Origin of the sequence: Pseudomonas sp. AN3A02 (assembly GCF_011765255.1) — a bacterium.
Classification (GTDB): Bacteria; Pseudomonadota; Gammaproteobacteria; order Pseudomonadales; family Pseudomonadaceae; genus Aquipseudomonas.
On sequence record NZ_JAARNI010000003.1, the window covers coordinates 224,446 to 280,238 of the forward strand.

At 60.2% G+C, this 55,793-nt stretch carries 54 protein-coding genes and 1 pseudogene (2 of these 55 only partly in view); 34 read left to right on the forward strand and 21 right to left on the reverse strand.

All coding sequences use genetic code 11. From position 1 onward, the window contains the following. Positions 1-244 carry the 3' portion of a glycine cleavage system protein GcvH gene (gene gcvH, locus HBJ59_RS15535; RefSeq protein WP_017476603.1) on the forward strand. 140 nt of this gene lie to the left of the window's left edge, so only the last 244 of its 384 coding nucleotides appear in the window; its start codon lies beyond the left edge, outside the window; the stop codon is at positions 242-244. Positions 245-286: 42 nt separating this feature from the next. On the opposite strand, the gene HBJ59_RS15540 is transcribed toward gcvH, so the two are convergent. The 7 genes from HBJ59_RS15540 to HBJ59_RS15570 all read right to left on the reverse strand — a co-directional run bounded on the left by HBJ59_RS15540 (position 287) and on the right by HBJ59_RS15570 (position 6,370). Next, positions 287-1,426 carry a DegT/DnrJ/EryC1/StrS aminotransferase family protein gene (locus tag HBJ59_RS15540; protein ID WP_167664048.1) on the reverse strand — a complete coding sequence of 380 codons (1,140 nt, stop codon included), beginning with the start codon at positions 1,424-1,426 and terminating at the stop codon, positions 287-289. A gap of 159 nt (positions 1,427-1,585) precedes the next feature. Continuing rightward, complete coding sequence (locus tag HBJ59_RS15545; protein ID WP_076013070.1) at positions 1,586-2,257, reverse strand: outer membrane protein; 672 nt, start codon at positions 2,255-2,257, stop codon at positions 1,586-1,588. A 162-nt stretch (positions 2,258-2,419) separates the two neighbouring features. After that, positions 2,420-2,737 carry a DUF2388 domain-containing protein gene (locus HBJ59_RS15550; RefSeq protein WP_010167882.1) on the reverse strand — a complete coding sequence of 106 codons (318 nt, stop codon included), beginning with the start codon at positions 2,735-2,737 and terminating at the stop codon, positions 2,420-2,422. A 69-nt stretch (positions 2,738-2,806) separates the two neighbouring features. Further along, the gene (locus HBJ59_RS15555; protein WP_167664049.1) at positions 2,807-3,253 is read right to left on the reverse strand and encodes an NfeD family protein; all 447 of its coding nucleotides are present in this window, start codon (positions 3,251-3,253) and stop codon (positions 2,807-2,809) included. Positions 3,254-3,263: 10 nt separating this feature from the next. Then, positions 3,264-4,184 (reverse strand): SPFH domain-containing protein, encoded by a 921-nt coding sequence (locus HBJ59_RS15560; RefSeq protein WP_003213925.1) that lies wholly within the window; start codon positions 4,182-4,184, stop codon positions 3,264-3,266. Positions 4,185-4,243: 59 nt separating this feature from the next. Further along, positions 4,244-5,947, reverse strand: a complete 1,704-nt coding sequence (locus HBJ59_RS15565; RefSeq protein ID WP_167664050.1) for a GspE/PulE family protein — start codon at positions 5,945-5,947, stop codon at positions 4,244-4,246. 84 nt (positions 5,948-6,031) lie between these two features. Then, positions 6,032-6,370: a hypothetical protein gene (locus HBJ59_RS15570; RefSeq protein WP_076013067.1), complete on the reverse strand. Its 339-nt coding sequence runs from the start codon at positions 6,368-6,370 to the stop codon at positions 6,032-6,034. A gap of 127 nt (positions 6,371-6,497) precedes the next feature. On the opposite strand from HBJ59_RS15570, the gene HBJ59_RS15575 reads away from it, so the two are divergent. Beyond that, positions 6,498-6,968, forward strand: a complete 471-nt coding sequence (locus HBJ59_RS15575; protein ID WP_010167872.1) for an Lrp/AsnC family transcriptional regulator — start codon at positions 6,498-6,500, stop codon at positions 6,966-6,968. Positions 6,969-7,067: 99 nt separating this feature from the next. Here HBJ59_RS15575 and HBJ59_RS15580 read toward each other — a convergent pair whose 3' ends face one another. Next, positions 7,068-8,435: an inorganic triphosphatase gene (locus HBJ59_RS15580; RefSeq protein WP_167664051.1), complete on the reverse strand. Its 1,368-nt coding sequence runs from the start codon at positions 8,433-8,435 to the stop codon at positions 7,068-7,070. A 158-nt stretch (positions 8,436-8,593) separates the two neighbouring features. On the opposite strand from HBJ59_RS15580, the gene argE reads away from it, so the two are divergent. From argE to HBJ59_RS15630, 10 genes are all read left to right on the forward strand, one after another. Next, positions 8,594-9,742, forward strand: a complete 1,149-nt coding sequence (gene argE, locus HBJ59_RS15585) for an acetylornithine deacetylase (RefSeq protein ID WP_076013065.1) — start codon at positions 8,594-8,596, stop codon at positions 9,740-9,742. 134 nt (positions 9,743-9,876) lie between these two features. After that, positions 9,877-11,175, forward strand: coding sequence for an amino-acid N-acetyltransferase (gene argA / locus HBJ59_RS15590; protein ID WP_003213914.1), 1,299 nt, complete (start codon positions 9,877-9,879; stop codon positions 11,173-11,175). A gap of 595 nt (positions 11,176-11,770) precedes the next feature. Beyond that, a complete protein-coding gene (locus tag HBJ59_RS15595) occupies positions 11,771-13,114 on the forward strand; it encodes an OprD family porin (protein WP_076013064.1) in 1,344 nt (447 codons plus the stop codon). A gap of 273 nt (positions 13,115-13,387) precedes the next feature. Continuing rightward, positions 13,388-14,026: a peroxiredoxin gene (locus tag HBJ59_RS15600; protein ID WP_010167863.1), complete on the forward strand. Its 639-nt coding sequence runs from the start codon at positions 13,388-13,390 to the stop codon at positions 14,024-14,026. A 317-nt stretch (positions 14,027-14,343) separates the two neighbouring features. Beyond that, positions 14,344-14,937 (forward strand): NADPH-dependent FMN reductase, encoded by a 594-nt coding sequence (gene ssuE / locus HBJ59_RS15605; protein WP_076013062.1) that lies wholly within the window; start codon positions 14,344-14,346, stop codon positions 14,935-14,937. A gap of 108 nt (positions 14,938-15,045) precedes the next feature. Next, entirely contained in the window at positions 15,046-16,014 is a 969-nt protein-coding gene (locus tag HBJ59_RS15610; protein ID WP_076013061.1) for a sulfonate ABC transporter substrate-binding protein, read from the forward strand. 25 nt (positions 16,015-16,039) lie between these two features. Further along, positions 16,040-17,188 (forward strand): FMNH2-dependent alkanesulfonate monooxygenase, encoded by a 1,149-nt coding sequence (ssuD, locus tag HBJ59_RS15615; protein WP_076013060.1) that lies wholly within the window; start codon positions 16,040-16,042, stop codon positions 17,186-17,188. A 9-nt stretch (positions 17,189-17,197) separates the two neighbouring features. Then, positions 17,198-17,986 (forward strand): aliphatic sulfonate ABC transporter permease SsuC, encoded by a 789-nt coding sequence (gene ssuC / locus HBJ59_RS15620; protein ID WP_167664052.1) that lies wholly within the window; start codon positions 17,198-17,200, stop codon positions 17,984-17,986. Beyond that, positions 17,983-18,789 carry an aliphatic sulfonates ABC transporter ATP-binding protein gene (gene ssuB / locus HBJ59_RS15625; RefSeq protein WP_076013058.1) on the forward strand — a complete coding sequence of 269 codons (807 nt, stop codon included), beginning with the start codon at positions 17,983-17,985 and terminating at the stop codon, positions 18,787-18,789. Before ssuC ends, ssuB begins: the two co-directional genes overlap by 4 nt. A gap of 29 nt (positions 18,790-18,818) precedes the next feature. Then, positions 18,819-19,034: a molybdopterin-binding protein gene (locus HBJ59_RS15630; RefSeq protein ID WP_003213899.1), complete on the forward strand. Its 216-nt coding sequence runs from the start codon at positions 18,819-18,821 to the stop codon at positions 19,032-19,034. A 172-nt stretch (positions 19,035-19,206) separates the two neighbouring features. On the opposite strand, the gene HBJ59_RS15635 is transcribed toward HBJ59_RS15630, so the two are convergent. After that, a complete protein-coding gene (locus HBJ59_RS15635) occupies positions 19,207-19,845 on the reverse strand; it encodes a TetR/AcrR family transcriptional regulator (protein WP_076013057.1) in 639 nt (212 codons plus the stop codon). Positions 19,846-19,924: 79 nt separating this feature from the next. Between HBJ59_RS15635 and HBJ59_RS31535 the strand changes: the two are divergent. Next, positions 19,925-20,002: pseudogene (locus HBJ59_RS31535) on the forward strand (outer membrane lipoprotein carrier protein LolA); the annotation flags it as partial. A 62-nt stretch (positions 20,003-20,064) separates the two neighbouring features. Here the strand turns inward: HBJ59_RS31535 and HBJ59_RS15640 are convergent. Further along, positions 20,065-21,441, reverse strand: coding sequence for a glutamine synthetase family protein (locus HBJ59_RS15640; RefSeq protein ID WP_003213894.1), 1,377 nt, complete (start codon positions 21,439-21,441; stop codon positions 20,065-20,067). A gap of 278 nt (positions 21,442-21,719) precedes the next feature. On the opposite strand from HBJ59_RS15640, the gene HBJ59_RS15645 reads away from it, so the two are divergent. The 8 genes from HBJ59_RS15645 to HBJ59_RS15680 all read left to right on the forward strand — a co-directional run bounded on the left by HBJ59_RS15645 (position 21,720) and on the right by HBJ59_RS15680 (position 30,907). Further along, entirely contained in the window at positions 21,720-22,499 is a 780-nt protein-coding gene (locus HBJ59_RS15645; protein WP_167664053.1) for a gamma-glutamyl-gamma-aminobutyrate hydrolase family protein, read from the forward strand. 39 nt (positions 22,500-22,538) lie between these two features. Further along, on the forward strand, positions 22,539-23,897 hold the full coding sequence (locus HBJ59_RS15650; protein WP_010167850.1) for a glutamine synthetase family protein: 1,359 nt from the start codon (positions 22,539-22,541) through the stop codon (positions 23,895-23,897). Between the two features lie 58 nt (positions 23,898-23,955). Beyond that, entirely contained in the window at positions 23,956-25,320 is a 1,365-nt protein-coding gene (locus HBJ59_RS15655) for an aspartate aminotransferase family protein (protein ID WP_093203921.1), read from the forward strand. Positions 25,321-25,541: 221 nt separating this feature from the next. After that, entirely contained in the window at positions 25,542-26,636 is a 1,095-nt protein-coding gene (locus HBJ59_RS15660; RefSeq protein WP_167664200.1) for a polyamine ABC transporter substrate-binding protein, read from the forward strand. A 165-nt stretch (positions 26,637-26,801) separates the two neighbouring features. Further along, positions 26,802-27,896: a polyamine ABC transporter substrate-binding protein gene (locus tag HBJ59_RS15665; RefSeq protein ID WP_063026413.1), complete on the forward strand. Its 1,095-nt coding sequence runs from the start codon at positions 26,802-26,804 to the stop codon at positions 27,894-27,896. Between the two features lie 67 nt (positions 27,897-27,963). After that, positions 27,964-29,106, forward strand: a complete 1,143-nt coding sequence (locus tag HBJ59_RS15670) for an ABC transporter ATP-binding protein (RefSeq protein WP_076013053.1) — start codon at positions 27,964-27,966, stop codon at positions 29,104-29,106. After that, positions 29,103-30,023, forward strand: a complete 921-nt coding sequence (locus tag HBJ59_RS15675; RefSeq protein ID WP_076013052.1) for an ABC transporter permease subunit — start codon at positions 29,103-29,105, stop codon at positions 30,021-30,023. Before HBJ59_RS15670 ends, HBJ59_RS15675 begins: the two co-directional genes overlap by 4 nt. Further along, positions 30,020-30,907 carry an ABC transporter permease subunit gene (locus tag HBJ59_RS15680; protein ID WP_167664054.1) on the forward strand — a complete coding sequence of 296 codons (888 nt, stop codon included), beginning with the start codon at positions 30,020-30,022 and terminating at the stop codon, positions 30,905-30,907. The genes HBJ59_RS15675 and HBJ59_RS15680 overlap by 4 nt, the downstream gene beginning before the upstream one ends. 142 nt (positions 30,908-31,049) lie before the next feature. On the opposite strand, the gene HBJ59_RS15685 is transcribed toward HBJ59_RS15680, so the two are convergent. Continuing rightward, entirely contained in the window at positions 31,050-31,691 is a 642-nt protein-coding gene (locus HBJ59_RS15685) for an HD domain-containing protein (protein WP_076013051.1), read from the reverse strand. A gap of 300 nt (positions 31,692-31,991) precedes the next feature. Here HBJ59_RS15685 and HBJ59_RS15690 point away from each other — a divergent pair, with 300 nt between their 5' ends. Beyond that, a complete protein-coding gene (locus HBJ59_RS15690; RefSeq protein WP_167664055.1) occupies positions 31,992-32,957 on the forward strand; it encodes a GlxA family transcriptional regulator in 966 nt (321 codons plus the stop codon). 66 nt (positions 32,958-33,023) lie between these two features. On the opposite strand, the gene HBJ59_RS15695 is transcribed toward HBJ59_RS15690, so the two are convergent. Beyond that, positions 33,024-35,378, reverse strand: coding sequence for a penicillin acylase family protein (locus HBJ59_RS15695; RefSeq protein ID WP_167664056.1), 2,355 nt, complete (start codon positions 35,376-35,378; stop codon positions 33,024-33,026). A 239-nt stretch (positions 35,379-35,617) separates the two neighbouring features. On the opposite strand from HBJ59_RS15695, the gene HBJ59_RS15700 reads away from it, so the two are divergent. After that, positions 35,618-36,703, forward strand: coding sequence for a GNAT family N-acetyltransferase (locus HBJ59_RS15700; protein ID WP_167664057.1), 1,086 nt, complete (start codon positions 35,618-35,620; stop codon positions 36,701-36,703). Continuing rightward, entirely contained in the window at positions 36,700-37,575 is an 876-nt protein-coding gene (locus HBJ59_RS15705) for a hypothetical protein (protein ID WP_167664058.1), read from the forward strand. The genes HBJ59_RS15700 and HBJ59_RS15705 overlap by 4 nt, the downstream gene beginning before the upstream one ends. On the opposite strand, the gene HBJ59_RS15710 is transcribed toward HBJ59_RS15705, so the two are convergent. The 4 genes from HBJ59_RS15710 to HBJ59_RS15725 form a co-directional block, all read right to left on the reverse strand. Further along, a complete protein-coding gene (locus tag HBJ59_RS15710; protein WP_167664059.1) occupies positions 37,572-38,795 on the reverse strand; it encodes a DegT/DnrJ/EryC1/StrS family aminotransferase in 1,224 nt (407 codons plus the stop codon). The genes HBJ59_RS15705 and HBJ59_RS15710 overlap by 4 nt on opposite strands. Next, positions 38,792-39,205: a multidrug efflux SMR transporter gene (locus HBJ59_RS15715; RefSeq protein ID WP_167664060.1), complete on the reverse strand. Its 414-nt coding sequence runs from the start codon at positions 39,203-39,205 to the stop codon at positions 38,792-38,794. The genes HBJ59_RS15710 and HBJ59_RS15715 overlap by 4 nt, the downstream gene beginning before the upstream one ends. Next, on the reverse strand, positions 39,205-39,561 hold the full coding sequence (locus tag HBJ59_RS15720; protein WP_167664061.1) for an EamA family transporter: 357 nt from the start codon (positions 39,559-39,561) through the stop codon (positions 39,205-39,207). The genes HBJ59_RS15715 and HBJ59_RS15720 overlap by 1 nt, the downstream gene beginning before the upstream one ends. Before the next feature lie 145 nt (positions 39,562-39,706). Then, positions 39,707-40,291: a DUF6436 domain-containing protein gene (locus tag HBJ59_RS15725; RefSeq protein ID WP_167664062.1), complete on the reverse strand. Its 585-nt coding sequence runs from the start codon at positions 40,289-40,291 to the stop codon at positions 39,707-39,709. A gap of 111 nt (positions 40,292-40,402) precedes the next feature. Between HBJ59_RS15725 and HBJ59_RS15730 the strand changes: the two genes are divergently transcribed. Then, positions 40,403-41,341, forward strand: a complete 939-nt coding sequence (locus HBJ59_RS15730) for an alpha/beta hydrolase (RefSeq protein WP_167664063.1) — start codon at positions 40,403-40,405, stop codon at positions 41,339-41,341. A 101-nt stretch (positions 41,342-41,442) separates the two neighbouring features. Here HBJ59_RS15730 and HBJ59_RS15735 read toward each other — a convergent pair whose 3' ends face one another. Beyond that, positions 41,443-42,195 carry a DUF2059 domain-containing protein gene (locus HBJ59_RS15735; protein ID WP_063026433.1) on the reverse strand — a complete coding sequence of 251 codons (753 nt, stop codon included), beginning with the start codon at positions 42,193-42,195 and terminating at the stop codon, positions 41,443-41,445. Between the two features lie 131 nt (positions 42,196-42,326). On the opposite strand from HBJ59_RS15735, the gene HBJ59_RS15740 reads away from it, so the two are divergent. Further along, a complete protein-coding gene (locus tag HBJ59_RS15740; RefSeq protein WP_076013039.1) occupies positions 42,327-42,959 on the forward strand; it encodes a 2OG-Fe(II) oxygenase in 633 nt (210 codons plus the stop codon). Positions 42,960-42,961: 2 nt separating this feature from the next. Further along, entirely contained in the window at positions 42,962-43,456 is a 495-nt protein-coding gene (locus tag HBJ59_RS15745) for a DUF523 domain-containing protein (protein ID WP_167664201.1), read from the forward strand. A 110-nt stretch (positions 43,457-43,566) separates the two neighbouring features. Here HBJ59_RS15745 and HBJ59_RS15750 read toward each other — a convergent pair whose 3' ends face one another. Further along, positions 43,567-44,346 carry a transporter substrate-binding domain-containing protein gene (locus HBJ59_RS15750; protein WP_076013038.1) on the reverse strand — a complete coding sequence of 260 codons (780 nt, stop codon included), beginning with the start codon at positions 44,344-44,346 and terminating at the stop codon, positions 43,567-43,569. Between the two features lie 134 nt (positions 44,347-44,480). Here HBJ59_RS15750 and HBJ59_RS15755 point away from each other — a divergent pair, with 134 nt between their 5' ends. Further along, positions 44,481-44,921 (forward strand): DUF4399 domain-containing protein, encoded by a 441-nt coding sequence (locus HBJ59_RS15755; protein WP_063026439.1) that lies wholly within the window; start codon positions 44,481-44,483, stop codon positions 44,919-44,921. 140 nt (positions 44,922-45,061) lie between these two features. On the opposite strand, the gene serA is transcribed toward HBJ59_RS15755, so the two are convergent. After that, positions 45,062-46,291: a phosphoglycerate dehydrogenase gene (gene serA, locus HBJ59_RS15760; protein ID WP_076013037.1), complete on the reverse strand. Its 1,230-nt coding sequence runs from the start codon at positions 46,289-46,291 to the stop codon at positions 45,062-45,064. Positions 46,292-46,495: 204 nt separating this feature from the next. Between serA and HBJ59_RS15765 the strand changes: the two genes are divergently transcribed. The 4 genes from HBJ59_RS15765 (at position 46,496) to HBJ59_RS15780 (ending at position 50,780) form a co-directional block, all read left to right on the forward strand. Continuing rightward, positions 46,496-47,890, forward strand: a complete 1,395-nt coding sequence (locus HBJ59_RS15765) for an FAD-binding oxidoreductase (RefSeq protein ID WP_076013036.1) — start codon at positions 46,496-46,498, stop codon at positions 47,888-47,890. A gap of 22 nt (positions 47,891-47,912) precedes the next feature. Beyond that, positions 47,913-48,578 carry a fumarylacetoacetate hydrolase family protein gene (locus HBJ59_RS15770; RefSeq protein WP_010167806.1) on the forward strand — a complete coding sequence of 222 codons (666 nt, stop codon included), beginning with the start codon at positions 47,913-47,915 and terminating at the stop codon, positions 48,576-48,578. A 245-nt stretch (positions 48,579-48,823) separates the two neighbouring features. Beyond that, positions 48,824-49,753 (forward strand): SdiA-regulated domain-containing protein, encoded by a 930-nt coding sequence (locus HBJ59_RS15775; protein WP_167664064.1) that lies wholly within the window; start codon positions 48,824-48,826, stop codon positions 49,751-49,753. 118 nt (positions 49,754-49,871) lie between these two features. Continuing rightward, positions 49,872-50,780 (forward strand): SdiA-regulated domain-containing protein, encoded by a 909-nt coding sequence (locus HBJ59_RS15780; RefSeq protein WP_167664065.1) that lies wholly within the window; start codon positions 49,872-49,874, stop codon positions 50,778-50,780. On the opposite strand, the gene HBJ59_RS15785 is transcribed toward HBJ59_RS15780, so the two are convergent. Both HBJ59_RS15785 and rpiA read right to left on the reverse strand, forming a co-directional pair. Next, positions 50,781-52,733, reverse strand: coding sequence for an autotransporter domain-containing protein (locus tag HBJ59_RS15785; protein ID WP_167664066.1), 1,953 nt, complete (start codon positions 52,731-52,733; stop codon positions 50,781-50,783). 316 nt (positions 52,734-53,049) lie between these two features. Then, positions 53,050-53,721 (reverse strand): ribose-5-phosphate isomerase RpiA, encoded by a 672-nt coding sequence (gene rpiA / locus HBJ59_RS15790; protein WP_008438935.1) that lies wholly within the window; start codon positions 53,719-53,721, stop codon positions 53,050-53,052. A 136-nt stretch (positions 53,722-53,857) separates the two neighbouring features. Between rpiA and ilvA the strand changes: the two genes are divergently transcribed. Beyond that, on the forward strand, positions 53,858-55,372 hold the full coding sequence (gene ilvA / locus HBJ59_RS15795) for a threonine ammonia-lyase, biosynthetic (protein ID WP_003213834.1): 1,515 nt from the start codon (positions 53,858-53,860) through the stop codon (positions 55,370-55,372). Positions 55,373-55,412: 40 nt separating this feature from the next. Then, positions 55,413-55,793, forward strand: the 5' portion of a protein-coding gene (locus tag HBJ59_RS15800; RefSeq protein WP_076013032.1) for a DUF2269 family protein. The gene runs 33 nt beyond the window's last position; 381 of the gene's 414 nt are visible here — the first part of the coding sequence; the start codon lies at positions 55,413-55,415; its stop codon lies off the right edge, out of view.

The window sequence follows — 55,793 nt, forward strand, 5'->3', positions numbered from 1 at the left end:
AGTCGGCAACGTATTTGAGGCGACTCAGCAGGCGGGTGTAGTTGAATCGGTTAAGGCCGCTTCAGATATCTACTCGCCAATTGCTGGCGAAGTGATCGCGGTGAACGACGCCTTGAGCGGCGAGCCAGAGCTGTTGAACTCCGACCCTTACGGCGCCTGGATCTTCAAGCTCAAGCCAAGCAACCCGGCTGAGCTGGACAAGCTGCTGGATGCTGCCGGTTACAAGGCTGCCATCGGCGAGTGATCCTGCTGCGGGAGCCGGCAATCGGCTCCCGCTAAGGTTTTATCAGCGCTTCAATACCGCTTTGACTGCCGCTACCGAACGCTCTACATCCGCCTTCGTCATCGCCGTGAACATCGGCAACGACACAATCAAGCGCCCCACTTTTTCCGCTACCGGAAACATGCCTTCCTTGAACCCCTGCGCCTTGTACAAGCTCAGCAGGTGGATCGGCGGGTAGTGATAGCCAATGCCGACGCCGTGGGCCTGCATCTGCTCCATGAACGTGGCGCGTGCCGGCAACCCGTCCTGGCGCTCCGGCAGTACCAGTTGGAACAGGTGCCAGTTGCTGTTTTCGAAGTCTGCCGGTGGCAATTGCGCGCCGTACTCTTCTTCAAAATCACTGCCGAAGCATTCGAAATAGTGCCGCGCCAGCTCCTGGCGATGGGCAGTGATCTTCTCGATATGGGCGAATTGGCCCAAGCCGATGGCCGCTGCGATGTCGGTCATGTTGAACTTGCCGCCGAGTACATCCACGTCCAGGCCGTCGAAGCCGGTGCGGGTCACGCCTTGCAGGCGATATTTTTCTGCCAGGCGCGCTTCTTCAGCGTTGTTCAACACCAGGCAGCCGCCTTCGGATGACGTGATGTTCTTGTTCGCCTGGAAGCTGAACGACACGAAATCGCCGGTAGCGCCAATGCGCTGGCCATCCCAGCTGGAGCCCAAGGCCTGGGCGGCGTCTTCGACGATGCGCAGGTTGTACTTGTTGGCCAGCGCGTAGAGCAATGGCATGTCCAGTGGCAGACCGGCCAGGTACACCGGGATGATCGCCTTGGTGCGCGGCGTGATCGCGGCTTCCACCTGGGCCAGGTCGATATTGCGGGTAACCGGGTCGATATCAGCGAACACTGGCGTGGCGCCGACTTCCAGAATCACGTTGGCCGTGGCGACCCACGAAATCGGGGTGGTGATGACTTCATCTCCAGGGCCGATTCCGGCGATGCGCAAGGCGATCTCCATGGTGCAGGTGCCCGAGTTGAAGGTGCGCACCGGGCGCCCGCCAAAGTATTCCGACAACTGCGCTTCGAACGCCTGCACTTTCGGCCCGCTGGTGATCCAGCCGGAGCGCAGTACGTCGCCCACCGCCGAGATAGTGGCTTCATCAATGGTGGGCTTGGAGAACGGCAGAAAGGGCAGTTGGCTCATGACGTTGAAGGCATCCGTTTCAGAAAGGCGCTGAGAAAAAAGCATATCAATGCCGCGCATGGTTGCACGGCTCGACTGAATATAGCCTGTCGCCTGTGAATGAATCGTCCCCCCTTAAACAAAAATGCCGCCTTGGGAGCGGCATTTTCAGCATCGGTGTCAGAAGGCGACGCGTGCCTCAAGAAACACATTCTGTTCCTTGAGCTTGCCTTTGAGCTGTTCGTCCAGGGCATTTATCCGGTTTGCGAACGTGTTGTAGCCGGTTTCGATCCTGCCCATGTCCACGTAACGCCAGCCGGTGCCCAGGGTCAGGGTTTTGCTGACCTTGGCATCCAGCCCCAGGCCCACGCTGTAGGCGAAGTTGTGTTGGCGATGGCTGGCGAAGCGACGGGTTTCGTTGGCCTGATAGCCATTGGCGTCAATTTGGGCCAGGCCCACCCCTGCCATGCCGTAGAACGACAGCCACTCGTTGATCGGGATATTTTTATAACCGTTGAGCATCAAGCGCTGGCTGTCGGTCTGCAGGCTGTTGACGTTGGCATTGAACGGTGCCCAACGGGATTTGTAGTTTGATTGGCTGGGCATGGTGTATTCACCTTCAACGCGCCAGCCATCAGCCAAGGCATAACCCACGGCAAATGAACCGGTGAATGTCTTGCTGTTGTCTGGCGCTTCTACCCGGTGGGTTACCCGTGGGCTGGTCAACAGGGAGCTTGAGAGATTCTGGCGGGCGCTGTTGAGCTTTGCCGACCCGTACCAACCTTCTGCCTGGGCGTAAGGGGTGACGATCGCGGCAAGCAGCAGGGCGCAGGAGAGTTTTTGCATGGTCATCGATTCACTTGATCTAAAAAGGGAGTCGATAGCTTGTTGCTGGGGGGACGGGCCGCTCGACAGGAGTTTTCCTGATCAAATCCTGAATCGTCAGCGTCGGGTGTAGGAAGGCGGGGCAAAAAAATGCCGCTCTCGAAGAGCGGCATTTTTTATGCGGCGGTATTACTCGGAAGCAATGGCGTTTTTCGCCAGGATAGCGTTGGCCAGGTCCATATCCGTGGCCTTGAGGCCAGGGTTATCAGCGCGCACCTTCTGCATCGCAGCTTCCAGGTACGGGCCACGGATGCTGCCGTCGCTGGCGACGAAGCTACCGGCGTCGTCCTGGGCGGCGACCACCATTTTGTGGTCCTTGAAGGTCAGGTACGTCGAGCCGGTGGTGGCACCCGATGAGATGACATTACGCCAGAAGCTGTCGGCCATGGCTGAACCGACAGGAAGGGAAAGCACAGCGAGGGTTGCGACAGCATATTTTAGACGCATGATGGGTGACTCCGACTGGGTTATCTGAACAGTTTGATTGTAGATAGCCCAGTCGAGTTCCATGGATGACTAAACAGTTTCAACCTGCAAAATCACGCCTTCCTGACCAGTGACACGTACGTGTGCCCCAACCGGCGCGTCAGGCCCGGATGCCATCCAGACACCGTCCCCAACCTTGATCTTGCCACGTCCCTCGATAATGGCCTGATGCACCACAAAGGTGCGGCCGATCAGCTCCGAACCGCGCATGTTCAGCCCTGGCTGGTCGCTGACTTTGGCGCTGCTACGTTGGCGTCGCCACCAGTACACCGCCGTCAGGATCGATAACACCGCGAACAGCAGCAGTTGCCATTCGAGGCCCAGGCTCGGGATCAGGAATTTGATCACGCCCACGGCTGCCGCGGCGATGCCCATCCACAGCAGATAACCGCCGGCACCGAACACTTCAAGGATCAACAGCACCGTGCCCAGTGCCAGCCAGTCCCAAAACGACAGGTGCTGCAGGAATTCCCACATGGCGCGTGCCTCAGGCTTTCTTGTTGTCGAAGGTTGCCTTGACGATCTCGCCGATACCACCGACGGCGCCAATCACCTGGCTGGCTTCCAGCGGCATCAGGATCACCTTGCTGTTGTTGGCCGAGGCCAGCTTGCCCAGTGCGTCGATGTATTTCTGGGCGACAAAGTAGTTGATGGCCTGCACGTTACCGGTGGCGATCGCCTCCGATACCACTTGAGTGGCGCGGGCTTCAGCTTCGGCCTGACGCTCACGGGCTTCGGATTCCAGGAACGCCGCCTGACGACCACCTTCGGCCTCAAGAATCTGCGCCTGCTTCTTGCCTTCGGCGGTCAGGATCGCGGAGGCTCGCAGGCCTTCGGCTTCGAGGATCTGTGCACGCTTGATCCGCTCGGCCTTCATCTGGCCGGACATGGCGGCCATCAGGTCGGCAGGCGGGCTGATGTCCTTGATCTCGATCCGGGTGATCTTGATGCCCCACGGTGCGGTGGCTTCGTCGACGGTGCGCAGCAGTTTTTCGTTGATGCCGTCACGCTGGCTGAGCATTGCATCCAGCTCCATGGAGCCGAGCACAGTACGGATGTTGGTTTGCAGCAGGTTGCGGATGGCGTGTTCGAGGTTGTTCACCTCGTAGGCGGCCTGGGCGGTATTGACCACCTGGAAGAAGCACACGGCGTCGATCTGCACCGTGGCGTTGTCGGCGGTGATGACTTCCTGGGGTGGAATATCCAGCACGCTTTCCATCACGTTGATCTTGCGACCGATACGGTCCATGACCGGGATAATGATGTTCAGGCCCGGCTTGAGGGTGTTGGTGTAGCGGCCGAAGCGCTCGACCGTCCACTGGTAACCCTGCGGAACGACCTTGAAGCCCATGAACAGTATGGCGACGGCCAAGCCTACAAAAAGAAGCAGTACGGTTCCGATCTGCATAACGATTCCTTGTCTGGTGTGGGCGGTAAAGCGAGGTTTTTCCGATTGTAACGGTGTTGTCACGGATAAGAACGGTTTACCGGCCCATCAATCAAAGGATTTGTTTCTGAATCCCCAGGCGTCACTCGCAGCACCTCTTCCATCGTCGTCAGCCCTGCCATTACCTTGCGCGTACCAGCAGACCGCAAGCTGCACATGCCTTGGTCAAGGGCCGCGCGGCGCAAGGCCTGGAGGTCGGTGCCCGGGGTGATAAGAGCCTTGAGGCGGTCGTTCATCAGCATGATCTCGTAGATCCCGGCCCGTCCTCGATAACCACTTTCCCGACATTCCCCACAACCCACGGCCTGATAGACCTGCCCGGCAGGCTGCTTGCAGTGCGGGCACAACAGACGCACCAGACGCTGGGCCATCACTCCCAGCAATGTCGCATTGATCAGGTAATGAGGAATGCCCAGTTCCAGCAAGCGACTGATGGCGCCGGGTGCATCGTTGGTGTGCAGCGTCGACAGCACCAGGTGCCCGGTCAGGGCGGCCTGGATCGCCATTTCTGCGGTTTCCAGGTCGCGAATCTCGCCGATCATGATGATGTCCGGATCCTGGCGCATCAGGGCACGGATGCCGCTGGCGAAGGTCAGGTCGATGTTGGGTTGGACCTGCATCTGGTTGAAGGCCGGCTCGACCATCTCGATCGGGTCTTCGACGGTGCACAGGTTGACCTCGCGGGTGGCCAGTTGCTTGAGCGTGGTGTAGAGGGTGCTGGTCTTGCCCGAACCGGTGGGCCCGGTGACCAGGATGATGCCGTTGGCCTGGACGGTCATGGATTGCCAGCGTTGCAGGTCGTCGTCGGAGAGCCCCAGTTGCTGGAAATCCTTGTGCAGCACCTGAGGATCGAAAATTCGCATCACCAGCTTTTCGCCGAAGGCCGTGGGCAAGGTCGACAGGCGCAGTTCCACTTCACCGCCCGCCGGGCTTTTGGTCTTCACCCGGCCGTCCTGGGGTTTGCGTTTTTCCGCCACGTTCATCCGCCCGAGACTTTTCAGGCGGCTGACCACTGCCATCGTCACTTGGGACGGGAATTGATAGACGTCGTGCAGCAGCCCATCAATGCGAAAACGCACGCGGCCCTGGTCGCGACCGGGTTCGATATGGATATCACTGGCCCGTTGGCCGAAGGCGTACTGCAACAGCCAGTCGACGATATTGACGATGTGCGCGTCATTGGCGTCGGGTTCCTGGTCGCTGGCGCCAATGTTGAGGAGTTGCTCGATGTTGGGAGCGCTGGACGTTTTTTGATCAATAGCGCCGTTGACCGATTTCGCCAGCCGATAAAACTCCACGGTGCAGCGTTGAATGTCCTCAGGGTTGGCCACCACGCGCTTGATGGAGCGTTTCAACACTTGGGCCAGGCCAGATTCCCAGCTGGTCACGTAGGGCTGGGCGCTGGCGACTGTAACGCTGCCGCCATCGACCGCCACCGCGAGGATCCTGTGCCGCTGGGCAAAGGCGTACGACATCAGCGGCACCACTGCGGCGACATCGATTTTCAACGGGTCGATACGCAGGTAAGCCTGCCCACAGTGACGGGCGAGCCATTCGGTCAGCATTTCCAGGGACGGCCCATGGCTGGCAATGCATTCCAGGGGATGCAGCTCGCTGTTCGCCGGAACGATCAGGTTGGCAGGCACCAGGCCCTGGTCGATCAGGGCAGGCAACAACTGATGGATTTCCAGCCAGCGATCCTGGGTGTTTGGCGCAACGGACATGATGACGTTCCTGGGCAACGGTTAGGCGTAGACCTCAGGCTAGTCACCCGTTGCGCTTCGGCTTCCGGGGTTTATTGCAGGCTTTTACTGACCGGCTGCCTTTACCGCCAGAGGCCGCGCAGTATCAGCCGGTTGCAGTTCCAGCGAGCACACACTGATCAGGTTACGAAGTTTTTCGCCGATCACTTGGGCCCGATGCCAGCTCAGGCCGTCCATCACGATATCGATCGCCAACAGGTCGTCTTCGCGCTGCACGTTCACCTGGCGAGGAACCAGGAACTGCAGGGCAAAATAGTTGAGCACCCTGCACAACACATCGGGTTCAGCCTCGGCGAGGATTTGATAGTGCGCCTGGCAGTGAGCATTGCTGACGGCCCAGGCATCGACGCGTGGGGCGGGGCTGGCGGATTCGACGACGTGCATGATGATTCTCCGGATTCGACTGGAGAAATTTTTACATGCGGCGCAGGAGATTTCTTATCTAAAAAAGCCCGTATTGGCTTATAAGAGAATCATTCAATTCCGTAAAGTACGATTAATGGGTATTTCTATGCACAGTGAGTTGGACGTGTACGACCGGCGCATCCTGGCGCTGTTGCAGGAAGACGCTTCGCTCTCCAGCGCGCAGATTGCCGAGCAGGTCGGCCTGTCGCAGTCGCCGTGCTGGCGCAGGATTCAGCGGCTGAAAGAGGAGGGTGTGATCCGCGGCCAGGTCACCCTGCTGGACCGCAAAAAAATCGGCCTCAACACGCAGATCTTTGCCGAGGTGAAACTCAACGCCCACGGACGTTCCAACTTCACTGAATTCACCGAGGCGATTCGCGGTTTTCCGGAAGTGTTGGAATGTTATGTGCTGATGGGGGCGGTGGACTTTTTACTGCGTATCGTCACGTCGGACATTGAAGCGTATGAGCGGTTTTTCTTCGAAAAACTCTCGATGGTGCCGGGGATTCAGGAGGTCAACTCGATAGTGGCCTTGTCGGAGATCAAGTCCACCACGAGTTTGCCGGTGTTGCGCTGATAGTTGTCATGGCCTGATTTTAGTGGCGAGGGAGCGTGATCCCAGGATTAGGGGCTGCTACGCAGCCCAGCGGGAGCAAGCTCCCTCGCCACAAGGGGTTTACAGGCGCAGCAGGGTCTTCCAGGCGCGATTCTGATACACCGCGATTGCTTGATGCATCCGCGCATCCAGCGACTCATCGGTAATCGGCTGGTTGGCCAGGTGCGCCAGCTTGTTCAGCTCGCCATACAAACGGTCCAGCTCGGCGATATCCAGCACTTGGCGTGCATGGTGCAGCCAGGCCAGGATGCGTTCGATACGCGGCAGTTGCTCGGCCAGGTCTTCCGGCTGTTGCTGGTAGCGCGGCAGTTGCAGGGCGACGGCGTCGTCGGCCAGCAGGCGCGGCAGCCAATTGGCGAGCTGTGCAGCGCCCTGGCGATTGCCACGCACGTTGCGCTCCGCTGCCCAGGTACGGGCCAGCAGCCAGCGGGAAGTGGTCAGCGAGAAGAGGCCCCAGCGCACGTCTTCCAGTTCTTCAGCGAACTGTTCTGGCGCGGCCTTGCGGATGTCTTCATCGTCGTCACCCGCCTGGACCAGCGGGCGCCAGTCTTCCAGCAAGGCGTCCAGTGCGGCGCGCAGTTCGCTGGTGGATTGGCGTGGCGCGGCCTGGCCGAGGCTGCCGAGCAGGGCACGCAGTTCGCCGAGGTTTTCTACCCAGTCTTGCAGCAGACGCCAGTGGCCATTGAAACGGTATTGCTCGGCCAGGCGCTGGCTGCTGCCCAACAGGTGCCACATGACGGCGGCAAACGCGTCGTCCAGCGGCATTTCAGCGTGCAGCACCGGCGTTGGCAAGCTCAGGGAATAGCTGTTGGCGTCGAACAGGCGATAGCCACGCTCAGCCTTGCTGATATCGCACGGCATCAGGGCCAGGGTTGCGGCCAGTTCAGCGGCCAGCTCCAGCAGGGCGGCCGGGTCGCCTTCGCGCAGTTCCAGTTCCAGTTCGCAGATTTCTTCTTTCTGCTTGCCGGCGACCACGTGGCCGAGGTCCAGGGCGGCTTCGATCACCACCTTGGCCTTGCCGCGGCCCCAGGCAATTTCGGCGCGTTCGCGGACGAAATCGGTGGTGAAGATCGGCTTGAGGGTCTTTTTGTCCAGCTCGGCCAGTTGCTCTGGCCAGCATTCGCCGTCGAGCTTCTTCACGTCGAGCTTGGCTTTGGCCAGGTCCCAGTTGTACTCATTGCGTTCCGACAAGCCGGCAACGCTCTGGCCACGGGTCTTGAGGGTCTGGATCACTTCGTCGCCGTCTTTGCGCAGGCGCAGGGCCACTTTGGCCTGGGCCAGGTCGCGTTCCGGGGTGTCGAAGTACTGGTTCATCAACTCACGGCGTTCCCAGCCACTTTTGTTGCGTTTTTTCAGTAACGGGTGCTCACGCAGCGCGGCGAGGGTTTCGCGGCTGACGCGGAGCTTGATTTCGGTTTCTTTCTGCATGGCCGGAAAATCCAGGATCGGGAGCGCAGCCGGGGAAATGAGTGGCTGCCAAGGCCGTGCAGTGTACAGGACTGAGCCCGGCAACGCGCCGCAACGGTTTATTGTGTCGTGCAGATGGCTCTATGATGGGGTTCATCCGGGAAGTTGAGAGACCGCGCATGCCTTTACCGTCCATGAAAGAACAATTCGCCGCGCTGATTGCCGCGCCTTCGGTCAGTTGTACCCAGGCTTCTCTCGACCAATCCAACCGCCCGGTGATCGATTTGCTCGCCACCTGGCTGGGGGACTTGGGCTTTGCCTGCGATATCCAGCAGGTCAGCCCCGGCAAATTCAATCTGCTGGCCAGTTTCGGCACGGGCCCCGGCGGCCTGGTGTTGGCGGGGCACAGCGACACCGTGCCGTACGACGGCGCGCTATGGCAGACCGATCCGCTGAAGCTGACGGAAGTCGACGGCCGCTGGGTAGGACTGGGCAGCTGTGACATGAAAGGTTTTTTCGCCCTGGTGATCGAAGCCGTCCAGCCGTTGCTGGACCAACCCTTCAAGCAACCGCTGCTGATCCTTGCCACCTGCGATGAAGAAAGCTCCATGGCCGGCGCCCGTGCGCTGGCCGAGGCGGGCCGTCCTTTAGGTCGCGCGGCGGTGATCGGCGAGCCGACTGGCCTCAAACCCATCCGCCTGCACAAAGGCGTGATGATGGAGCGCATCGATATTCTTGGGCGCAGCGGCCATTCGTCGGATCCAAGCCTGGGCCACAGCGCGCTCGAAGCCATGCACGACGCCATCGGCGAGCTGCGTGGCCTGCGCCTTGCCTGGCAGCGCGAATACCGCAACCCGCAGTTCAGTGTGCCGCAACCGACCATGAACTTCGGCTGCATTCACGGCGGCGATAACCCCAACCGCATTTGCGGCCAATGCTCCCTGGAATTCGACCTGCGGCCCTTGCCCGGCATGGATCCCCAAGTGCTGCGCGCGGCCATCCGGCAGAAGCTTGAACCCCTGGCCGAGCGGCATAAGGTGAAGATCGACTACGCGCCGTTGTTCCCCGAAGTACCGCCGTTCGAGCAGGCCGAGGATGCCGAGTTGGTGCGGGTGGCTGAACGACTTACCGGTCATCGCGCCGAAGCAGTAGCGTTCGGCACCGAAGCGCCTTATCTTCAGCGCCTTGGTTGCGAGACCCTGGTGCTCGGCCCTGGTGATATCGCCTGCGCCCACCAGCCCGGCGAGTACCTTGAAATGTCACGCTTGACGCCTACAGTGCGTCTATTGCGGGAACTGATTCAACATTACTGCCTGACACCTGCATAAATTAACCCCTGCCCATCCGTACATAGAAGGAGAGCGAGCGTGTCGCCAAGCCTGTTCCGACGATAACCAACAGCCCGCTGTGCGTTTTCATGATTCATCCCTTTTTGGCTGCTTTTTATTACAGGCCCAGGTTTATGCCCGAATACGTCAATTGGCTTCGTCACGCTTCGCCTTACATCAATGCCCACCGCGACTGCACCTTTGTGGTCATGCTGCCGGGCGATGGTGTGGAACATCCGAACTTCGGCAATATCGTCCACGACCTGGTGCTGCTCCACAGCCTGGGCGTGCGTCTGGTGCTGGTCCACGGTTCACGTCCGCAAATCGAAACCCGCCTCGCCGCCCGCGGCCTGACCCCGGCTTACCACGAAGGCTTGCGCATCACCGATGCCGCGACGCTTGAGTGTGTGATCGACGCCGTCGGCCATCTGCGTATCGCCATCGAAGCGCGGCTGTCCATGGACATGGCCTCCTCGCCGATGCAAGGCTCGCGCCTGCGGGTGGCCAGCGGCAACCTGGTGACCGCGCGCCCGATCGGTGTGCTCGAAGGCGTCGACTATCACCACACCGGCGAAGTGCGCCGCGTCGACCGCAAGGGTATCAACCGCCTGCTGGACGAGCGTTCCATCGTGCTGCTGTCGCCGTTGGGTTACTCGCCCACCGGTGAAATCTTCAACCTCGCCTGCGAAGACGTCGCCACCCGCGCCGCCATCGACCTTGGCGCTGACAAGCTGCTGTTGTTCGGCGCCGACCTCGGCCTGATCGACGAACACGGCCGGCTGGTGCGTGAGCTGCGGCCGCAACAGGTGCCCGCGCACTTGCAACGCCTGGGCAACAACTACCAGGCCGAACTGTTGGACGCGGCAGCCGAGGCGTGCCGTGGCGGCGTAGGCCGCAGCCATATTGTCAGTTATGCCGAAGACGGTGCCTTGCTGACCGAGCTGTTCACCCGGGACGGCGGCGGTACGCTGGTGGCCCAGGAACAGTTCGAGTTGGTACGCGAAGCGGCGATTGAAGACGTCGGCGGTTTGCTGGACCTGATCAGCCCGCTGGAAGAACAGGGGATTCTGGTACGTCGTTCCCGGGAAGTGCTGGAGCGGGAAATCGAGCAGTTCAGCGTGGTGGAACGTGAAGGCATGATCATCGCCTGTGCGGCGCTGTATCAGATCGCCGACTCGGACGCAGGCGAGCTGGCGTGCCTGGCCGTGAACCCGGAGTACCGTCATGGCGGTCGCGGTGATGAGCTGCTGGAGCGCATCGAGACCCGTGCCCGGGCCCAGGGTTTGAAGACGTTGTTCGTGCTGACCACCCGTACGGCCCACTGGTTTCGCGAGCGTGGTTTTGTACCGAGTACGGTCGACCGCCTGCCGTCGGCGCGGGCGTCGTTGTACAACTATCAGCGTAATTCGAAGATTTTCGAAAAGGCGTTGTAAGCCTGAAGAGGCGAGGGGGCAATCCTCTCGCCTGTCACTTTGGCGAGTCTTGCATCCGGGCCGGGTGCAATGATGCCACTCGCCGGGTTTGCAGAATTATCCACACAACTGACATCAAAGTGACATTATCGCCAGGTACGGTGAGGTGCATTAGCGGGACGGCAGAAAAGTTTCATCGATACAAAAACTGTAACAAATTGACGGAATGATGTGCGTTTGGCCATGATGGCGTCGCGTTTTTGATCGTGAGTGACGTATGACCCCATCTGGTCAACACAAAACGATCTAAAAAAACGTAGAGACATACTCTTCAGGAACAACCTTATGGAGCGGTACTGCCTCAATGGCTTGACTGCCCCATGGAAAGCCTTATTCCTGAATCGTATGAAAAAGAATGAAACAATTCTTTTTGGGTGTATGAAAAACTCATTACCCTGCAGGGACCAAATCAACTGCGGTTAGACGAAAGTAGTAGACACACAAGGTTACGATTGACTTGTCAGTCACTATCCGGCGCTAATCGCGCATCTGTGGATCAAGGGCGTCAGACCCGAGACCTAAGAAATACAAAAATTAGAAATGAGAGGAGCGGTACATGAAGAAGTCAACATTGGCGTTGGCCGTAGCTTTGGGGGCAATCGCTCAACAAGCAGGCGCCGCAGGTTTTATCGACGACAGCAAGGTCACTCTTGGCCTGCGCAACTTTTATATCAATACCGACAACCGTGATGGCGTTCCTTCGAGAACGTCCAACACCCGCAGCAAAAACGCTGAATGGGGCCAAGGCTTCGACCTGCGCTTCATCTCCGGCTTTACCCAGGGCACTGTAGGCTTCGGTCTTGACGCCATCGGCCTGTACGGCGTGCGTCTGGATTCCAGCCGTGAAAACCACGGTAACTACACCGGTACTGCTTCCGGCGGCACCGTGTTCCCAAGTGATGGCAACAAGGCGGTCAACGATTTCGCCAGCCTGGGCGTGACCGGTAAGGTCAAGATCTCCCAGACCGTGCTGAAGATCGGTACCCTGCAGCCGAACAACCCGGTCATCAAGACCAACGACGGTCGTCTGCTGCCACAAACCTTCCAGGGCGGCGAGATCTCTTCGAACGAGATCAAGGACCTGACCCTGACTGCCGGTCAGATCGAGCACTCCAAAGGTCGTAACTCCAGCAACAACGAAGGTTTGTCGCTGGCAGGCGCCAACGGCAGCTCGAACTATGACGCAGGTAACTTCGTCAACAAGTTCTACTACGCCGGTGCTGACTACAAAATCACCAAAGACCTGACCGCTTCGTACTACTACGGCGAGCTGAAGGACTTTTATGCTCAGAACTTCCTGGGCTTGGTCCACAACTGGGCGATCGGTCCAGGCACTCTGAAAAGTGACCTGCGTTACTACCGCAGCCGCGACAACGGTGCCAACGGTGACACTGCCGGTTACTACACCACCGGTTTCTACGGCAACACGACTACCAAAGGTAAAGTCGACAACGACCTGTACAGCTACCTGGCGTTGTACTCGGTTGCTGGTCACACCTTTGGTGCTGGTTACCAGTACACCAAGGGCGACAGCGACTTCCCTTGGTTGAACCAAGGTGACGGCTCGTCGAACAGCACCACTACCGACATGCAAATCCAGAAGTTCGCCCGTGCTGGCGAGCGTACCTGGCAAGCCCGCTACGCGTATGACTTCGCCAAGGTTGGCGTACCTGGCCTGACAGCCGGTGTGATCTACCTGCGTGGCAGCAACATCGACACTGCCGTCGGTGAAAAGACCGAGTGGGAGCGTGACTTGACGCTGGCCTACGTTATTCCAGAAGGTCCGCTGAAAAACCTGGGCGTCGCCTGGAAGAACGCCATGTGGCGTACCGACCTGGCCAGCACTCGCGACCAGGACGAAAACCGCCTGATCGTCAGCTATAGCTACGCGTTCAAGTAAGAGCGTAAAACCTTGCCCGGCGCAATGCCGGGCAGGGTGCTTTACTTTTCAAGTCGGGCTCAACCCCCGCAAGCCCGTCCTGAACCCCTCTTTGTACAGCGTCTCAAGGCCTTCTCGAACCTTGAAATGGATGTTGATCCTCGCCTGTCGCCAAGTCCAATGAACAGATTTTTAATATTCTTTTATCGTCTAGATAAATCGATATTTATTCTTTTTAAATAATCCACAACGCAGGCACAGTGGGCTCCATAAGCACTCATCAGGAGCCACACCATGAGCCTCAGACTGGGCGACATCGCCCCCGACTTTGAACAGGATTCCAGCGCCGGCAAGATTCGTTTCCACGAGTGGCTGGGCGATAGCTGGGGCGTGCTGTTTTCCCATCCGGCGGACTTCACCCCGGTGTGCACCACAGAGCTGGGTTTTACCGCCAAGCTCAAGGATGAATTCGCCAAGCGCGGCGTCAAGGCCATTGCCCTGTCGGTGGACCCGGTGGATTCCCACCACAAGTGGATCGAAGACATCAACGAAACCCAGAACACCATCGTCAACTTCCCGATCCTGGCCGACGCAGACCGCAAGGTCTCCGACCTGTATGACCTGATCCACCCGAATGCCAGTGACACCCTCACCGTGCGTTCGCTGTTCGTGATCGATCCGAACAAAAAGATTCGCCTGACCATCACCTACCCAGCCAGTACCGGGCGCAACTTCCACGAAATCCTGCGGGTGATTGACTCGCTGCAACTGACCGACAGCCACAAAGTCGCCACCCCGGCCAACTGGCAGGACGGTGACGAGGTGGTGATCGTGCCGTCGCTCAAGGACGAAGAAGAGATCAAGAAGCGCTTTCCGAAGGGTTACCGGGCGGTGAAGCCGTACCTGCGGCTCACCCCTCAACCGAATCGCTGACACAGAACCAAATGTGGGAGCGGGCTTGCTCGCGAACGCGCACTGTCAGTTGACGCCTCTTTGAATGACACACCGCTTTCGCGAGCAAGCCCGCTCCCACACTTGATCGCAATTCAAGTCTCACAAAGCAGGGGTTTTAAGGCCGTTTCGACGGCCTTTTTTTACGCCTGGAATTTAGTCAGCGGTATATGCATTTAAAGAATAAACAAATGAAAAAATAAGATTTATAGATATATAAATTGGCTGATATGGTCTGTCCCATCTTGGCGCCATCGCCACAAAGCGAACCGCCGACACTTTCCAAAGGAATTGCCTACATGCTGGTCGTAACACTTGGTGGTAGCCCCAGCCAACGTTCCCGGTCCGGGATCTTGCTGGATCACTCCCGAAACTGGTTGCAGCAACAAGGCGTGGAAGTGGTGAGTTATCAGATACGGGACTTCCCGGCCGAAGACTTGCTGCACGCGCGGTTCGACAGCCCGAAAATCATCGACCTGCTGCAGCAAGTGGCAAATGCCGATGGCTTGGTGATTGCCACGCCGGTGTACAAGGCTTCGTTTTCCGGTGCGCTGAAAACCATCCTTGACCTGCTGCCCGAACGCGCCCTGGCCCACAAAGTGGTATTGCCGATGGCCACCGGCGGCAGCATCGCCCACATGCTCGCGGTGGACTACGCGCTGAAGCCAGTGCTGTCGGCCCTGAAAGCCCAGGAATTGCTTCACGGGATTTTCGCCGAAGACAGCCAGATCGCTTACGGCGAAGGCAGTGCCCAGGCGCAGTTGGTGCCGGTGCTGGAACAACGTTTGAGTGAGGCCCTGGAGCAGTTCTACAGCGCCATGGCCCGCCGCCCGAAACCCCTTGATCCCAATGTGTTGAATGAACGTCTGTTGAGTGCTCGCTGGAGCATTTAAGCCTTACCGAGCTTTACCTGAATTCGACAAGTACTACTCACCTTACTCAGCCGTCAACGGCCAAGCAGGTGCAGCCAACCCCCTCATCGTATAGTTGGAGAGAGCGCCATGCGCACTGTCATCTTGCGTCGTGGACTGGTCGCACTGTTTGCTGCGGCTGTGTCGTTCGGCGCCATTGTTCAAGCCCAAGCCGCCGAAACCCTGCGGATCGGCTATCAGAAATACGGCACCCTGGTGCTGCTCAAGGCCAAGGGCTCGCTGGAAAAGCGCCTGGCCGAGCAGGGCGTGCAAGTGCAATGGACGGAGTTCCCCGGCGGCCCGCAACTGCTGGAAGGACTGAACGTCGGCTCCATCGATTTCGGAGTGACGGGTGAAACCCCGCCAGTGTTCGCCCAGGCTGCCGGTGCCGATCTGCTCTACGTCGCCTACGAACCACCAGCGCCGACCAGCGAAGCGATCCTGGTACCGAAAGACTCGCCGATCAAATCGGTGCAAGACCTCAAGGGCAAGAAAGTCGTCCTCAATAAGGGCTCCAACGTGCACTACCTGCTGGTGCGTGCCCTGGAAGATGCCGGCCTGAAATACACCGACGTGCAGACCGTATTCCTGCCGCCCGCCGATGCCCGCGCCGCGTTCGAGCGTGGCAGCGTCGATGCCTGGGTGATCTGGGACCCGTACCAGGCAGCCGCCGAAAAACAACTGCAAGCGCGCACCCTGCGTGACGGCACCGGCATCGCTGACAACCATCAGTTCTACCTGGCCACCAAGCCTTACGCCGAAAAACACCCTGATGTGATCAAGGCATTGGTGGAGGAAGTGCGCGCCGTGGGCGAATGGTCCAAGGCCAATCCGGAGCAAGTCACCGAACAAGTTGCACCGCTGCTGGGCTTGCCGGCCGACATCACCCTCACCTCGGTGAAACGCCAGGGCTACGGCGCGCTGTTCCTGACCCCGGAAGTGGTCGCCGCGCAGCAGAAAATTGCCGACAGCTTCTACCAACTCAAATTGATCCCCAAACCCTTGAACATCAAGGACGTGATCTGGACGCCACCCGCCGCCGTTGCCAAAGCGCCGTAATCCGACTTCTTCAGGAGACAACTCCATGAGCCTCAATATTTTCTGGTTCCTGCCTACCCACGGCGACGGCCATTACCTTGGCACCGCCGAAGGCGCTCGCGCCGTTGATCACGGTTACCTGCAGCAAGTGGCCCAGGCGGCCGACCGCCTTGGCTTCGGCGGGGTGCTGATCCCTACCGGCCGTTCCTGCGAGGATTCGTGGTTGGTGGCGGCGTCGCTGATCCCGGTGACCCAACGTTTGAAATTCCTTGTCGCGCTGCGCCCCGGGATCATTTCCCCGACGGTGGCTGCGCGTCAGGCGGCAACTCTGGATCGTCTGTCCGGCGGCCGTGCGTTGTTCAACCTGGTGACCGGCGGTGACCCGGAAGAATTGGCCGGCGACGGGTTGTTCCTGAGTCATGAAGAGCGGTATCAGGCGTCGGTGGAATTCACCCGCATCTGGCGCCGCGTGCTGGAAGGCGAAACCGTCGATTACGATGGTCAGCACATCAGCGTCAAAGGCGCGAAGTTGCTCTATCCGCCGATCCAGCAACCGCGTCCGCCGCTGTATTTCGGGGGTTCCTCCGAAGCGGCGCAGGATCTGGCAGCTGAACAAGTGGAAATGGTCCTGACCTGGGGCGAGCCGCCGGCCGCGGTGGCGGAAAAGATTGCACAGGTTCGCGCCAAGGCCGCCAAGCTCGGGCGTACCCTGCGCTTCGGCATTCGCCTGCATGTGATCGTACGTGAAACCAACGCCGAAGCCTGGCAGGCCGCCGACAAACTGATCTCCCACGTGGACGATGAAACCATCGCCCGCGCCCAGGCCTCATTGTCGCGCTTCGATTCCGTAGGCCAGCAGCGTATGGCTGCCTTGCACGGCGGTAGCCGCGACAACCTGGAAGTCAGCCCCAACCTGTGGGCCGGCGTAGGACTGGTGCGCGGCGGTGCCGGCACTGCCTTGGTAGGTGATGGCCCGACCGTAGCTGCACGGGTGAAGGAATACGCTGACCTGGGCATCGACACCTTTATCTTCTCCGGTTATCCACACCTGGAAGAGTCGTACCGCGTGGCCGAGTTGCTGTTCCCGCATTTGGACATCGAACGTCCCGAGCTGCCGAAAGGTGCCGGCTACGTCAGCCCGTTCGGCGAAATGGTCGCCAACGACATTCTCCCCAAAGCTGCGTCCCAGAGCTGAGGCGCCGCCATGAATCTTGAAAAGTTAAGTCATCGATTGGCGCCCTGGGCGCTGCCGATTCTGTTGCTGGCGGTATGGCAGTTGTCCGTTTCGGCAGGTTGGTTGTCGACGCGGATTCTGCCGGCACCCAGCGCGGTGATCGAAGCGGGCGTCAGCCTGGTGCGCAGCGGCGAAATCTGGACCCACCTGGCCATCAGCGGCTGGCGCGCGGGCCTGGGTTTTGTGATCGGCGGCGGCATCGGCCTGGCCCTGGGCTTTATCACCGGCCTGTCGACCTGGGGTGAACGCCTGCTGGACAGCTCGGTGCAGATGATCCGCAACGTGCCGCACCTGGCGCTGATCCCACTGGTGATCCTGTGGTTCGGGATTGACGAGACCGCGAAGATATTCCTGGTCGCCCTCGGCACGCTGTTCCCGATCTACCTCAACACCTACCACGGCATCCGCAACGTCGACCCGGCGCTGGTGGAAATGGCCCGCAGTTATGGCCTGTCCGGTTTCAGCCTGTTTCGCCAGGTGATTTTGCCGGGCGCCTTGCCTTCGATTCTGGTCGGCGTGCGCTTCGCGTTGGGCTTTATGTGGCTGACGTTGATCGTCGCGGAAACTATCTCCGCCAGTTCCGGCATCGGCTATCTGGCGATGAACGCCCGGGAATTCCTGCAAACCGACGTAGTGGTACTGGCGATCGTGCTGTACGCGGTACTCGGCAAGCTGGCAGACCTGGCGGCGCGCGGTCTGGAGCGTGTCTGGCTGCGCTGGCACCCGGCTTATCAAGTGAATAAAGGAGGTGCGGCATGACTGCTCAACAACCTCCACGCCTGCTGCGGGGCATTCCCCTGGCAGTGCGCAAGTTGCGCAAGGCTTTCGGCGCGCGGGAAGTGCTGAAGGCAATCGACCTGCACATTCCTGCCGGTCAATTTGTTGCGGTCGTGGGCCGCAGTGGCTGCGGCAAAAGTACCTTGCTGCGCCTGCTGGCCGGCCTGGACAAAGCCAGCGGCGGCGAATTGCTCGCCGGCTCCGCACCGCTGAGCGAGGCGATTGAAGACACGCGCTTGATGTTCCAGGAAGCGCGCCTGCTGCCGTGGAAAAAGATCATCGACAACGTGGGCCTGGGCCTCAAGGGCAACTGGCGTCCGCAGGCGTTGGAAGCGCTGGAAGCGGTCGGCCTGGCCGAGCGCGCGAATGAGTGGCCGGCGGCGTTGTCCGGTGGCCAGAAGCAACGCGTGGCCCTGGCCCGCGCCTTGATCCACCAGCCACGCCTGTTGCTGCTGGACGAACCGCTGGGGGCCCTGGATGCCCTGACCCGGATCGAGATGCAGCAACTGATCGAGAACCTCTGGCAGAAACACGGCTTCACCGTGTTGCTGGTGACCCACGACGTCAGCGAAGCCGTGGCCATTGCCGACCGGGTGATCCTGATCGAAGACGGCGAAATCGGCCTCGACCTGCACGTGGAACTCCCACGCCCGCGGGTGCGCGGCTCCCACCGCCTGGCGGCGCTGGAAACCGAAGTGCTTAACCGTGTGTTGTCGCTGCCCGGCACCCCGCCGGAACCCGAACCTGTTTCACCGCTGCCTACGCAATTGCGTTGGGCTCAATAACTCACTTGTCTTACACAGGAAGAACGACCATGACTATTAAAGCCATCAACGTGCGTAACCAGTTCAAAGGCACCATCAAGGAAATCGTCGAAGGCGACGTGCTGTCGGAAATCGACGTGCAGACCGCATCCGGCATCGTCACTTCGGTGATCACCACGCGCTCGGTGAAAGAGCTCGAGCTGGTGATTGGCAGCGAAGTGATTGCCTTCGTCAAATCCACCGAGGTATCGATCGCCAAGCTGTGATCGATGGTTCGCCCAAAACCCCGAAGGTGAAAGCTTGTCGGGGTTTTTGTCGTTCTTGAGATAGCTTTCGCGAGCAAGCCCGCTCCCACATTCGACCGCATTCCAAAGTTAAAACTCGGTCAAATGTGGGAGCGGGCTTGCTCGCGAAGAGGCCCGGACAGGCAACAAAAAATCAGAGCGCAGCCACCCGCTTGGGCAAGAACGCCGGCAGATAAAGCCCCACATACGCGTCAAACACCCGCATGCCTTCCTCGGCCATGCGCGGGGTGATTTGCCCGTGCTGATGCACCGAGCGCGCGTAGACGCGGTCGCTCAGTTCCAGGGCCAGGGCAAACACGTCGACATCGGCGGGCAGGCTCGGCACCTCGAAGTGCCGGTTGAACACTTCATGCATCAGGTTTCCCAGCTCCAAATCGTGCTGGCGGTCGGCCTGTGTCACTTCGGTCAGCCCGTGCTGGGCCAGGATCAATTGCCGGGCGGCGGCGTCGTTGCTGTAGATGATGAGCATGCGCTGCTCCACCACGCAGGACAGATCGCGCCAATGCTTGAGTGAGTCGTGATCGATTGGCGCCTGAATGGCCGCGCGGAAGGCTGCATGGACGTCAGCGGTCAGCGCCTCCAGCAAGGCAGGCACGCTGGCGAAGAAGTGGTACACCGATGACGGTGGAATCTGCGCCCGCTCGGCCACGCTGTAGATCGACAGGCTGGCCACGCCTTCGGCGGCCAGCAAGGTGCGGGCGGCGTCGAGGATCGCGTCGATCCGGGCCTGGCTGCGGGCGCGGGGTTTGCGAGGGGTGGCAGGGCGATTCATTGAAGTCTCCTACAGGGCAGCGGGCATTGTACGAGAGACAGCCTGTGATCCATACCATGTAGGAGCGAGCTTGCTCGCGATGGTCGTAAACGATGACGCGGGCATCCTGAATCAACGCGGCGACCTCAGGTTTTTCGCGAGCAAGCTCGCTCCTACAAACAGGCATAAAAAAACGCCGCAAGCCAAAAGCCTGCGGCGTTCCTTCAATCAAGCAACCGCTTACACGGTATGCAGGTACCAGTTGTACTCAAGGTCGGAGATGGAGTGTTCGAACTCTTCCAGCTCACTTTCCTTACAGGCGACAAAGATATCGATGTATTTAGGATCGATGTACTTGGCCATCACCTCGCTGTCGTCCAACTCGCGCAGGGCATCACGCAGGTTGTTCGGCAGACTCTGTTCGTTCTGCTCGTAGCTGTTGCCTTCCACGGGTGCGCCAGGCTCGATCTTGTTGGTCAGGCCGTGATGCACGCCCGCCAGGACCGAAGCCATCAGCAGGTAAGGGTTGGCGTCGGCGCCGGCCACACGGTGTTCGATACGTACGGCGTCGGACGAGCCGGTCGGTACGCGAATCGCTACGGTGCGGTTATCCAGGCCCCAGCACGGCGAGTTCGGCACGTAGAACTGTGCGCCGAAACGACGGTAGGAGTTGACGTTAGGGCACAGGAACGCCATTTGGGCGGGTAGGGTCTCCAGCACACCGCCGATCGCGTGACGCAATGCGGCGTTCTGCTCGGGATCCTCGCTGGCAAAGATGTTCTTGCCGTCCTTGTCCAGGATCGAAATGTGTACGTGTAAGCCGTTGCCTGCCTGGCCCGGGTAAGGCTTGGCCATGAAGGTGGTGTCCATCTCATGGTCGTAGGCGATGTTCTTGATCAAGCGCTTGAGCAGTACCGCGTAGTCGCAGGCCTTTATAGGGTCGGCAACGTGGTGCAGGTTCACTTCGAACTGCGCCGGGGCACTTTCCTTGACGATGGCGTCGGCAGGGATGCCTTGCTCTTTTGCACCTTCCAGAATGTCCTGGAGGCAGTCGACGTATTCGTCGAGGTCGTCGATCAGGTAGACCTGTGTCGAGTGCGGGCGTTTGCCGGAGATCGGCGAGCGGGGCGGTTGTGGCCGGCCATTCACGTTCTCCTGGTCAATCAGGTAGAACTCCAGCTCGAATGCGGCGCAGATGGTCAGACCGAGGTCGTCAAATTTGCTTACAACTTGGCGGAGTACTTCGCGAGGATCGGCGAAGAAAGGTTCACCTTCGAGTTCGTGCATGGTCATCAGCAATTGCGCGGTTGGGCGCTTTTGCCAGGGCTCATTGCACAGGGTGTCGGGGATTGGATAACAGATTCGGTCAGCATCACCGATGTCCAGACCCAGGCCGGTGCTTTCCACCGTTGAGCCATTGATATCCAGGGCAAATAGAGAGGCAGGCAGGTTAATGCCCTTCTCGTAAACCTTGTGGAGGCTGGTGCGTTCGATGCGCTTGCCGCGCACCACACCATTCATATCCGCAATTAGAAGGTCTACGTACAGAACCTCAGGATGATCCTTAAGGAACGCGTTCGCTTCGTTAAGCTGAACGGCACGCGGGGGTACCGACATGATGCAACACCTTTGTTGTTAAAAATATCAATCATTGATCTCTTCGGGTTTCAGTCAACCCGAACGGCATGCCGAAGTCAAGCGAGGCCTTTTTTGCCCTAAAAAAGCGCCTTGAGGGCTTTTTTGGGGCTTTTTGGGGCGGTTTTTTGGGATTGGTGCTCTTGGAACCAGCACGTTTGAGCGGGCCGTGTTGTATTTTTTACGGGGGTGTTGTGTAAAAAAATGAACAAGGCTAAGCTCGATTCAAACCCATAACAGCAATAATACCGGGGTGCTTCATGTCTCGCCTGCCGTTAATCGGCGTCACCGCCTGCTCCAAACAGGTCGGTCTGCATGCTTATCATATCAGTGGCGACAAATACGTCCGTGCAGTGGCCACCGCTGCCAAGGGCTTGCCATTGATTATTCCGTCCCTGGCGGATGTGCTCGACCCGGCCAATATTTTTGACGGTCTGGACGGCATTCTCTTTACCGGCTCACCTTCCAATATCGAACCCTTTCATTACGACGGTCCGGCCAGCGCGCCCGGGACTGCTCATGATTCTGCACGGGACCAAACCACGCTACCGCTGCTGCGTGCCGCGATTGCGGCAGGCGTTCCGGTGCTGGGGATTTGCCGTGGCTTCCAGGAAATGAACGTGGCGTTTGGCGGCAGCCTGCACCAGAAGGTTCACGAAGTGCCGGGCATGATGGATCACCGCGAAGACGACACCCAGCCGCTGGACATCCAGTATGGCCCGGCGCACGCAGTGGCCATCTCCCCGAATGGGGTATTGGCAAGCCTGGGCTTGCCGTCGACGATCCAGGTCAACTCGATTCATTCACAGGGCATCGATCGCCTTGCGCCGGGTTTTCAGGTCGAGGCCACCGCGCCGGACGGCCTGATCGAAGGCTTTTCGGTTCCCGCGGGCAAGGCTTTTGCTTTAGGAGTGCAATGGCACCCCGAATGGCAGGTAAGCTCTAACCCGCACTACCTCGCAATCTTCCAGGCATTTGGCAATGCTTGTCGAAAGCGGGTGATGCAACGCGACGCGGATGCTGCGTCAACTTACGCCTGACCTTTAATGGATGTCAGGAAACACAGCCCAGAGGCATTTATGAGTAACAACCTCGACCAGCTCACCGATTGGTTGAAAGACCACAAGATCACAGAAGTCGAATGCATGATTGGCGACCTCACCGGCATCACCCGGGGCAAGATCTCGCCGACCAACAAGTTCATCGCCGAAAAAGGCATGCGCCTGCCCGAAAGCGTTCTGTTGCAGACCGTGACCGGCGACTATGTCGAAGACGACATCTATTACGAATTGCTCGACCCGGCCGACATCGACATGATCTGCCGCCCGGACGAGAACGCGGTGTACCTCGTGCCCTGGGCCATAGAGCCTACGGCCCAGGTGATCCACGACACCTACGACAAGCAAGGCAACCCGATCGAACTGTCGCCGCGCAACGTGCTCAAGAAAGTCCTCAAGCTCTACGCCGATAAAGGCTGGCAGCCCATCGTGGCGCCGGAGATGGAGTTCTACCTGACCAAGCGCTGCGAAGACCCGGACTTCCCGCTGCAACCGCCGATTGGCCGTTCCGGTCGCCCGGAAACCGGCCGCCAGTCCTTCTCTATAGAAGCAGCCAACGAATTCGATCCGTTGTTCGAAGACGTCTACGACTGGTGCGAGCTGCAGGAGCTGGACCTCGACACGCTGATCCACGAAGACGGCACGGCGCAGATGGAAATCAACTTCCGTCACGGCGACGCCCTGTCCCTGGCCGACCAGATCCTGGTGTTCAAGCGGACCATGCGTGAAGCGGCGCTCAAGCACAACGTGGCGGCCACCTTTATGGCCAAGCCCATGACCGGCGAGCCCGGCAGCGCGATGCACCTGCACCAGAGCATCATCGACATCGCCACCGGCAAGAACGTGTTCTCTAATGAAGACGGGACCAAGAGCGAGCTGTTCCTGCACCACATCGGTGGCCTGCAGAAATTTATCCCTGAGCTGTTGCCGCTGTTCGCACCGAACGTCAACTCGTTCCGCCGCTTCCTGCCCGACACCTCGGCGCCGGTCAACGTGGAGTGGGGCGAAGAAAACCGCACCGTAGGCCTGCGCGTACCGGACGCCGGCCCACAAAACCGTCGGGTGGAAAACCGCCTGCCGGGTGCCGACGCCAACCCGTACCTGGCGATTGCCGCCAGCTTGCTGTGTGGCTACATCGGCATGGTCGAAGGCATCAGCCCAAGCGCGCCAGTGGTGGGTCGTGGTTACGAGCGCCGCAACCTGCGCCTGCCGCTGACCATCGAAGACGCCCTGGAACGCATGGAAAACAGCAAGACCATCGAGAAATACCTGGGTCACAAATTCATCACAGGCTACGTCGCGGTCAAGCGGGCCGAGCATGAAAACTTCAAGCGCGTGATCAGTTCGTGGGAGCGGGAATTCCTGCTCTTCGCCGTCTGATGCGCCGGGCGCGCCCTTCAAACGGCGCGTCCTCACCTGAAACATCTAGGAGATTGGTATGTCCAGCAACAACCCGCAAACCCGTGAATGGCAAGCCTTGAGCAGCGATCACCACCTGGCGCCGTTCAGCGATTTCAAGCAATTGAAAGAGAAAGGCCCACGGATCATCACCAAAGCCCACGGCGTTTACCTGTGGGACAGCGAAGGCAACAAGATCCTCGACGGCATGGCCGGCCTGTGGTGCGTGGCGATCGGTTACGGTCGCGATGAACTGGCTGATGCGGCCGCCAAGCAGATGAAAGAGCTGCCGTACTACAACCTGTTCTTCCAGACCGCCCACCCGCCGGTGCTGGAACTGGCCAAAGCCATCTCCGATATCGCCCCGCAAGGCATGAACCACGTGTTCTTCACTGGTTCCGGCTCCGAAGGCAACGACACCATGCTGCGTATGGTCCGCCACTACTGGGCGATCAAAGGCCAGCCGAACAAGAAAACCATCATCAGCCGCAAGAATGGCTATCACGGCTCCACCGTGGCCGGCGCCAGCCTGGGCGGCATGACGTATATGCATGAGCAGGGCGACTTGCCGATCCCGGGCATCGTTCACATCGCCCAGCCTTACTGGTTCGGCGAAGGCGGCGACATGAGCCCGGAAGAATTCGGCGTGTGGGCGGCTAACCAGCTGGAAGAGAAGATTCTGGAACTGGGCGTGGACAACGTCGGTGCCTTTATTGCCGAGCCGATCCAGGGGGCCGGTGGCGTGATCGTGCCGCCTGCCAGCTACTGGCCGCGCATCAAGGAAATCCTCGCCAAGTACGACATCCTGTTCGTGGCCGATGAAGTGATCTGCGGCTTTGGCCGTACCGGTGAGTGGTTCGGTAGCGATTTCTACGACCTCAAGCCCGACATGATGACCATCGCCAAGGGCCTGACCTCCGGCTACATCCCGATGGGCGGCCTGATCGTGCGCGACGAAGTGGTCGCCGTGCTAAACGAAGGCGGCGATTTCAACCACGGCTTCACCTATTCCGGTCACCCGGTTGCAGCGGCGGTAGCCCTGGAAAACATCCGCATCATGCGCGATGAACAAATTGTTAAGCGTGTGCACGACGAAACGGCACCCTATTTGCAAAAGCGTTTGAGGGAACTGGCTGATCACCCGCTGGTGGGTGAAGTTCGCGGTGTGGGCATGCTCGGTGCAATCGAGCTGGTTCAGGACAAGGCAACGCGCAAGCGTTACGAAGGCCGTGGTGTTGGCATGATCTGCCGCACCTTCTGCTTCGAGAATGGCCTGATCATGCGCGCCGTGGGCGACACCATGATCATTTCGCCGCCGTTGGTGATCAGCAAGGCCGAGATTGACGAGTTGGTGACCAAGGCGCGGCACTGCCTGGACCTGACTTTGGCGGCTTTGCAGGGCTAAGTGCTAGGCTCAGAGCGCAGCGCCGATTGGGCGCTGCTTCTGGGATGTTAGAAAAGGCATTTATAAAAAGAGCGCTTTGGTTGAAAGCCGGCCTCGGAACTTGCCAGACTGTCGCCCTGTTTTGTTGCCCCTTAGACGGGCTGCGAAACACGTTGTACTTAAAGAACGAACGTGGCCCAAAAAAGAAAAAATTGGAGCATGACCGAATGAAGGCATTAGGTTTGAAGAACGCTGGCAAGACCCTCCTGGCCTTGTCCCTGATGGGGGCCATGGCAGGCGCGGCGCACGCCGACGATAAAGTGCTGCACGTTTATAACTGGTCCGACTACATCGCACCGGACACCATCGCGAACTTTGAAAAAGAGTCCGGGATCAAGGTGGTCTATGACGTGTTCGACTCCAACGAAACCCTGGAAGCCAAGTTGCTGGCAGGCAAGTCCGGCTACGACATCGTCGTGCCGTCGAACAACTTCCTCGCCAAGCAGATCAAGGCCGGTGTTTACCAGGAACTGGACAAGTCCAAGCTGCCGAACTACGACAACTTGAACAAATCCCTGCTTAAAGCCGTGTCCGTCAGCGACCCGGACAACAAGCACGCCTTCCCGTACATGTGGGGCTCCATCGGCATCGGCTACAACCCGGAGAAGGTCAAGGCCGCACTGGGCATCGACAAGATCGACTCGTGGGACGTCATTCTCAAGCCGGAAAACCTCGCCAAGCTCAAAGGCTGCGGTGTGAGCTTCCTCGATTCGCCAACCGAAATGCTGCCAGTGGCACTGCATTACCTGGGCCTGCCGACCGACACCCAGAAGAAAGAAGACCTCAAGCAAGCCGAGGCGCTGTTCCTCAAACTGCGTCCTTCGATCGGTTACTTCCATTCGTCCAAGTACATCTCCGACCTGGCCAACGGCAACATCTGCGTAGCCGTGGGTTATTCGGGTGACGTGCAACAGGCCAAGTCCCGCGCGGCTGAAGCCGGTGGCAAGGTCACGGTTGCCTACGACATTCCGAAAGAAGGTGCCGGCAGTTTCTATGACATGGTCGCCATCCCTAAAGATGCCGAGAACGTCGACGCCGCCTACAAGTTCATGAACTACCTGCTCAAGCCGGAAGTCATGGCGAGCATTACCAACAGCGTGCGTTTCCCGAACGGTAACGAGAAGGCCACCGCATTGGTCGACAAAGACATCACCAGCGACCCAGGCATTTATCCGCCAGCGGACGTGCAAGCCAAGCTGTATGCCATTGCTGACTTGCCGGCTGCTACTCAGCGGGAAATGACCCGCAGCTGGACCAAAATCAAATCGGGCAAGTAAAGCCGCTTTGATACCTGTTTTGCTAACTGCCGCGATGCGCGCGGTGGTTAGCGAAACAATTAAATGACAGAAAGTTTTGCCGGATCGGTTTATCGAGGGTAAGTTGCGCGCCGGTTTTGTTGCCGGGCAACAACTTCGGGCCCAACTATTTAAGAGGACCTCCACTTGCCAATTTCTTTATTTCGCAAAGCCTTGCTGGTGGGTGCAGGTATCACGCTGGCTGTCAGCGTGCAGGCCGCCCCGACTGTGCATATTTATAACTGGTCGGACTACATCGGCCCGGACACCCTGGCCAACTTTGAAAAGGCCACCGGCATCAAGCCGGTCTATGACGTGTTCGACTCCAACGAAACCCTGGAAGGCAAGTTACTTGCCGGGCGTACCGGGTATGACGTGGTAGTGCCGTCGAACCACTTCCTTGGCAAGCAGATCAAGGCCGGGGCGTTCCAGAAAATCGACAAGTCGCAACTGACCAACTACGCCAACCTCGACCCGGCGCTGCTCAAGCGCCTGGAAAAGAACGACCCGGGCAACCAGTACGCCGTGCCGTATCTGTGGGGCACCAACGGCATTGGCTACAACGTCGATAAGGTCAAGGAAGTGCTGGGCGTCGACAAGATCGACTCCTGGGCCGTGCTGTTCGAGCCGGAAAACATGAAGAAGCTGGCGAGCTGCGGCGTGTCGTTCATGGACTCGGCGGACGAAATGCTGCCGGCGGTGCTCAACTACATGGGCTTGAACCCCAACAGCACCAACCCTGAAGACTATAAGAAGGCTGAAGAGAAACTCTTGAAAGTGCGTCCTTACGTGACCTACTTCCATTCTTCCAAGTACATCTCGGACCTGGCCAACGGCAACATCTGCGTGGCGGCCGGTTTCTCCGGTGATGTGTTCCAGGCCAAGGCTCGTGCAGCCGAGGCGGGCAAAGGCGTGAACATCGCCTACGTGATTCCGAAAGAAGGCGGCAACCTGTGGTTCGACGTTCTGGCCATCCCCAAGGATGCCACCAACGTCAAAGAGGCCCTCGCCTTCATCAACTATTTGCTGAAACCTGAGGTGATCGCTCAGGTCAGTGATTACGTCGGTTACGCCAACCCTAACCCAGGGGCGGACAAACTGATGGAGCAATCGATACGCACCGACGAAGCGGTTTACCCACCGCAGGCGGTTCTCGACCGGACTTTTGTCAACTTCGAGCTACCCCCGAAAGTGCAACGTTTGATGACCCGTAGCTGGACCAAGGTCAAGACGGGCAAGTAAAGCTCAAAATATCCTGGGCTCGTCTGTGTTGGGCGAGCTGCACTCTTTTTTTCTGGGAGTTTCGTAAATGGCAGTTGCCTCCGGCGCCTATAAGAAAGCCCTCGAGGGCGACCAGACACCTAAAAAGGTGCTGGTCAAAATCGACCGGGTCACGAAGAAGTTCGACGAGACGATTGCCGTGGACGATGTGTCCCTGGAAATCAAGAAAGGCGAAATCTTCGCCTTGCTCGGCGGATCGGGTTCGGGCAAATCCACCTTGCTGCGCATGCTTGCAGGCTTCGAGCGCCCAACGGAAGGACGCATTTACCTCGACGGTGTGGACATCACCGACATGCCGCCGTACGAGCGGCCGATCAACATGATGTTCCAGTCCTACGCCTTGTTCCCCCACATGACCGTGGCCCAGAACATCGCGTTTGGCCTGCAGCAGGACAAGATTCCCAAGTCGGAAGTCGACGCCCGCGTGGCCGAGATGCTCAAGCTGGTGCAGATGAGCCAGTACGCCAAGCGCAAGCCGCACCAACTGTCTGGCGGTCAACGCCAGCGGGTGGCACTGGCGCGTTCCCTGGCCAAGCGTCCGAAACTGCTGCTGCTCGATGAGCCGATGGGCGCACTGGACAAGAAGCTGCGTTCGCAGATGCAGCTGGAACTGGTTGAGATCATCGAGCGCGTAGGCGTGACCTGCGTGATGGTGACCCACGACCAGGAAGAGGCCATGACCATGGCCGAGCGCATCGCGATCATGCACCTGGGCTGGATTGCCCAGATCGGCAGCCCGATCGACATCTATGAAACACCCACCAGCCGCCTGGTGTGCGAATTCATCGGCAACGTCAACATCTTCGAAACCCAGGTGGTGGACGACGCCGAAGGCCATGCGGTACTCAAGTGCCCGGACCTGGACCGCAACATCTATGTCGGCCACGGCATCGCCACCTCGGTGGAAGACAAGTCGGTGACCTACGCCATCCGCCCTGAAAAGCTGCTGGTGACCAGCGAAATGCCGACCTGCGAGCACAACTGGTCCAGCGGCAAGGTGCACGACATCGCCTACCTCGGCGGCCATTCGGTGTTCTACGTCGAATTGCCGAGCGGCAAGCTGGTGCAATCCTTCGTGGCCAACGCCGAGCGCCGTGGCCAGCGCCCAACCTGGGGCGACCAGGTGTACGTGTGGTGGGAAGACGACAGCGGCGTGGTACTTCGCTCATGAACATGAAGAAGTTCAAACGCCAGCTGCAACGAATAACCCCCGGTGGCCGGCATGTGGTCATCGGGATCCCTTTCCTCTGGCTGTTCCTGTTTTTCGCGCTGCCGTTCTTCATCGTCTTGAAGATCAGCTTTGCCGAAGCCGACGTGGCGATCCCGCCTTACACCGAGATCTACACCTTCGTTGAGCAAAAGCTGCAATTGGTGCTCAACCTGGGCAACTACGCGATGCTCGGCGACGATGAGTTGTACATCGCCGCGTACCTGGGCTCGCTGAAGATGGCGTTTTTCAGCACCATCCTCTGCCTGCTGATCGGCTACCCGATGGCCTACGCCATTGCCAGCGCGCGCAAGGAAATCCAGACCGTGCTGGTGCTGCTGATCATGATGCCGACCTGGACGGCGATCCTGATCCGCGTCTACGCGTGGATGGGCATCCTCAGCAACAACGGTTTGCTCAACGGCTTCCTGATGTCCATCGGGCTGATCAACGAACCGCTGCAGATCCTCAACACCAACATCGCGGTGTATATCGGCGTGGTCTATTCGTACCTGCCGTTCATGATCCTGCCGCTGTACGCCAACCTGGTGAAGCACGACCAGAGCCTGCTGGAAGCCGCATCGGACCTGGGTTCGAGCACCTTCAACAGCTTCTGGAAAATCACCGTGCCGCTGTCCAAGAACGGCATCATCGCCGGCTGCATGCTGGTGTTTATCCCGGTGGTGGGCGAGTTCGTGATCCCGGAACTGCTGGGCGGCCCGGAAACCCTGATGATCGGTAAAGTGTTGTGGCAAGAGTTCTTCAACAACCGTGACTGGCCGGTGGCGTCTGCCTTGGCGGTCGTGATGCTGGCGATCCTGATCGTGCCGATCATTCTGTTCAACCGCAGCCAAGCCAAAGAGATGGAGGGCAAGATATGAAGCGCGTCAGTTTCTCAAGCTTCATGCTGGTGGCGGGGTTGCTGTTCATCTACCTGCCGATGCTGATCCTGGTGATCTACTCGTTCAACGAATCCAAACTGGTGACGGTGTGGGGCGGTTGGTCGGTGAAGTGGTACGTCGGCCTGTTGGACAACACCCAGTTGATGGGCTCGGTCGGTCGCTCCCTGGAAATCGCCTGCTACACCGCGATTGCCGCGGTGGCGCTCGGCACCTTGGCGGCGTTCGTGCTGACGCGTATCAGCCAGTTCAAGGGCCGCACGCTGTTTGGCGGCCTGGTGACGGCACCGCTGGTGATGCCGGAAGTGATCACCGGTCTGTCGCTGTTGCTGCTGTTCGTGGCCATGGCGCAGATGATCGGTTGGCCTCAGGAACGTGGCCTGGTGACAATCTGGATCGCTCACACCACATTCTGTTCGGCGTATGTGGCGGTGGTGGTGTCGGCGCGCTTGCGTGAGCTGGACCTGTCGATTGAAGAGGCGGCGATGGACCTGGGGGCGCGGCCGTGGAAGGTGTTCTTCCTGATCACCATCCCGATGATCGCGCCGTCGCTGGCGGCGGGCGGCATGATGTCGTTCGCGCTGTCGCTGGATGACCTGGTACTGGCCAGCTTTGTGTCGGGGCCGGGTTCGACCACGTTGCCGATGGAAGTGTTCTCGGCGGTGCGACTGGGGGTTAAACCCGAGATCAACGCCGTGGCCAGTTTGATTCTGCTGGCGGTGTCGATCGTGACGTTCCTGGTGTGGTTCTTCAGCCGTCGTGCGGAAGAGATGCGCAAGAAAGCGATCCAGCAGGCGATTGAAGAAGCGGCTGCGGATGGCTGGGAGAAGCCGGCGGATTCGCGTCGGGCACCGGCACCGGTCTAATCAGATCTATCTGAAGAAACCGGATCAAAAATGTGGGAGCGGGCTTGCTCGCGAAAGCGCAGTGTCAGTCACCGGATGTATTGACTGATCCACTGCCTTCGCGAGCAAGCCCGCTCCCACAGTTGATTGCATTTCAAGTCAGCTATGCGTTCCAAGGCGACTTGCGAATCACCTCGACAAAGTTCATCGGCTTGAACCCCGGCTCCTGATCCACCAGCACATCGGTCTTCACGTTGCCGAACGTGGTCTGCGGACGATGGCGCAGGCCGTCGGCAAACGCGCAGATGATGCACTCCTTGAACCCTTCACCTCGTGGATGCGCATGCACCACTGCTTCGCGCTGCACGCTGGTAAACGCCGCGTACTCCATCCCCAACACATCCATCTCCACGCCCGCCGTCACCAGCGCCACAGTCGGACGTAAATGCTTGGGCACGCCCGGCGTGGTGTGCAGGGCAATCGACAACCACACCTGCTCGATGTCGTCATCGCTCAGCCCGTAAGGCTTGAGGAAATCCGCTGCCGCGTTGGCGCCGTCCACTTCAAAGCGTTCGTCATCACTGCGGTGACCTTCCACCAGGCCCAGGTCGTGGAACATGGCGCCGACGTACAGCAGCTCCGGGTTATAAGCCAATTGCTGGCGCTCACCGCTCAAGGCGCCGAACAGGAACACGCGGCGGGAGTGGTGGTAAAGCAGGTCGGATTCGATGTCGCGGATGTATTCAGTGGTGGCCTTGGCCAGGGCGCTGTCCGGGATCTTGATGCCGGCGATGGTGGTGCTCATGGTCGTTGTCCTCAAGAAAGCGCCGGGTTGGCGCCGATGAGTCCAGTCTGGTCGTGCGCTCGCGAGGGGGCTACCGTGGTGAGGGAGTGATCCCGGCCAATGTGCCGCGATATCGTGCCAAGCGGACTAGTCTCTTGAAACCTGTGAAGATCAAATGTGGGAGCGGCGGTGCGACGATTCGACTTGCTCGCGAAAGCGGAGTGTCAGTCATTGGATTTGTCGACTGATCCACCGCTTTCGCGAGCAAGCCCGCTCCCACAGGGGTTGCATTTATTCAGTTGAAAAAAGGTGTGTTTATCCATGGGCAAAACCGTCGCCATCCTGATCTTCCCCGGCGTCCAGTCACTGGACGTGACCGGCCCTCTGGATGTGTTCTGCGAGGCCAACCGTTTTCTGCCGCCCGAGGAGCATTACCAACTGGAGGTGATTGGCCTGGGGCACGGCAACATGGCCTGTTCCAACGGCTTGTCGTTGCAGGCGCACCGGCATTTCAGCGAAGCCGTCGAGCCCTACGATTTGCTATTGATGGCCGGCGGGCCGCAGTTGCCTTTCGAGGATTTCGGCTCGGTGTTCAATCAATGGCTGCGTGATGCCAGCGCGCGAGCCAAACGTTTCGGCTCCATCTGCAACGGCGCCTTCATGCTCGCCCGTGCCGGTCTGCTGGACGGGCGGACCGTCACCACCCACTGGGGCGACGCGGCCGGTCTGGCCAGTTTGTGCCCATCGGCCCAGGTCGACGCCGACCGCCTCTATGTGCAAGACGGCAACCTCTACACCTCGGCCGGGGTGACGGCGGGCATCGACCTGTCGCTGTACCTGCTGGCCCAGGACCACGGCCCGGAAGTCGCCCTCAGCGTGGCCAAGCGTCTGGTGGTGTTCACCCAGCGTTCAGGCGGGCAGTCGCAGTTCAGCCCGTTTCTGACACCCCACGCCGAAGCCACGTCGGCGGTGGCGCTGGTGCAGCTCTACGTATTGGCCAACCTGACAGGCGACCTGACCATCGCCGACCTCGCCAAGGCCGCCAACATGAGCGCGCGCAACTTCTCGCGGGTATTCGCCCGGGAAGCGCAGATCACCCCGGCCGAGTTTGTCGAGCGGGCGCGGGTGGACGCGGCGCGGGTGATGCTGGAAAGCACCCACGCACCGCTCAAGACCGTGGCCTATCAATGCGGCTTTCACGATGCCCAGCACATGCGCAGTGTGTTCAACCGCCGGCTGGGCGTGACGCCGCAACAGTTCCGGCTTAACTTTGCGGCGCCGGTTTGAGCGTGTCGTAGGCTTCCAGGGCACGCATCGAGTCGATCGTTCCCACGCGGAGCGTGGGAATGATCATCACCGGGCCGGCAACAGCTTGAGCGTACTACGGGTATTCGCCGTCACTTCCTCATCATTGAAGTGCGCCTGCTCATACCCGCCTTCGATATAGGTTTCCGCCTGGTCGGAGTAGTGCTTGTCGAACGGCACGCCACTTTGCCCGACCGGGTTGATGGTCAGCGCATGCGCCGCATCGGCGAAGTCGATCAGGCGCCGGGTCGATGGACCATACGTCACCGGCCATGGCGCCGGGCCGATCTGTGCGGATTGGTTGTTAGGCACTTCATGAGTACCGGGAGCGGCAAACGGGCCGACGTTGACGATCTTGTCCAACGGCTTCTGCGAGCCCAGCGGATGGCCGTGGGTCAGGGTGTGGGCCTTGCCCCATTGCCACTGCGACGGGTCGTCGCCGAAGGTCGCCTTGAGGTGTTGCAGGCTATTGTCCCACGCGAGCTTGACGGTCTCGGCGCGGTGGCCATCCCACCAAGGCGAATCCGCTGAAGCGGTCAGGCGCGGTAAGGCCGCATCCACCACCCGGGTGGTGAGCAAGGTCTTGAACATCGCATCGCCCAGCTTTGGGTGGAACGCGGCGTCGGTGAGGTTGAACAGGAACTGGTTGAACAGCGTGGCACTGGTGGAGTCCAGCGGGTAATCGCCTTTCCACGTTGCCAATTGCTCCACCAGTTTCAACTGTGCCGGGTCCTTGACCACTTCACGCAGCACCGGCAGCAACGGCGCCAGCAGCCGTGGGCCGTAGGCGGTGGTGGTGCCGAGCTGCAAGGCCTGGCTGTTGTCCACATCCCATTTCACGCTGTTGTCGCTCAACTGGGCATTCAACTGCTGGCCACGGTCCGCCAGGTTGTAATAACCGGGAATCGGCATGCCGGTGGGGGATGCCGGCTGGGCGTTGGCAGACACCACGTAACCGCGCGCCGGATTTTCTTCCTGGGGGTTGGCGCTGAACGGGTAGAAGCCGAGCTTGTCCGCCTGGGCGGTGCTGCCGTCGAGGATAAAGCCCGGGTTGACCCCGGCCGGGCGGATCGGCAGTTGCGCCGCTGCCCACCAGCCGATATCGCCCTTGGCATTGGCCCACACGATATTCAAGCCAGGCGCCTGGACCTTGGCCGCCGCCGCACGGGCCTTGGCCAGCGTGTCGGCACGGTTGAGCTGATAAAAGCCATCGAGGATCGGGTTCTCGGTGTTGAGGAACGCCCACCACATGGCAATCGGCGTCTTGCCAGCGTTTTCGCCGAGCACGTCGTTGATGATCGGGCCGTGGGGCGAGGTGCGCAGGGTCATGGTCACCGGGTCCTGGCCCTTGACCGGGATCTGTTGCTCGCTGCTGGTCATGTCCACCCAGTTGTCGTGGTACCAGACCTGGTTGGGGTTGTCCGGGTTGACCTTTTCGGCGATCAGGTCGAGGTCATCGTTCTGGAACATGGTCAGGCTCCAGCCGAAATCCTTGTTGTGGCCCAGGAACGCCACCGGCACCAGCGCGTTGTGATAACCGTAAAGCTCGAAACCCGGCGCTGACAGCTGCGCCTCGTACCACACCGATGGCACCGAGAAGCGGATATGCGGGTCGCCCGCCAGCAACGGTTTGCCACTCTTGGTACGGCTGCCGCTGATGGCCCAGGCGTTGCTGCCTTCGAGCTGCGGCAGGCCGTTGTCGGCCAGGGCTTGTTCGCTCAACTGGGCCATGGCGCCCAAATCCTTCCAGTCACCGGCCGCCAGGTTCAGTGCGCCCTTGGGCTGCCAGTCGAGGTCGAAGACCTTCAGGTAATCGTTGCCCAACTGATCGCGGACGTAGGTCAGCAAAGGTTCGGTGCGAAAGGCGGCGGCAAAGCTGTAGGCCAGGTAGCCGGCGACGCTGATGGTGTCTTCGGCGGTAAACGGACGCTTGGGGATGCCCAGTACGTCGAACTCCATGGGTTTGGCGTGGCTGTCCTGATACTGGTTGACCCCGTCCAGGTAGGCTTGCAGGGCCTTCCAGGACGCAGACTCATGGTCCATGTGTTCGACGTAGCTCAAGGCCCGCTCGCGAATGCGCAGGCTGCGGAACAGTTTGTCGGTTTCCAGCAACTTCGGCCCCAGCACCTCGGCGAGCTCGCCACGGGACAGGCGCCGCATGATCTCCATCTGGAACAACCGGTCCTGGGCATGCACGTAGCCGAGGGCGCGGTACAGGTCGGCCTCATTTTCGGCGCGGATATGCGGCACGCCTCGGTCGTCGTAGCGCACGGTGACCGAGCCTTGCAGGTGGGCCAGCTCCACCGTGCCCTGGCGGGTCGGCTGCTTGCTGTACACGTACCAGCCGGCGCCAACCATAAGGGCTACGAGCAGGATGGCCAGCGCGGTCAGGATGCGTTTCATGGGGTGTCCCTTATTAGTCGGTCGCCGTGAAGATTCGGGCAGTTTAGTGGGTTTGGCGAGCGCTGCGGAAAATGCTCTCGGGTTCGTGCTCCCTGAACCTGAGCTGCATGAAGTCGGGGTTCTGAAGTGGGCCGCGGGTGGGCGGAGTATTATGTTTACTCTGTTACATGACACCAGCGGCGCGATGATTCACCCCGTCATCCGGGCGCGCCTTTGCTATCACTTTCGGAATGCAATTTATGACAGATCCCAGCCGTGCACAGGTGCCTTATGCCTGCTGCATGGAAACGCCATCGCTGATCAGCCACTTTTTGCGATACCCGCCGGTGGGCTTCAACGCCCAGCTGTCAGCACAGGGACTGCCGTACTTTTTCACCCGGTTCGACCTGCAAACCACCGCCGACGATGAGCTGCGTGCCCGCCTGCGCAGTTGGCCGGGGTACCGTTTGTGGCAGTCGTGGCTGCAAGTCGACACCTGTTTTGTCGGCACCACGGTCAGCGAGTATTCGCCGTTTCCGCTGAGCGTACCGCCACAGGACATGGCGCAATGGCTGCAACAGGAATGTGCGCCGCAACGCAAACTCACCATCGTCAAAGATGTGCCGCTGGATTCTCCGCTGCTCAGCGTCGAGGACAATCGCTACGCACACGCGTTGATTGAGGCCTGCACCCAGCGCGGATTCATCAGTGTGGAGGGCCAGGCGCTGGCCTATGTGCCGATCGACTTCAGCTCGACGGACGAGTACCTGTCGCGGCTGTCCCACAGCCGTCGCCGCAATATCCGCCGCAAGCTACGCAGCCGTGATGAACTGCGCATCGAGATCCTGGACACCGGCGATGCCCGCTTCAGCGATGAGCAATGGCAGCAGGAACTGTATCGGCTGTACAAGGCGGTGTACGCACAGAGCGAGATCCACTTCGACTTGCTCACGCCCGAGTTCTTCATCCAGTTGCTCACCGATGCCGACAGCGGCGGGCATGTGTTCTGCTACTGGGACGAGGACGAGCTGGTTGGCTATAACCTGTGCTATCAGCAAGACGGCAAGTTGCTCGACAAGTACATCGGCCTGAACTACCCACTGGCACTGGAGCACAACCTGTACTTCGTCAGCTGGTTTGTGAACCTGGAGTTCGCCCTGGAAAAGGGCCTGCAGTTTTATGTCGCGGGGTGGACCGACCCACAGGTCAAGTCCAGCCTCGGCGCCAAGTTCACTTTTACCCGCCATCTGGTCTGGGTGAGGAACCCGCTGCTGCGCAAAGTGTTGAACCGTTTCCGTCACCATTTTGAAAGCGATATGCAGTGGCAGCAGGAGCAAACCGCATGAGCCAGGCCCGTCCCGCTTTGATCCTCGATTTTGACGGGGCCGTGAATAACATTCCCGGCGCCATTACCCTGCCGCTGCAAGCCTGGCAGGAGAAGATCCGGTTCGGTTGCCGCTGGGCGCAGTTCAAGGAGCTGGAACGTGCGCTGCAAACACAGATGCCCAGTGACTACGGCTGTGTGTTCACCGGCAGCGGCGACTATCACCATCTCAGCCAGTTGCTGTTGAATCGCCTCCCCACCCAGCAAAAAATCCAACTGATCATCTGCGATAACCACCCGGACAACATGCGCTATCCGTTTGGTATCCATTGTGGGTCCTGGGTCTACTGGGCCAGCCGTTTGCCGCAGGTCGAGCATGTGCATGTGCTGGGCATTGGCTCGCCGGACATTTCCCTCAAGCACGCCTGGGAGAATCACTGGTCGCCGTTGGTGAAACGCAAGCTGACCTACTGGAACACCAACGTCGATACCCGCTGGTTGAAGTGGATCGGCGCAGGCCGCAGCAATCGTGCATTCGCCAACGCGGACGAGCTGATGAGCGCGTTCCTGGCGCAGCTCGACCGGTCGTTGCCGGTGTATCTCTCCATCGACAAAGACGTGCTGAGCCCGCAGGTGGTGAATACCAACTGGGACCAGGGCGAGTTTCTGGAGACGCATTTGAATCAGCTGATCGATGCATGCCACGGCAGCATCATTGGCGCGGACATTACCGGCGACGTGTCTGCCTACCACTACCAGAGCAAGTTCAAGCGCTGGCTGAGTGCGTCGGATGGCCAGGAAGAGCTGCCGGAGAACCAGGTCGTCATCTGGCAACAGCAGCAGAATGAGTTGAATGCGCGCTTGTTGACCCGTATCGATCAAAGCTGGGCTTAGCGTTTAAGAATCCGCCGTAGATGATCCAGCACTTGCTCGAACAGCTCGTCCGTCAGCCAGTGGCTGTTGCTGATCGACAGGGTTTGGGCGGCGAAGCATTGTGCGTGCGGGGTAGCGACGCCTTGCTGCAAGAGCGGGGTGAGTGCCGGGTAGCCCGGCAATACGTGGATGAACAGGCGGGTGACGCCCAGGCCCGATGTCCACAGCTGCGCCATGGCGGTATCGCGGGTTTGGGCGCTGGGCATCACCACCATCAGGAACGGCCAGGTGCCTTGCTGGCCTGGGCCGTCGGTCAACACCGAAACGCCGGGCAAGCCGTTGAGCAACGCCACGCGGCGCAACGCCCGCAGGCGCCCTTGCTGCAAATGTTCGGGCAGGCGTGTCAGCGCTGCAGCACCTACTTTTTGGCGATAGCCGCCCAGACGGTGCAACGGAATATCGTTGACGGAAAAATCGTCGCCGACCGCCGCCACTTCATCGCCCCGCGCCAGCGCCGCCCGCAGCGGCTTGCCGTACACGTACTTGAGCCCGCGAGGCTGATACGCCGCGGCATAGCCCCACAGCTCGGCGCTGCGTTGCACTTCCCAGCGCAGGCTGAACGGCAAGTCCTGCCGGCATTGCTGGTGCAAGGCCTGATGCAGCGCCGGGTCCCGGCTGAATAACACGCCGCCTTCGGCCGTCGTCAGGCCTTTGCCCAGCGCCATGCTGAAAAAGCCAATATCGCCTTTGAGCCCGACGCTTTTTCCGTCATCCATCGCGCCCATGGCTTGGGCGGCGTCTTCGATGATTGCCACGCCAAGCGGATCGGCAATGCGCTTGGCGGCATCCACATCCGCCACACGCCCGGCCAGGTGGGTGACGACGATCGCCAAGGTGTTTTCGTTGCACAACTGCGCCAGCTGTTGTTCGTCCAGGTCAATGCTGCCGGGCTGTAAATCGCACGGCACCACCCGTAGAGGCGGGCAGTGATGGGCAGCCAGGGCCACCAGCGGGCAGGTGTAAGCCGGGACGATAAGCTCGGTGCGCCCAGGACTTCGTTGCTGCAACACCCGCAGCGCCATGATCAGGGCGGCAGTGCCGGAACAGGGCAGGGCCGGCAGCGGGATATCGAGTTGCTGGGCCAGCGAGCGGGCCAGGTCGCCCGAGAGGTTGAACACATCCCGCCAGCGCAGGGGAAGTCCCGCTGTTGGCGGAATCTCCCGGCCGGCAACGCGGGTCATGACGCCAGCGTCTGCGAGGGCTCGGCCTCGACGGTCTTGCTCTCTTTTTCTTCGCTGCGCGCCAGGCACAGGATGCCCGCGATGATCAGCGCGCCACCGACGATTTTAGGCAGGGTCAAGGTGTCGTTGAACAGCCAGACGGAGATCAGCGTCACGCTGATCAGCTCCAGGTGTGACGCCGCAAATGCCGGGCCGACCGGTGCGTATTTCAACAACGTCATCCAGGTAAAGAACGCGCCGATGTAGCCAACAAATGCGCCGTAGATCCACGGCGCTCCGAACACGCGTATCAGCCACGCGGCGTCCATCGTCAACGGCTCGGCGTGAATCGAGGCGAACTTAAAGCTGACTTGCGCCAAGGTATCGAAAACGATCAGCGACAGAAAACCCAGGATATAAAACCGTTTCATTACTCAAACCCCACGACGGTCACGCCACAGGCGATCAGCAGGATGCCGATCAACCGCCATTTGGTCAGGCTTTCCTTAAACAGGAAACGCCCGGCAATCATGATCACGACAATATTGATGGAGCCCAGCATCACCCCGACCGACAACGGCACCAGCGTCAGGAAGGCCAGCCACAGCACGAATTCGAAGACATAGCAGATGATGCCCAGCCAGATCCACGGACGCTTGAGCATATGGCGCCAGTGGGCCATGCCGTCATGCTCGGCGCTGGCTGAGGCAGCGGCTTTAAACGCCAACTGGCCGGACGTATCAACGATGACGTTGAGTATCCAGAGGATGATGGTTAATTGGCTCATGTGTTCCCATATCGTCTGCTTGTGCGCCTGGCACCGACGACTCAAACGCCGTCCGCCCCACTAGCTGCTCACGATACAGGAGCATGCCGATACAGTTATTTGAGTTTGCCGAATGAACAGCGTCTGTTCAGCTTGGCGCGCCGCCTCAGGGTGGAGGTGCGGCCGCGCTCCACTCGCAATAACAGCCTACCGCCAGGGTGTGGGTCGCATTGACCTCGCGCCCGACTCCGAGGGCTTGCAGGATGGGCTCGATAAAACTGTTGCTGGAGTTACACGTCAACCCTTCGCTGTAGGGCCCGAAGTAGGCCAGCTTGCCGCTGCGGTCCCAGATGCCTACGGCGGGGCTGGCAGGCAGGTGTTGGGCGCCTGGCACGGCTTTGAGGGCCTTCATCGCGCCGAGGGTGGCGGGCAGCTGGCCGTGGCTGCCGGACTTTTGCAGGGAATAAAACTCTACGCCTTGGGGCGCGTACTGCTCGATCAGCTCGCTGAGGTGCTGTTGGTTGCCGACATTGCACGGGCAGGCCGGGTCCCAGAAGTGCACCAGGCGGATCGGGCCCGGGCCGGCAAGCTCGGCCGGCAGGCTCAGGCTGTCACCGGAAAACACCGCCGTATGCTCACTGAACGCCCGCAGGTAACGTCCCTGAAACCAGTCATACGCCGCCCATAGCACCCCGGCGCAAATGATCACGATCAGGCTGGCGAAGAGGGTGGTGCGGTAGGGCTGTCGCATTTGGATCGATCCTCGGAGGACGCGTAGCTTGCCATGCTTGCCCTGACAGATGAATATCGCGGCTCGATATTCATCTGTTCAACGCGTTGAAGCCACAGTCTGGAAGTTCTTATGCCCGTTACGTTTGACCCTGATCATCTACGCGAAAGCTTGCGGCCCCTGGTGGACGCGCAGCCGCTTTCTGCCGAGGCCCGGGTCTACCAGCGCTTCTACGGCCTGGACCTGCCCGCCCGCACAGTGCCCGCAGTGAGCCGCCTGGGGCGGGTTGCGGTGGATGGGTTCGAGGTGGTCTGCCAGGTGTGGTGGCCGCCCGTTCCGGTGGCGACGATGTTCCTGTTCCATGGCTTCTACGACCACATGGGGTTGTACCGCAATGCCGTGGATTGGGCGCTGGACCAGGGCTTTGTGGTGATCGCCTGCGACTTGCCGGGCCATGGTTTGTCCAGCGGCGAGCGGGCCAGTATCGATGACTTTGCGGTGTACCAGGACGTGGTGCAGGCGCTGTTTGAACAGGCCAGGGCGTTGCAATTGCCGCAGCCGTGGCACCTGTTCGGGCAAAGCACCGGCGGCGCGATTGTGGTGGATCACCTGCTTAACCATGGCGTCGACAGCCCGGCCCAGGGCAAGACCTTTTTGCTGTCACCGCTGGTGCGCCCTCGCGCGTGGGGTTGGTCGCAGCTCAGTTATTACCTGCTCAGGCCGTTCGTCAAAGGCATCGCCCGGCGTTTCAGCGATAACACCAACGACCCGCAGTTCAAGCCGTTCCTGGAGGCCGACCCGTTGCAGCCCCGGCAACTGCCGACCGCGTGGGTGGGCGCCTTGGCGCGCTGGATCAAACGCATTGAAGCAGCGCCACGCAGTACGCGGCGGCCGATGATCGTGCAGGGTGAGGAAGACATGACGGTGGACTGGCAGCACAACCTGAAGGTGCTGCGCAGCAAGTTCGACCAGCCGGAGATTTTGATGCTGCCGCGTGGCAGGCATCATTTGGCGAATGAGATTCCGGAGATTCGACAGGTGTACTTCAAGTTTCTAAGTGATCACTTGTAGGAGCGAGCTTGCTCGCGAAAAACCAGAGAGCACCGCTGAGTGTCAGGTTCCCCGCGTAATCGTTGACGACCATCGCGAGCAAGCTTGCTCCTACAGGCTGATCACGGCGCCAGGCTTGAGGTGCTCTGCCCGACCGCCAGCCCGGCCCGGATCGCCGCCAATGCCGCCTTGTAGTACGCCTTGCCATCCGGCGACTCCGCGAACGTCGCGAACTCCTCCAGCTCCGGGTCAGACAGATCCCGGTAGACGTACAGCAACGTGTTGTTCAAATCATTGCCAATCTGCTGCATCAAGCGCTCACGCTGGCCGTTCAACATGCCTTGCGCCTGACCGCCGCCCAACAGGCCGGGGATCATCTGGCTCAAGCTGTCGGCCGCCACACCGGCAATCGCCAGGCTGACTTCAGCCCCGGCTTCCCGCGCAGGCAGCGCCTGGGCCAGGTGGCCGATGATCAGGCTGCGGGTGGCGTCGGCTTCCATATGGGGCAAGCCCTGGGCATTCTTCGCCAGTTGATCCCGGCGCGTGGCCAGCAACTCGGCGGCGACAATCTTGCGGCCAAGGGGCGATTGGAAAAAGGCCAACGCCGGCTTCGGGTCCGCCAGATTCTTGCGTAGCTGTGCTTCGGCGCGCTGGTCTACCGACTGCGGCGCAAAGCGTTTATTGCTGTTGTCCACCAGCGCTTGATACACCGCCGGCGGCAGGCTATTGCGGTAGCGTTGCTGGGCGGCACTGAGGGCGTCATTAAAATGCGCGCGCTGGTCTGCCCAGCCGGCGACCTTGTACAACTGGTCATGGCTGTCTGCCCAGGCGGGCAAAACGCAGAGCATCAGCAAGGAAAAAAACAAACGACGCATAGGGACTCCTGTCAGTCGGCCACTATTGTCCGTGTCGGGCGTAGGATTTGTCGAGAAATCCTATCGGTCACCTGACTAAAGTGTATTCAGACGCTCGGCGGCTCTGTCGGATTCACAGGCGTATGGATACTATGCGCGCCATGCCCATACCCTCCGATCACCCGCTGCTGTTACGCATTGTCGATGACCTGGCCGCACAAGGCTGGTCGCAGCAGAATATCTTCCTGCCCGAGGCTCTGACCCTCGAACTGGCGGCTGAGTGCCATAAACGCGCCGCCGAGGGTGAATTGGCGCCGGCAGCCGTCGGGCGCGGGCCGTCCCAGGAGATTCGCGAGGGCATTCGGGGTGACCATATCCAGTGGCTGGAGCCGGGTGAAGTAGTCGCCTGCGACACCTACCTCGAGCTGATGGACAGCCTGCGGGTGGCGATGAACCGGGGCCTGTTCCTGGGCCTGGAAGACTTCGAAAGCCACTTCGCGATGTACCCGCCGGGGGCGTTTTACCTCAAGCATGTCGACCGCTTTCGCGATGACGACCGGCGCATGGTGTCGGCAGTGATCTACTTGAACAACGCCTGGCTGCCGGAGCATGGTGGCCAGTTGCGCATGTACCTCAAGGGCGACGTCGAATACGATGTGGTGCCCATCGGCGGTTGCCTGGTGGTGTTCCTGTCGGGGGAGATCCCCCATGAAGTCATGCCCGCCACCCGCGAACGCCTGTCCCTTACCGGCTGGTTTCGCCGGCGGGGTAACGAGCCGTTCTGATGATGCAAAAGATTCTGGTCAGCCGCTGCCTGTTGGGGCACCGGGTACGCTACGACGGAGGCGCCAGCGGGCCTTTCGACCAACTCGCCGCATGGCAGGCGGAAGGCCGGGTGGTTGCCGTGTGCCCCGAGGTTGCGGGAGGTTTGCCGACGCCACGGCCGTCCGCCGAGATCCCGGGCGGGCAGGGGATTGACGTGTGGGAAGGCCGCGCCCAGGTGCTGACGGCCCAGGGCGAAGACTTCAGCGAAGCTTTCCTCGAGGGTGCCCGCCAGGCGTTGGCCTTGGTGCAGCGTCACAACATCCGGGTCGCCGTGCTCAAGGCCAACAGCCCGTCTTGCGGCAATCTGCTGACCTATGACGGCACCTTCACCGGTGTGAAGGTCACGGGCGAAGGCGTGACGGCGGCATTGCTCAAGCGCCATGGGGTGTTGGTGTTCAGTGAGCTGGAACTGCCCGAAGCGGCAGCGGCCCTGGCAAAACTCTCCAGCCCGACATAGATCAACATGTGGGAGCGGGCTTGCTCGCGAAAGCGCAGTGTCAGTCACCCGATGCTCAAGCTGACCCACCGCATTCGCGAGCAAGCCCGCTCCCACATTGACCGAGTCGTTTATTCGGCCTTTTTGACCGGCTTGCTCGCATCCATTCCGAACCACTTCTCCGACAACGCCGTCAGCCGGCCATCGGCCTTCACCCGTTGCAGGGCCTTGTCCAGGCTGGCCTTGAACGCCGGGTTACCCTTCTGGAACGGAATCGCCAGGCTCAGCGTAGGGCCAACGTCTGCACCCTCTTTCACCGGCAACTGGCTGTCGCGAATCGCGTAGGGAATCAGCAACCGGTCACTGATGGCGGCATCGATCTGTTGGTCTGCGACGTCCTTGATCGGCTGCTTGGCATCGGCATAACTACGCAAATCAACGCCCTCGGCGGTGCGCGCCTGCTCCACAAACTGACTGCCCTGGGCCACGCCCAGCGCCTTGCCCTTGAGCGCCGCGAAGCTGCCCAGCGGGCGTTGTTCCTGCTTGCGCACGATCAGCTGTGCACTGGAGTAACTGTAGGGCTCGCTGAAGTCGAAACGATCCGCCAGTTCAGGAGTCATAGCGATATGGTTGATGGCCACGTCGTACTTGGCGCTTTCCACGCCCGCCAGCAACTCGGCGGCATCGACGGTGATAAAGGAGGGGCGTACGTCCATTTCCTTGGCCAGTAACTCACCCAGCTCCACTTCAAAGCCGGTGAGTTTGTCGCCTTCCTTGAAGTTGAAGGGCGGGGTGTTGGCTTCCAGGGCGATGCGCAATTCCCCACGGTCAAACACATCGTCGATCAGTTCGGCGTGGGCCAAGGGGCTCACAAGGGGAAGTAAAAGTAACAGGCCAGGCAGGAAGCGCATGGTCTCTCCTAAAGAATTCGAATGAGCGAGGCGCTGTTCCGGCTCGCTTTGCTATGGTGTTGAGTGCCTTGGACAGCAATTTGTCGCGAAGTTGTCATAACCCTACAGATTTCACCGAAAAACTGGAGAAGTGAATGAAAGCCTTTTTGACCCGTGCAACCCTGGCCAGCCTGCTGCTGGGTGCTTCGATGTTGGCGACCGCTGCTGATGGCATTCCGCGCAGCGCTCCACCAGAAGGTGCCAAAGTGTTCATCGTGTCGCCGAAGGATGGCGCCACTGTCGATAAAACCTTCACCGTGAAATTCGGGATGGAAGGCCTGAAACTGGCCCCGGCCACCAGCCAGGATCCTGGCACCGGCCACCACCACCTGTTGATCGACCAGAAAGCCCTGCCTGACGCCAGCGTGCCAATCCCGGCCACCGACACCGTGATCCACTACGGCAAGGCCCAGACCGAAACCGAGCTGACCCTCACCCCAGGCAAGCACACGCTGCAACTGGTAGCCGGCGACAAGCTGCATATGCAGTTCAACCCGACTGTAGCGTCAAAAGTCATCACGGTTAATGTGAAATAAAAAACGGGAGCCCCTTGCGGGGCTCCCGTTTTTTATTTGTAGGAGCGAGCTTGCTCGCGAAAAACCTGAGGGCACTGCGTGCATCCAGGATGCACGCGTTTTCGTTAACGTTTTTCGCGGGCAAGCCCGCTCCTACGGGATTAAAACAACACGCGGCTACGGATAGTGCCTTTGATGTGTTGCAGCTTCTCTTGCGCCAGGTCCGAGTATTCGGCGTCTACGTCGATAACCACGTAGCCGACTTTCTCGTTGGTCTGCAGGAACTGACCGGAAATGTTGATACCGTTTTCCGCGAAGACCTTGTTGATCTCCATCATCACGCCAGGGATGTTCTGGTGGATGTGCAGCAGACGGTGCTTGCCAGGGTGAGCCGGCAGGGCCACTTCCGGGAAGTTGACCGAGGACACCGACGTACCGTTGTCGCTGTACTTGACCAGTTTCTCCGACACTTCCAGGCCGATGTTGGCTTGGGCTTCAGCGGTGGAGCCGCCGATGTGCGGGGTCAGGATCACGTTGTCCAGGCCGCGCAGCGGGCTTTCGAAGATGTCGTCGTTAGAGCGCGGCTCTACCGGGAACACGTCGATGGCGGCGCCGATCAGGTGCTTGTCCTTGATCGCGTCGGCCAGGGCGTCCAGCTCAACAACAGTGCCACGTGCGGCGTTGATCAGGATCCCGCCCTTCTTGATGGCACGGATTTCCTTCTCGCCGATCATCCACTGGGTCTCAGCGGTTTCCGGTACGTGCAGGGTCACGATGTCGGACATGCCCAGCAGCTCGGTCAGGCTCGACACCTGAGTGGCGTTGCCCAATGGCAGCTTGGTCAGGGTGTCGTAGAAGAACACCTGCATGCCCAGGCCTTCGGCCAGAACCGACAGTTGAGTGCCGATCGAGCCGTAACCGACGATACCCAGCTTCTTGCCGCGGATTTCGAAGGAGTTGGCTGCGCTCTTGATCCAGCCGCCACGGTGGCAGGAGGCGTTCTTCTCCGGGATACCGCGCAACAGCAGGATGGCCTCGGCCAATACCAGCTCAGCCACGGAGCGGGTGTTGGAGTACGGTGCGTTGAACACCGCGATGCCGCGCTCGCGCGCTGCGTTGAGGTCGACCTGGTTGGTGCCGATGCAGAAACAACCTACAGCGACAAGCTTCTTGGCGTGATCGAAGATCTCTTCGGTCAGCTGAGTGCGGGAGCGAATGCCGATAAAGTGCGCGTCGGCGATCTTTTCCTTGAGCTGGGCTTCCGGCAGAGAACTGGTGATGTACTCAATGCTGGAGTACCCAGCAGCCTTCAGAACTTCGACGGCCGATGGGTGGACGCCTTCCAGAAGAAGGAACTTGATCTTGCTCTTATCGAGAGAAGTCTTGCTCATCTGCGTAAACCTGTATCCCGGAGAAAAATGGCAGGGAATCGAGCAGCGCAAGCTGACCCGGACGGCAGGAAAGCCGTCACCGCAGAACGCCCTTGGGCACTATCCTGCGGGGGCGGTATGCTAGCATACGTGCCCCGCTAAACACCCATTCCTGCGACGTGAAGCGTTCTCAGGATGACCATGAATTGTTCGAGAGTTCTGTCGATGACCCATCCTGCCCTGATTGATGAGCTGAAGACCCTGGTTGAGCCTGGCAAGGTCCTGACCGATGCTGACTCCCTTGAGGCTTACGGCAAGGACTGGACCAAGCATTTCGCCCCGGCTCCGGTGGCCATCGTCTTCCCGAAGACCACCGAACAGGTGCAGGCCATCGTCCGTTGGGCCAATGAACACAAGGTGGCGCTGGTGCCGTCCGGTGGCCGTACCGGCTTGTCGGCTGCTGCGGTAGCGGCCAATGGCGAAGTGGTCGTGTCGTTCGACTATATGAACCAGATCCTCGACGTGAACCTCACCGACCGCACCGCCGTGTGCCAGCCGGGCGTGGTCACCAAGCAATTGCAGAACGTCGCCGAAGAAAAAGGCCTGTATTACCCGGTGGACTTCGCTTCGTCCGGTTCCAGCCAGATTGGCGGCAATATCGGCACCAATGCCGGCGGGATCAAGGTCATTCGCTACGGCATGACCCGTAACTGGGTCGCCGGCATGAAAGTCGTCACCGGCAAGGGCGACTTGCTGGAGCTGAATAAAGACCTGATCAAGAACGCCACCGGCTACGACATGCGCCAGCTGTTCATCGGCGCGGAAGGCACCCTGGGCTTTGTGGTCGAAGCGACCATGCGCCTGGACCGGGCGCCTAAAAACCTCACCGCGATGGTGCTCGGCACCACCGATTTCGACTCGATCATGCCGGTGTTGCACGCCTTCCAGAGCAAGCTGGACCTGACCGCCTTCGAGTTCTTCTCCGACAAGGCCCTGGCCAAAGTCCTCGCGCGCGGCGACGTGCCGGCGCCGTTCGAGTCCGACTGCCCGTTCTACGCGCTGCTGGAATTTGAAGCGACCACCGAAGAAGTGGCCAACGACGCCCTGGCCACGTTCGAACACTGCGTGGAGCAGGGCTGGGTGCTGGACGGCGTGATGAGCCAGAGCGAAACCCAACTGCACAACCTGTGGAAGCTGCGCGAGTACATCTCCGAGACCATCTCCCACTGGACGCCGTACAAGAACGACATTTCGGTGACTGTGTCGAAAGTGCCGGCCTTCCTGAAGGAAATCGACGCGATCGTCGGCGAACACTACCCGGACTTCGAAATCGTCTGGTTCGGCCACATCGGCGACGGCAACCTGCACCTGAACATCCTCAAGCCGGAAAACCTGAGCAAGGATGAGTTCTTCGCCAAGTGCGCCACCGTCAACAAGTGGGTGTTCGAGACCGTGCAGAAGTACAACGGCTCGATCTCCGCCGAACATGGCGTAGGCATGACCAAACGCGACTACCTGACCTACAGCCGCTCGCCGGTTGAAATCGAATACATGAAGGCAGTGAAAGCGGTGTTCGACCCGAACGGGATCATGAACCCGGGCAAGATTTTCGCTGTTTAACAGTCCCTGAAGGAGTCGGTCCATGAGCTATCAGCACAAATATGTCGACGGCACCAATATTCACTTTCCGCTAGGGAAAGTGGTGTGCATCGGGCGTAACTACGCCGAACACGCCAAGGAACTGGATAACCCGGTACCCACCGAGCCGCTGCTGTTTATCAAACCCGGCAGCTGCGTGGTGGCGCTGGAAGGCGGTTTCGCCATTCCTACCGAGCGCGGTTCGGTGCACTACGAAGCGGAAATCGCGGTGTTGATCGGCAAGCCGCTGTCGACCAAGCCGAGCCGCGAGGAAGTGCTGGACGCCATCTCCGGCTTTGCCCCGGCCCTGGACCTGACCCTGCGGGACAAACAGGCCGAGCTGAAAGCCAAGGGCCTGCCGTGGGAAATCGCCAAGTCGTTTGATGGCGCGGCAGTGATTGCACCGTTCGTGGTCGGCAGTACCTTCCCGGACGTGACTGACATCGGCATTCGCCTGACCATCAATGGCGAAGTGCGCCAGGACGGCAACAGCGCGATCATGCTCAACCCGATCATCCCGATGATCCAGTACATGGCCGGTTGCTTCTCGCTGCAGGCCGGTGATGTGATCCTCACCGGTACGCCGGCAGGCGTGGGCCCGCTGAACGTGGGCGATGAGCTGGTGCTGGAATTGCCGGGTGTGAGCCGGTTCGAAAGCAGCGTTCGCTAATACCTGGCGAAACGCGATCAAAAATGTGGGAGCGGGCTTGCTCGCGAATGCGGTGTGTCAGTCGCCGGATGTATTGGCTGATCCACCGCCTTCGCGAGCAAGCCCGCTCCCACATTTGATCGGTGTATGGCTGCAAAATCGGTTTTTGCATTTTTTTCACACCCCATCCGGATAATCCTCAGCCTCCTGCGCGCGGACCTTGTGATCCTGTGCTATCCCCTAAAGCTGACTTTCTGGAAAGCGTAATGGCCGTGCCTCTCCCCTCCGTAAAACCCACGTTGCGTTCACGCCTTGCCATGCGCTGGTATTCCTGGCTGTTCCTGGCCGGCGCGATCATCTATGGCGTGGCCTGGGCCATGCATTGGGACGATCGCGGCGTGTTGTGGGTGGCGGAGGGCTTCGAAACCCCGACCGAGCGCCTGGAAAGTGTCTGGCTCCCGGACTGCCACGCGGTGATCGACGCCAAGCTGCTGCCCGGCATGGAGAAGGACGAAGCCTCGGACCTGGCGTATAACCCGCTGACCAAGACCCTGTTCTCGGTCATGGGTAAGAACCCGTTCCTGGTTGAACTGACCCTGCAAGGCGACGTGCTGCGCAAGATGCCGCTCAACGGCTGGAACAACCCGGAAGGCGTGACCATGATGGAAAACGGCCTGATGGCTGTGGTCGATGAGCGTCAGCACAGCCTGACCATCATCAAGGTTGACCCGCAGACCCAGCAGTTGAGCAAAGCCGACTTCCCGTCCTATGACCTCGGCCCCTCGAAGGACCAGAACAAAGCCTTCGAAGCGATCACCTGGGACAAGCGCAATCAACAGCTGATCCTCGGCGAAGAACGCCCGCCGGCCCTGTTTACCTGGAAAAGCGACGGCAGCCAGACGCTCACCGGTGACAAGCAGAAGCTCGCCAGCACCGAATTGGACATGCGCAACCTCTCGGCACTGACCGTCGACCCGCGTACTGGCCATATGCTGGCGCTGTCGGCCGATTCCCATCTGCTGCTGGAACTCGACGAAAAGGGCGAGCAAGTCAGCTTCATGACTTTGCTCGGTGGCTTCAATGGCTTGAAGAACACCATTCCCCGTGCCGAAGGCGTAACCATGGACGAGAACGGCACGCTGTACATGGTCAGCGAGCCGAACCTGTTCTACCGTTTCGAGAAACAGGCGCAGTAGTTCGATTACGTCAGATTTTTCGCTATTTGCGGCATCTGCCAGACACCCGGGGCGTTTAAGTTTAAATTCAGGCGACCGTGATATTCATTCGCCAGTTTTCACTTTGAGCCCCGCCCCGATGCGTCGACTTGCCCGTCCCAAACCTGCTTTTTTCATCCTGATCCTGATCGCCCTGGTGGCTTGCGGTGTGGTTGCCCAGCAATTGCGTCTGTTCGAGCGTGCCTGGTTCAACTGGCAATCCTGGCGCAATCCCGCCGGGGAACATTCCATTGGCCTTGGAGATTACCGGGTGGCCCTGGAGGCGCAGGTGATCGACGGCCTCAACGATGATGTCTCGGCCCTGACCTTTGATCCGGTGCGCAACAGCCTGTTTACCGTGACCAATAAGAATGCCGAGCTGGTGGAGCTGTCCCTGGAGGGCAAAATCCTGCGGCGCATTGCGCTGGTGGGGTTTGGTGATGCGGAGGCGGTGGAGTACATCAGCGACAACACCTACGTCATCAGCGACGAGCGCCAGCAGCGGCTGATCAAGGTCCATGTGGATGACGACACCCAATTCCTCGATGCCGCCGACGCCGAGCAAATGACCCTCGGCGTGCACCTGGGTGGCAATAATGGCTTCGAAGGCCTGGCCTATGACTCGGTGGGCAAGCGCCTGTTTGTGGCCAAGGAGCGGGACCCGATGCTGATCTACGAGGTGCACGGCTTTCCCCATTTCAAACCGGAAAAAACCTACTCGGTGCACGTGATCAACAACCCCAAGCGCGATGCCGGGTTGTTTGTGCGCGACCTGTCGAGCCTGCAATACGACGAGCGCAGCGGCCATTTGCTGGCGCTGTCGGATGAGTCATTCCTGGTGCTGGAACTGGATATCGACGGTCGTCCCCTGAGCAGTTTGTCGCTGCTCAAGGGGCGCCATGGCCTGAAGCAGCGAGTGCCTCAGGCCGAGGGGATTGCCATGGACAACGACGGCACGTTGTACATGGTCAGTGAGCCGAACCTCTTTTATGTGTTCAAGAAGCCCTGATCAGAACATCCACTGCACGCCCAGCGAATAGCCGGTCTGGCTACCCTCGGCATGGCCCAATCGGCCGTTCACTTCGGCATACACGCCTAACTGCGGAGTGATTGCCAGTTGGCTGCCGACCTGGGCGCGGCCGAAACTTTTATCTACTGACCCCAGCCGGGCCGTGCGTGCCTGGCCATCGGCGCGGGCGGTCAGGTCAAGGTCGTCCAGGCGGCCGTCGGCCAGTTCCTTGACCCAGGCGATGTCGGCGTAAGGCATCAGGCTCAGGCCATAAGGCAAGGCGACAGCACCGCGCACACGCCAGCCGAGGCTGGCTTCAAGTGAGTCGAACGACTGTTCTTCGTACTCAAGGGCGGTACGCAGGTCCTGCTTTTCATGGAATTTATCGATGCGGTAATGGGTGTAGTCCAGCTCGGCAAAGGGCCCGCTCTTGATCGCGCCGAAGTCGAAGTCATAGCCGCCCAGCACCCGCGCGCCCAATGCCAGCGCATCGGTTTTCCCAGTCAGGTGCTGATTGAGCAATACCGGCCCACCGTTGGCCTGGATCAGCAAATTGCGCCGGGAGTCAAAGCGACTGTGGCCCACGCTCAAGTCGCCGGCCAGCCAGCTCGGGCCGCCGTCATTCAACAGTGCGTAAGCGGCTGCCTGCCAGGTGTCGCTTTGCAGTTTGCCGCGATGCTCAAGCTTGTCGCGCCCATTGAGGTAGCTGAGGCTGGCGCCGAGGTTCAGGCTGGAACTCAACTGGTAGTCGCCCAGGGCATGCAGGCCGAGACTCCGCGCCTCGGGGTTGGGGGCGGCGTCGAAACCACTGTCGGGGTTGTATTCGCCGTCTACACCGATTTCGCCATCGAAGCTGCCGACCTCGCGGCTAGCCGACTGCAGGGTCAGCCAGCGGCGATCGTGCAGGCGCACCATCGACTGATGCTGGCGTTGCAGGTTGTCCTGCATGTTGCGCGCAACGGCGCCACCCGAGGCGGTGGAGGCCATCAAGTCGGCATTGGTCAACTCCAATACCAGCCGGCTGAGCAGCCGCGAATAGTCCCGCAGGCGCTGGTCAATACGTTCCTGGCCGAAGGCGTTGGTCAGCACGTCCTTGTTGTCCTCGGTAGGGTCGTGCCAGGTCGATCCGCCGGGGATGGCCGGGTTGTTGGTCTGGGTGTAACCATCCAGGTCGCCCAATTCCCAGTTGGTTGCTTCGATGTACAGGATCGGGATATTCAGCGGCTCGAAAGGTTCGCCGTCGCTGCAGCAGCCGGTGCCCTTGGGGTATTGCGGGTCGAGGCCGGGGTTGGTGAACAGCGGAATGTTCAGCTCCCTGGCGATCTGGAACGTGTGCTCGCGCAACGACGCCAGCGCCAGGTTGGCCGTGCTGTTCTGGCCGGCGTGGGCGTACATCATGTCGCCGGTGATCAGGCTGTCGAGGTTGATCATCGCCAGCATGTTGGCCTTCTGGCTGGCGCTCAATGAGTTGACGAAGGCTTTCGAGCCGCGCAAGCCTTCTTCCTCCGCGCCAAAGCCGACGATTTGCAGGCCGTTCTCCAACTGCAACCCGCCCAGGTTTTTTGCCACCTCGGTCAGCACACTGGCGCCGGAGCCGTTGTCATCGAGGCCTTGCAAGGTGGGGCGACCAAAGTAGGTGTCGAAGTGCGCGCCGATCACCACATATTGCGGCTTGGTGCCGGCGGCGTAGGCCACCACGTTTTGCGAACTGCGGGAGGTGCCACTGGCAGTCCAGGAAAAATCCTGGCGGCTGATGTTATAGGCGCTGCCCATCTGGCTTTGCATCCAATCGGCGGCCCCGGCGAAATTGGTGGTGCCGCGATAGCGACCGGGATAGTCGTTGATCAGCGTTTCCAGGGTGGTGTTGGCGTGTTGGCCGTAATCGTATGACTGGGCGCTGGTGGACAGCAGGGCACTGGCAACGCTGACAGCGAGGGCTAGAGGCTTTATCACAGGGTCTTCCTTGAAGTGATTGGAGTCGGGAGCCGAGACCTTTTGCACAATGCGCGCCTCATTCCATGGGCGGCGGCGAATTGGCGCATTGTTAAACGCACGAGTCGCCTGGCTGTAATTTGTAACAGATTTGATACGAAGCGCGGCGAGAGATGCTGTGGCGGGTGCTCGGTTTCGGCCGAGGGTGAGCGCAAATGCTGCTTGCAGGAGCACGCTTGCTCGCGAAAAACGTTACCGGTAACGCGGGTCGTCCTGAGCGGGCGAGGCGCTTGTTGGTTTTTCGCGGGCAAGCCCGCTCCTACAGCGGAGGAGCGGTTCAGGCTTTGAGGGTTTTCACGCCTTCCGGGGTGCCCAGCAGCAATACGTCAGCCGGGCGTGCCGCGAACAGGCCGTTGGTGACGACGCCGACGATGGCGTTGATCTGGCGCTCCAGCTCCACCGGGTTGGTGATCTGCATGTTGAACACGTCGATGATGATGTTGCCGTTGTCGGTCAGCACGCCTTCGCGGTACACCGGGTCGCCGCCCAGCTTCACCAGCTCGCGGGCCACGTGGCTGCGGGCCATCGGGATCACTTCAACCGGCAGCGGGAACGCGCCAAGTACGGGCACCAGTTTGCTGGCATCGGCGATGCAGATGAAGGTCTTGGCCACGGCCGCGACGATCTTCTCGCGGGTCAGTGCTGCGCCGCCGCCCTTGATCAGGTTCAGGTGTGCGTCGCTTTCATCGGCGCCGTCGACATAGAACTCCAGGTCGCTGACGGTGTTCAGCTCATACACCGGAATGCCGTGGCCCTTGAGCCGCGCAGCGGTGGCTTCGGAGCTGGCGACCGCACCGTCGAAAGCGCCCTTGTGCAGGGCCAGCGCATCGATAAAGCAGTTGGCGGTGGAGCCGGTGCCGACACCGACGATGCTTTTATCGTCGAGTTTAGGAAGGATTAAATCGACGGCGGCCTGGGCCACTGCCTGTTTGAGTTGATCCTGGGTCATGCGGGCTCCGGAACGGGCGGGGAGTAAAGAGGGGCGCGAGTATAACCCAACAAAACCTCGGTTTTCGTGTGGTCGCCCGGCCGAACGCTGGGTTAGACTCCTTGGCCCTGCCCAACCCGCCCAGTGATGCTTTCCGATGCTTGAACAGTACGTCAAAAAGATCCTCACCTCGCGCGTTTACGACGTTGCCGTAGAAACCCCGCTGCAGACCGCCCGCCAGCTCTCCGAGCGCCTGGGTAACAAGGTCTGGCTCAAGCGCGAAGACTTGCAGCCGGTGTTCTCGTTCAAGATTCGCGGTGCCTACAACAAGCTGACCCAACTGAGCGCCGAAGAACGTGCGCGCGGCGTGGTCACCGCTTCAGCGGGCAACCACGCCCAGGGCCTGGCCCTGGCGGCCAAGGTGCTGGGGGTCAAGGCCACCATCGTGATGCCCAAGACCACGCCCGAGATCAAGGTCGAAGGCGTGCGCTCCCGTGGCGGCAAAGTGGTGCTGCACGGGGATTCTTTCCCGGAAGCGCTGGCGTATTCGCTGAAGCTGGTCGACGAAAAAGGCTACGTCTACATTCACCCCTACGATGATCCGCACACCATTGCCGGGCAGGGCACGGTGGCGATGGAGATTCTGCGCCAGCACCCGGGGCCGCTGGACGCGATTTTCGTCCCGGTGGGCGGTGGTGGCCTGATCGCCGGGATCGCGGCGTACGTGAAATACCTGCGGCCTGAAATCAAGATCATCGGCGTCGAGCCGGACGACTCCAACTGCCTGCAAGCCGCCATGGCGGCGGGCGAGCGCGTGGTATTGCCGACCGTGGGCATCTTCGCCGACGGCGTGGCAGTGGCGCAGATCGGCCAGCACACCTTCGACATCTGCAAGGACTACGTGGATGAAGTGATCACCGTCAGCACCGATGAAATCTGCGCGGCGATCAAGGACATCTACGACGACACCCGCTCCATCACGGAGCCGGCTGGCGCCCTGGGCGTGGCCGGGATCAAGAAGTACGTCGAGACCCGTGGCATCACCGGGCAAACCCTGGTGGCCATTGATTCCGGGGCCAACGTCAACTTCGACCGCCTGCGCCATGTGGCCGAGCGCGCCGAGTTGGGTGAAGGCCGCGAAGCCATCATCGCCGTGACCATCCCCGAGAAGCCGGGCAGCTTCAAGGCCTTCTGCGAGGCCGTGGGCAAGCGCCAGATCACCGAATTCAACTACCGCTACCACTCTGGCCGCGAAGCGCACATTTTTGTCGGCGTGCAGACCCACCCGGAAAATGACCCGCGCAGCGCGCTGATCGCCAGCCTTACCAGCCAGGGTTTCCCGGTGCTGGACCTGACGGAAAACGAACTGGCCAAGCTGCACATCCGTCATATGGTCGGTGGCCATGCGGCGCACGTCAGCGACGAGGTGGTGTTCCGCTTCGAATTCCCGGAACGTCCGGGAGCGTTGTTTAACTTCCTCAACAAATTGGGCGGGCGCTGGAACATCTCGATGTTCCACTATCGCAACCACGGCGCCGCTGACGGGCGCGTAGTGGCGGGCCTGCAAGTGCCGGCGGACGAGCGCCACCTGGTGCCGGCGGCGCTGGAAGCCATTGGCTACCCGTACTGGGATGAAAGTGATAACCCGGCCTACCAACTGTTCCTCGGTTGAGCGACTACGCTGACTGAGCGGCCTTCAAGGAATCGAGAACATGGAAACGCTGACCACCCTTAAAGTTATCCACATCGCGGCCACGGTGTTGCTGCTGCTCAGCGGCGTCGCGCTGGCGGTGCTGGCCTGGCGCAAACGCAGCGCAGGGCCTGCCTATACCGTGCAGCGGCCGTGGGTGTTTGTGTGGTTGTTGATGGGGATTTGCGTGGTGAGCATGCCGTTCACCGGCTGGTGGCTGGCGCACTTGATCGGCTGGCCGCTGGGGCAAACCTGGATTCTGGGTTCGAGCGTGATCTACACCGTGGCGGCGCTGAGCTGGTTCTGGCTGGTGGCGCGGCTTAATCGACTGCGGTTGGGCGGGGCGGGGAGTGTGAACTTCACCGTGGCGCTGGCCGTGGTCAGTTTGGTGGGGTTTGTGGCG

Coding starts and splice junctions, on each gene's coding strand:
- serA (WP_076013037.1), bottom strand. CDS start 46,291: ATGAGCAAGACTTCTCTCGATAAGAGCAAGATCAAGTTCCTTCTTCTG.
- HBJ59_RS15780 (WP_167664065.1), top strand. CDS start 49,872: ATGCGTCGACTTGCCCGTCCCAAACCTGCTTTTTTCATCCTGATCCTG.
- HBJ59_RS15700 (WP_167664057.1), top strand. CDS start 35,618: ATGACAGATCCCAGCCGTGCACAGGTGCCTTATGCCTGCTGCATGGAA.
- HBJ59_RS15555 (WP_167664049.1), bottom strand. CDS start 3,253: ATGTGGGAATTCCTGCAGCACCTGTCGTTTTGGGACTGGCTGGCACTG.
- HBJ59_RS15560 (WP_003213925.1), bottom strand. CDS start 4,184: ATGCAGATCGGAACCGTACTGCTTCTTTTTGTAGGCTTGGCCGTCGCC.
- HBJ59_RS15655 (WP_093203921.1), top strand. CDS start 23,956: ATGTCCAGCAACAACCCGCAAACCCGTGAATGGCAAGCCTTGAGCAGC.
- HBJ59_RS15595 (WP_076013064.1), top strand. CDS start 11,771: ATGAAGAAGTCAACATTGGCGTTGGCCGTAGCTTTGGGGGCAATCGCT.
- HBJ59_RS15570 (WP_076013067.1), bottom strand. CDS start 6,370: ATGCACGTCGTCGAATCCGCCAGCCCCGCCCCACGCGTCGATGCCTGG.
- HBJ59_RS15725 (WP_167664062.1), bottom strand. CDS start 40,291: ATGCGACAGCCCTACCGCACCACCCTCTTCGCCAGCCTGATCGTGATC.
- HBJ59_RS15645 (WP_167664053.1), top strand. CDS start 21,720: ATGTCTCGCCTGCCGTTAATCGGCGTCACCGCCTGCTCCAAACAGGTC.
- HBJ59_RS15565 (WP_167664050.1), bottom strand. CDS start 5,947: ATGTCCGTTGCGCCAAACACCCAGGATCGCTGGCTGGAAATCCATCAG.
- ssuD (WP_076013060.1), top strand. CDS start 16,040: ATGAGCCTCAATATTTTCTGGTTCCTGCCTACCCACGGCGACGGCCAT.
- HBJ59_RS15720 (WP_167664061.1), bottom strand. CDS start 39,561: ATGAGCCAATTAACCATCATCCTCTGGATACTCAACGTCATCGTTGAT.
- HBJ59_RS15610 (WP_076013061.1), top strand. CDS start 15,046: ATGCGCACTGTCATCTTGCGTCGTGGACTGGTCGCACTGTTTGCTGCG.
- HBJ59_RS15745 (WP_167664201.1), top strand. CDS start 42,962: ATGCAAAAGATTCTGGTCAGCCGCTGCCTGTTGGGGCACCGGGTACGC.
- HBJ59_RS15600 (WP_010167863.1), top strand. CDS start 13,388: ATGAGCCTCAGACTGGGCGACATCGCCCCCGACTTTGAACAGGATTCC.
- ssuC (WP_167664052.1), top strand. CDS start 17,198: ATGAATCTTGAAAAGTTAAGTCATCGATTGGCGCCCTGGGCGCTGCCG.
- HBJ59_RS15580 (WP_167664051.1), bottom strand. CDS start 8,435: ATGCAGAAAGAAACCGAAATCAAGCTCCGCGTCAGCCGCGAAACCCTC.
- HBJ59_RS15675 (WP_076013052.1), top strand. CDS start 29,103: ATGAACATGAAGAAGTTCAAACGCCAGCTGCAACGAATAACCCCCGGT.
- HBJ59_RS15695 (WP_167664056.1), bottom strand. CDS start 35,378: ATGAAACGCATCCTGACCGCGCTGGCCATCCTGCTCGTAGCCCTTATG.
- HBJ59_RS15770 (WP_010167806.1), top strand. CDS start 47,913: ATGAGCTATCAGCACAAATATGTCGACGGCACCAATATTCACTTTCCG.
- HBJ59_RS15640 (WP_003213894.1), bottom strand. CDS start 21,441: ATGTCGGTACCCCCGCGTGCCGTTCAGCTTAACGAAGCGAACGCGTTC.
- HBJ59_RS15775 (WP_167664064.1), top strand. CDS start 48,824: ATGGCCGTGCCTCTCCCCTCCGTAAAACCCACGTTGCGTTCACGCCTT.
- argE (WP_076013065.1), top strand. CDS start 8,594: ATGCCTTTACCGTCCATGAAAGAACAATTCGCCGCGCTGATTGCCGCG.
- HBJ59_RS15545 (WP_076013070.1), bottom strand. CDS start 2,257: ATGACCATGCAAAAACTCTCCTGCGCCCTGCTGCTTGCCGCGATCGTC.
- HBJ59_RS15680 (WP_167664054.1), top strand. CDS start 30,020: ATGAAGCGCGTCAGTTTCTCAAGCTTCATGCTGGTGGCGGGGTTGCTG.
- HBJ59_RS15740 (WP_076013039.1), top strand. CDS start 42,327: ATGCGCGCCATGCCCATACCCTCCGATCACCCGCTGCTGTTACGCATT.
- HBJ59_RS15540 (WP_167664048.1), bottom strand. CDS start 1,426: ATGAGCCAACTGCCCTTTCTGCCGTTCTCCAAGCCCACCATTGATGAA.
- ssuE (WP_076013062.1), top strand. CDS start 14,344: ATGCTGGTCGTAACACTTGGTGGTAGCCCCAGCCAACGTTCCCGGTCC.
- HBJ59_RS15755 (WP_063026439.1), top strand. CDS start 44,481: ATGAAAGCCTTTTTGACCCGTGCAACCCTGGCCAGCCTGCTGCTGGGT.
- HBJ59_RS15710 (WP_167664059.1), bottom strand. CDS start 38,795: ATGACCCGCGTTGCCGGCCGGGAGATTCCGCCAACAGCGGGACTTCCC.
- HBJ59_RS15685 (WP_076013051.1), bottom strand. CDS start 31,691: ATGAGCACCACCATCGCCGGCATCAAGATCCCGGACAGCGCCCTGGCC.
- HBJ59_RS15575 (WP_010167872.1), top strand. CDS start 6,498: ATGCACAGTGAGTTGGACGTGTACGACCGGCGCATCCTGGCGCTGTTG.
- ssuB (WP_076013058.1), top strand. CDS start 17,983: ATGACTGCTCAACAACCTCCACGCCTGCTGCGGGGCATTCCCCTGGCA.
- HBJ59_RS15730 (WP_167664063.1), top strand. CDS start 40,403: ATGCCCGTTACGTTTGACCCTGATCATCTACGCGAAAGCTTGCGGCCC.
- argA (WP_003213914.1), top strand. CDS start 9,877: ATGCCCGAATACGTCAATTGGCTTCGTCACGCTTCGCCTTACATCAAT.
- HBJ59_RS15670 (WP_076013053.1), top strand. CDS start 27,964: ATGGCAGTTGCCTCCGGCGCCTATAAGAAAGCCCTCGAGGGCGACCAG.
- ilvA (WP_003213834.1), top strand. CDS start 53,858: ATGCTTGAACAGTACGTCAAAAAGATCCTCACCTCGCGCGTTTACGAC.
- HBJ59_RS15690 (WP_167664055.1), top strand. CDS start 31,992: ATGGGCAAAACCGTCGCCATCCTGATCTTCCCCGGCGTCCAGTCACTG.
- rpiA (WP_008438935.1), bottom strand. CDS start 53,721: ATGACCCAGGATCAACTCAAACAGGCAGTGGCCCAGGCCGCCGTCGAT.
- HBJ59_RS15765 (WP_076013036.1), top strand. CDS start 46,496: ATGACCCATCCTGCCCTGATTGATGAGCTGAAGACCCTGGTTGAGCCT.
- HBJ59_RS15715 (WP_167664060.1), bottom strand. CDS start 39,205: ATGAAACGGTTTTATATCCTGGGTTTTCTGTCGCTGATCGTTTTCGAT.
- HBJ59_RS15705 (WP_167664058.1), top strand. CDS start 36,700: ATGAGCCAGGCCCGTCCCGCTTTGATCCTCGATTTTGACGGGGCCGTG.
- HBJ59_RS15635 (WP_076013057.1), bottom strand. CDS start 19,845: ATGAATCGCCCTGCCACCCCTCGCAAACCCCGCGCCCGCAGCCAGGCC.
- HBJ59_RS15750 (WP_076013038.1), bottom strand. CDS start 44,346: ATGCGCTTCCTGCCTGGCCTGTTACTTTTACTTCCCCTTGTGAGCCCC.
- HBJ59_RS15630 (WP_003213899.1), top strand. CDS start 18,819: ATGACTATTAAAGCCATCAACGTGCGTAACCAGTTCAAAGGCACCATC.
- HBJ59_RS15735 (WP_063026433.1), bottom strand. CDS start 42,195: ATGCGTCGTTTGTTTTTTTCCTTGCTGATGCTCTGCGTTTTGCCCGCC.
- HBJ59_RS15650 (WP_010167850.1), top strand. CDS start 22,539: ATGAGTAACAACCTCGACCAGCTCACCGATTGGTTGAAAGACCACAAG.
- HBJ59_RS15550 (WP_010167882.1), bottom strand. CDS start 2,737: ATGCGTCTAAAATATGCTGTCGCAACCCTCGCTGTGCTTTCCCTTCCT.